The following is a 57,671-nucleotide window of genomic DNA, read 5'->3' on the forward strand; positions in this document are numbered from 1 at the left end:
GTCTCCCGCGCGGTGCGCAACGCCCGCCCCGGTTCGCGATGCATGGCCAGCGCGAGGAACCCGCCGATCGGCCGCAAGCCGTGCGCGCCCAGAGCGGCCTGTAGTTCGAGGGGATCACTGGGTAGATATCCGGGCGGCCCGAATTCGGTCGCGGCAATGCCGAGCCGCGCCATCTCGGCCAGCACGACCTCGGGTTCGAGGACGTGCCCCCAGCCGGGAACTTCGCAGACTCCCCAGGAGATCGGCGCGGCGGCAATACGCAGTGGATGCAGCGGTTCGGTCATCGGCACTTCCCAGACCTGTCATAAGCCATCGAATGATGTGCTCTCGCAATTGGAGCGCTCCAACAATGTAACCTGGATCACTGGCGTGTCAAGAGCCCGACGCACATCGAAAAATGGTGTGTCACCTCGGAAAACATCCAAACCACCGGCAAAAGCCCACGAAAATCGATGTCCAGAAAATTCCGTTAGAGCGCTCTATTGCCCACATCTCGCCGAGGCGGTACGGTCCGATCAGACCGACTCGAATCACCCGGAGGAACCATGCCCCGACCGACCATGGAGGATGTGGCGGCCCGCGCGGGCGTCTCCCGTGCTCTCGTCTCGTTGGTCATGCGCAACTCCCCCAAGGTCAGCGATCACCGCCGCCGCGCGGTGCTGCAGGCGGCCGAAGACCTCGGCTACCAACCGCATTTCATGGCCCGCTCGCTGGCCAGCCGCACCTCCAACATTGTCGGCGTCATGGTGTCCGACCTGCGCAATGCCTTCTTCGCCGATGTGGTGGAGGGCATGGACGCCGCCGCGCAGGAGGCGGGGCTGGAACTCATCCTGAATACCGGCTGCCGCAGCGCGAATCGGGAACGGACCGCGCTGGCGAGCCTGCTGGCCTTCCGTCCCGGCGGCATCATCCTGCTGTCGCCGGTGCTGCCCGCGGCCTCCATCCGGGACGCGGCCGCGCGCTGCCCGGTCGTGCTGGTCTCGCGCAGCTCGTCCATCGCACAGGTGGACACCGTCAACGACGATGGCGAGCTGGGTGCGGCGCTGGCCGTGGATCACCTTGTCGCCCTGGGCCATCGGCGCATCGTGCACCTCGACGGCGGCGCCGCCTTCGCCGCCGGGCAGCGTCGCAAGGGCTACACCGCCGCCATGGTGCGGCACGGCCTGGAACCCATGGTCATCGCCGGCGAGCACACCGACGAGGCCGGGGCGGCGGCGGTGCGCAAACTGCTGAACATCTTCACCCCCGACACCTTCCCCACCGCCTTGGTCTGCGGCAACGACTTCAGCGCCGTCGGCGCCATGTCGGCGCTGGGCGAGGCGGGATTGCGTGTCCCCGAGAATGTCTCGGTCGTCGGTTACGACAACACCTCCTTCGCCGCCCTGCGCAATGTCGCGCTGACCACCATCGACCAGCCCCGCACGCGGATCGGGCGGCTGGCGGTGGAGGCGCTCACCGAGCGCCTGCGCGAGGAGCGCACCGAACCGGTGCGCAAACGCCTGGAACCCGCGCTGATCGTCCGCGCGACGACCGCGCCACCGCGCGGGTGAACACCCGAACCTCACACCGCCACAAGCACTCTCACACCTCAGGAGCCATCATGTCCCCCGTTCGTGTTGGCCTCGCCGGAACCGGCCGCATCGGCGCCTCCCATGCCGAGACGCTCAAAGCGCTGTCCGCCGTGGACACGGTGATCGTCGCCGACGCCGACGCCCAGCGCGCCCGCGCCACCGCCGACAAACTCGACATCGAGTTCGCGCCCGATATCGACGCGCTCTTCGCCGCCGACCTCACCGGCCTGGTCATCGCCACCGCCACCGATTCGCATCCGGAGCTGATCACCGCCGCCGTCGCGCGCGGCATCCCGGTGTTCTGCGAAAAGCCCATTGCCGCAGATATTTCCGGCACCCTCGCGGTGGTCGAGCAGGTGACGGATGCCCAGGCGCCGGTGCAGATCGGCTTCCAGCGCCGCTTCGACGCCGGCTACCGCGCGGCCCGCGCGGCGGTGGCCTCCGGCGAATTGGGCTGGATCCACACCCTGCGCGCCACCACCCTCGATCCGGCGCCGCCGCCGGCCGAGTACATTCCGCGCTCCGGCGGACTGTTCCGCGATTGCGGCGTCCACGATTTCGACATTATCCGCTGGGTGACCGGCCGCGAGGTCACCGAGGTCTACGCCACCGGCGCCAATCGCGGTGAGCAATTCTTCGCCGACGCCGGGGACGTCGACACCGCCGCGGTCGTGCTGCGCCTGGACGACGGAGCGCTGGCGACGGTTTCGCTGGGCCGCTACAACGGCGCGGGCTACGACGTGCGCCTCGAGGTCCTCGGATCCAAGGGCAATGCCATTGTGGGACTGGATGATCGGGCCCCGCTGCATTCGGTCGAGGACCAGTGGACGCCCTCGTCGCTGCCCGCCTATCCGGGCTTCATGGAGCGCTTCCACGGCGCCTACGTCGAGGAACTCGCCACCTTCGTGGGCGTGGCCACCGGGCAGATGCAGAATCCGTGCCCGCCCGGAGAAGCCTTGGCGGCGTTCTACATCGCCGAGGCGTGCGAGCTGTCCCGCCGGGAGGGCAGGCCGGTGCGGCTGGCCGAGGTCCGCCGCTAGCTGACCAGCAGGCTCACCGCGAGACCGGTCATGACGAGCGCGATCACCGAATCCAGCACCCGCCAGGCGCGCGGCTTGGCGAAGACCGGAGCCAGCAGCCGCGCGCCGAAACCGAGCCCGAAGAACCAGATGATGCTGCCCGCAATGGCTCCCGCGGTCAGGAACCAGCGATCCGGCGTCGCATAGGTGCTGGCGAAGGAGCCCAGCAGCACCATGGTGTCGAGGTAGGCGTGCGGGTTGAGCCAGGTCACCGCGAGGCAGGTGGCGATGGCCGCGCTCAGGGCGATGGGCGCGCCGCCGCCCGCGGTCAGCGCCGAGGCGGAGAAGGCGCGCTTGGCGGCGAGGAAGGCGTAGCCGAGCAGGAAGGCCGCGCCCGCGTACTTGGCGACGGTGAGCAGCACCGGCGCGTTGTTGACCACGAAGCCGAAGCCCGCGACGCCGGCGGTCATGAGGATCACGTCGGAGGCGGCGCAGACCGCGACCACCGGCAGGACATGCTCGCGTCGGATCCCCTGACGCAGGACGAACGCGTTTTGCGCGCCGATCGCCACAATGAGGGAGAGTCCGAAGCCGAGTCCTGAAATGGCCGCCAGGGCCGCCGATGACGTGTTCACCCATCCGAAACTAGGGCAGTCGACCAGGACCAGGCCAGCTAATGTTTTTGATGCACCATTACGATTTCTTAATATGGACCTCCAGCTCGACCAGCTGCGCGCCCTCGACGCCGTCATCAGCGAGGGCACCTTCGACGCCGCCGCGCGCCGGCTCAGCGTCACCCCGTCGGCGATCAGCCAGCGCATCAAGGCCCTCGAGGACGCCGCCGGGCGCATCCTGGTGCAACGCACCAAACCGGTGCAGCCGACCGATTCGGGGTTGACCGTGCTGCGGCTGGCCCGGCAGATCCAGCTACTCACCGGCGATACCGCCAGGGAGCTGGGTGAAGCCAATCAACCCGCCGACCGCCCGGTCAATATCCCGATCGCGGTCAATGCGGATTCCTTACAGACCTGGGTGCTGCCCGCCCTGGCCCGCGCGGCCGCGGGGGTGAGCTTCGAGATCCATCGCGAGGACGAGGAGCACACCACCCGTTTCCTGCGCGACGGCACCGTCATGGCCGCCATCACCTCCACCGCCGCGCCCGTGCAGGGCTGCACCGTGCGCCGCCTCGGCGCCATGCGCTACCGCCCGCTGGCCCATCCCGACTTCGCCCGCACCTGGTTCCCGGACGGCGCGACCGCCAAGGCGTTCGCCACGGCCCCGGTCATCCTGTTCGACCGCAAGGACGATCTGCAGTTCCGCCTGGTGCGGCACTACACCCGCAAACCCATCGACCCGCCCCGGCACTACATTCCGTCCTCGGCCGGATTCGGCGAGGCCATCCGCCTGGGCCTGGGCTGGGGCATGATGCCGGACATGCAGGTCCGGCCCGGCGACGAGCTGGTTCCGGTCGACCCCGCCGTCTTCATCGACGTGCCGCTGTACTGGCAGCAGTGGCGACTGGACTCTCCCGCGCTCACCGCGGTCGCCGACACCATTGCCGAAGCCGCCGCCACCGCACTCCGGTGAGATCGCGGCACGGCGCTGCTGTGGGGTTGCGACTCATCGTGATTCGCTCGCGACCCGCACGACCCGATGCCATAGTCGAAGCAATCGCATTGCCCTAGGAAGGAAAATCGTTGTCCCAGATTGTGCGCGGCGTGATCGCACGCTCGAAGAATGCCCCGGTGGAAGTGACCGAGATCGTGATCCCGGATCCCGGACCGGGTGAGGCCGTGGTGGCGGTGCAGGCGTGCGGGGTGTGCCACACCGATCTGCACTACCGCGAGGGCGGTATCAATGACGAATTCCCGTTCCTGCTCGGCCACGAGGCCGCCGGCCTCGTGGAGGCCGTGGGCGAGGGCGTGACCGATGTGGCGGTCGGTGATTTCGTCATCCTGAACTGGCGCGCGGTCTGCGGCACCTGTCGCGCGTGCAAGAAGGGCAAGCCCTGGTACTGCTTCTCGACTTTCAATGCGGCACAGCCGATGACGCTCACCGACGGCACGCCGCTGACACCCGCGCTGGGCATCGGGGCCTTCGCGGAGAAGACCCTCGTGCACGCCGGGCAGTGCACCAAGGTGGACCCGAGCGCCTCGCCCGCCGCGGTGGGCCTGCTGGGCTGCGGCATCATGGCCGGGCTGGGCGCGGCCATCAATACCGGCGGGGTGAGCCGGGGTGACAGCGTGGCCGTGATCGGTTGCGGCGGTGTGGGTAACGCCGCCATCGCGGGGGCCCGGCTGGCGGGCGCCACCACCGTGATCGCGGTCGACATCGACGAGCGGAAGCTGGAGTGGGCCACCGGTTTCGGGGCGACCCACACCGTCAACGCGGCCAAAGACGATGCGGTCGAGCGGGTTCAGGAGCTCACCGGCGGCTTCGGCGCGGATGTGGTGATCGACGCGGTCGGGCGGCCGGAGACCTGGAAGCAGGCGTTCTACGCGCGCGATCTGGCCGGCACGGTGGTGCTGGTGGGCGTGCCCACGCCGGATATGACGATCGAGATGCCGCTCATCGACTTCTTCTCCCGCGGCGGGTCGCTGAAGTCCTCGTGGTACGGCGACTGCCTGCCCTCGCGCGACTTCCCCTATCTGGTGGAGCTCTACAAGCAGGGCCGCCTGGATCTGGATGCCTTTGTCACCGAGACTATTTCACTCGACGAGGTCGAGGCGTCGTTCACCAAGATGCATCACGGCGACGTGCTGCGCTCGGTGGTGGTGCTGTAGTGGCGCACATCGATCACACCACCACCTCGGGCACCTTCAGCCTGGACGGGGAGACCTTCGACGTCGACAACAATGTCTGGGTGGTCGGCGACGACCTGGAATGCGTGGTCATCGACGCACCGCACGATCTGCGGGCCATCCTGGATGTCATCGGCACCCGGAAGGTGCAGGCCATTCTGGCCACGCACGCGCACGACGACCACATTCGCATCGCGCCCGAATTGGCCCGCGCCACCGGGGCTCCGGTGCTGCTGCATCCGGACGATATGGTCCTGTGGCGACTCACGCATCCTACGGTGGACCCGGACGGTGAGCTGACCGACAAGCAGACCATCGAGGTCGGCGGGACCGTCTTGCAGGTGCTGCACACGCCGGGCCACGCACCGGGCGCGTGCTGCTTCTACTCCGCGGATCTGGGTGCGGTGTTCACCGGGGACACGCTGTTCCACGGCGGTCCCGGGGCGACCGGGCGCTCGCATTCGGACTTCGGGACCATTGTGGACTCGATCGCCGAGCGGCTGTTGTCGCTGCCGCCGGAAACCTTGGTGCACACCGGTCACGGCGATTCCACCACCATCGGCGCGGAGGCGCCGCAGCTCGACGAGTGGCGTAAACGCGGGCACTGAGCGGAAGTCCGGCGCGGCTGGTCCGGCACCACGGACCAGCCGCTATCGGCAGGTATACAGGGTGGCCTCGGCCAATTCCTCGATGACATCGCCGAGTTCGCCCCGATTGCGGAAGGCGCGCAGCTGCCGGCGCGCGCCATTGCCCCGGATCAACAGCGCGGTGACGGCCTCGGTGACGAAGTCGAGATCGCCGAGTTCCTCCAGGGCGGGCCGGATCCGGTCGATGAGCCGCGACAGCAGATCCTCGACCGGCAGCATGCGGCCGTCCAGCGGATCGATCGCAGCCCCGTCGATGCCTTCGTGCGCGGCCTTCCAATAGGCCGCGCGCAGTACGGGTTCGGAGATGGCGGCCGGTTCCGGAACCCGGCACGCGGTCATGACGGCGGCCCGCACCACGGTGGCCATGAGCGCCGATTCCTCCACCGTCGCGGGCACATCGCTGACGCGCACCTCGACGGTCGGGAAGGTGACCGAGGGCCGCACATCCCAATACACCATCTTGCGGTCGAGGATGACGCCCAGCGACAGCATGGATTCCACGGCGGCGTCGAATTCGCGCACGGAGCCGAAATGCGGCGGCGGGCCGGCGCTGGGCCAGCGGCGCCACAGAATATTGCGCCAGCTGGCATACCCGGTTTCGCCGCCGCGATAGATGGGGGAATTCGCGGTCAGCGCCAGCAGCAGCGGCAGCCACGGGCGCAGGAAGTTGCTCACCCGCAGCGCGACGTCCTTGTCCGGCACCGCCACGTGCACGTGGCAGCCGCACAGACCTTGGTCATTGGCGAGCCGGCCGAAGTTCTCGGCAATGCGGCGATAGCGCGGGGTGCCGGTAATGGTCAGCTCGTCCGGCGCGCTCAGCGGTACCGCGCTGGCGAGCAGCAGGGCGTCGTTCTTCTCCGCGCAGATCGCCGCGCCGCGCCGAAGTTCGCGCAGTTCACGCAGCAGATCCGGGGTATTGGTGTGCACGCGGGTGGTGGTCTCCACCTGGCATCGCGTGATTTCCAATTGCAGATCGAGACCGAAATCCGCCGCGGTGCGGGCAACATCGACATTCCTGCTCACCGGTGCGCCCGTCCGCGGATCCACGAGGAGAAACTCCTCTTCGACGCCTACCGTCGGCGGGGCTTCCACCTTACCTGTGTACCTCATACACGCGTCTGAAACACCTGTCGGAGCGGTCTCTCCGGGTTGTCGGTGGGCGGGGTGACAATGCCTGCATGGCATACGACGAGGAACTGGCCGAGCGGATCCGGGATTCGCTCGGGCCGGAAATGGCCGAGGCCGTCGAGAAGAAGATGTTCGGCGGTCTCGGTTTCATGATCGACGGCAATATGGCGGTGGCGGCCAGCGGCAAGGGCGGGCTGCTCGTGCGGGTGGGTCCCGAGGCGCACGATGAGCTGGTCCGGCTCGCGGGCGCGAGCGCGATGGTCATGGGCGGGCGCGAGTCGCGCGGCTGGCTGCGCATCGACGATGCGGTCCTCGCCGAGGACAAGGTGCTCGACGAATGGGTCGCACGCGGCGTGGCCGCGGCCCGCAGCGCACCCAAGAAGAGCGCACCCCGGAAGAAGGCCGCCCGCGGCTGACCGCCATCCGCACCCCCTGAGAAGACCACTCAGTTTCCAGGGCATGAGAGACTCGATACGGCGGGTTATCGGGTAGGGGTGTAGCGAATGGCGGCTCGGCGGATCGGTTCTCGGGGCAGGACCACCGATATCGGGGGGAATCCTCCCTCCGGCAAGGTGGTTCGCGCCGCCAGACTGGCCGGCCTGCCGATCGCCTATGCGGGCCGCCGGGCCGCGGGTATGGGCAAACGCGTCCTGGGCCGCCCGGCCGCGGATGTGGATCTGGAGATCCAGCTGCGCACCGCCCAGCACATCTTCGAGGTGCTCGGCGAATTGAAGGGCTGCGCCGCCAAGCTCGGGCAGATCATGGCCGTCTACGAACTCGCGCTGCCGCCGGAGCTGGCCGAACCGTATCGGGCCGCGCTGAGCCGCCTGCACGATGCCGCCCCGCCCATGCTGCCCGCCACCGTGCACACGGCCATGGCGGCATCCATGGGCGACGACTGGCGCGAGCTGTTCCGCGAATTCGACGACCGCCGCGCCGCATCGGCCACCATCGGCCAGGTGCATCGCGCGGTCTGGCACGACGGGCGCGGCGTGGCGGTGAAGGTCATGTACCCGGGTGCGCGCGCGGCGCTGCTCGCCGATCTCGATCAACTGCGCCGCATGTCCACGCTGGCCACGGTTTTCGCGCCGCACGCCGATGTGCGCGCGCTCGCCGACCAGCTCGCCGAATCCGTGCGCGCGGAACTCGATTTCGCCGCCGAGGCCGAATTCCAGCGCACCTTCGCCGCCGCCTACGCGAATGATCCGGACTTCCGCGTTCCCGAGGTGGTGGCCCAGCGCGGCGATGTCCTGATCACCGAATGGCTGGACGGAATCCCGCTGCACCGCATCATCGAGTCGGGCGCGGCCGAGGAACGCAGCCGCGCCGGCATGCTGGCCCTGCGCTTCGTGCTGTCCGCGGGTCCGCGGGCGGGTCTCATCTACTGCGACCCGCACCCCGGCAATTTCCGGATATTGCCCGACGGCCGCCTGGGCGTGGTCGACTTCGGCGCCTGCGCGCCGTGGCCGCCGCCGGATTTCGAGGCCATGGTGAGCGATCTGGGCGATGCCGTCTTCAATGGCGGTCCGGCGGAACTGGATACCGCCATCCGGCAGCACGGTTTCGCCGACGACGAGGTCAGCTTCGACGCGGCCGTGCTGTCCGATCAGCTGGCCCCGTACGTCGACCTGGTGCGCCTGGAGTCGGCCCGGGTGGATCGGGAGTGGCTGCGCCGCCGCGTCCTGCACACCATGAATCCGCGATTGTCGAATGTGTGGCGCCAGCTCACCATGCCCGCGTCCTGCACGCCCTTCGCCCGCGCCCTGGTCACCCTGCTGGGCCTGCTCTCCCAGCTCGACACCGCGGGCCCCATGCGCGAGGAAATCCTGCGCTGGTCACCGGAATTGACCGCCGCCTTCACCCGCTACCGAACCCGCGGCCCCGAACCCGCGGCCGCGGACCCGCACGCCCCGGCCGATCTCGCCGCCGCGCGCGAGCGCCGTGCGGCCCGCACGGCCGCGGCGGCACGCCCGCGGCGATTCGGCGTGTCCCGAGGGTGACACGAACGTCGGGTCGGTCACACCGTATGCGGAAAGCGCTATCGGGCCGCAAGGTTCGCGATGCACGGCTCCCCGGCGAGCTCCGCGGCGGCTCTGTGGCCGTTACCGTTTCGTGACACATTCTGGCCATCTTCGGCCAGGTGCGGTGAAATTGCTCGATTCTCGGCTAGGTTCGTTCCGGGGCACGCAGCACGGCGCGTCCACACGCGTCGCCTGTGTTTGCTCAACCGAGTTGTGCCGAACAAGGAGTGTGGCTTTGACCCCTCGAAGGATGGCGGACGCGGCGGCTACAGCCGCGACGCGGGCGGTGTCGGCCGTCATCACCCCGCGCCCCTGGACAGTTCCCGTACTGGCGACCAGTGCGGTACTCAGCACCACGGCGATTCTGGTCGCCAGTGCGCCGCATGCGGCGGCCGCACCGGCCTTGATCGGGGTCCACCTATCCTGAGCGGATCGGTCAGCAGGCGGCCTCCCGCGTATCCCCCAGTCCGGGAACCCATTTCCCGGCCAGGCTGAGGAACGGCCCCTGCGCGTCGAGTTGCGCGCAGATACCGACCACGCCGCCGAAAACGCGTGCGAGCATGGCATATTCGGGATGATCCACCGGCGCCATCAGGGCCCGCGCATTGGTGAGCGAGATGTTCTCCGGATCCAGTGAGCGCGCGACCTCCGCCTGCAGCATGGCGCGGCTGAAATGGAAGTCGCTGCCGTCGATCTGCGCCACCACGGGCGCTATGCGCCGGCGAATGGGACCCATATCGATGGGCGCGCCCGATTTGACGAAGCCCTCCTCCCGCAGCACGGCTTCCAGCGCCGGATAGTCCTCGGCGAGCGCGCAGCGCGCCAATCGCCCGACCGCGCGCGGTATTCCGCGCGGCGTCTCCGCGCAGGCCCCGAAGTCGATGACGCCCAGCCGATTGTCCGGGCGCAGCTGGAAATTCCCGGGATGCGGATCGCTGTGCAGGCAGCCGACCCGCGACGGCGAGCAGAGCGCGAACTCCGCGAGCAGCAGTCCGGCGCGATCGCGGTCGGCCCGGCTGCCGCCGGCGATGATGCGGGACAGCGGAATACCGTCCATCCATTCCGAGACCAGTACCTTGGGCGCGGCCGCCACCACCCGCGGCACGAAGAACCGCGGATCTCCCGCGAAGGCGCGGGCGAAGCGCCGCTGGAACGCCGCCTCGATGCGGTAGTCGAGCTCGTCCTCGGTGCGGGCCAGGAATTCCTCGATGAGCTGGCGCGCATTGGTTCCCGCGAGCAGCGTGTTGAAGGCGCCCGAAACCATTTGCAGCATCTTCAGATCCGCGCGCAGCGACTCCTCGGCCTCGGGATACTGCACCTTGACCGCCACCGCGCGCCCGTCGTGCCAGACCGCCTTGTGCACCTGCCCGATACTGGCGGCGGCAATGGGCTCGTCCGCGAAGTGCGCGAACCGTTTCCGCCAGCCGGTGCCGAGTTGCAGGTCCAGCATGCGATGGGTGTCGGCGACCGGCATGGGCGGCGCTTCCTGCTGCAAGCGGGTCAGCGCCTCGCGGAAGTGATCGGCGAAGCGCGGCGGCACCCCCGCCTCGGCCACGCTCAGCGCCTGCCCGAGCTTCATGGCGCCGCCCTTGAGCTCGCCCAGTACGGCGAAGATCTGGTCGGCCGCATTGTCGAGCATCTCGTCGGTGATGGCGCCGCGTTCCGCGCCGGATATCAGGCTGCGCCCGGTGGCGGCGACGCGCTGGGCCATGAGGGTGGCCGGAATGCTCGCCACTTTGGCCATCCGGGTGATGCCTTTTCTCCTGAGTCCGGCCACGTTGCCGATCCTTTCCCGCGACGCCGCAATTCCAGCCACCCCTGTCCCAGACAGTGTAGGCGAGTTTCCGGTCGGGGTCGATCACGCCCAGGTCACCGGGGTTTCGAGCCGAGGGCGAGGGTGGCCTGGACGGCGCAGTGGTCCGGGCCGGGCAGTCGCAGCACGGATGCGGTGGCGATGTCCGCGCCGCGCACCAGGATGTGATCGAGGCGCGCGACGGGAAAGACCGCGGGCCAGGTGAATCCGGGGCCGGAGCCCGCATCGGACAGAGCGTGGCGGTAGCCCGGCGCGAAGCCGTCCCAGTGCCGATCGGTGCTCGCGGTATTGAAATCCCCCGCGACCACGACGTGTTCGGCCCGCTCGGCGGTGAGCCGACCGGACAGGGTGGCGAGGCCGCGATTGCGGGCGTCGGTGTCGCCGGGGCGGACCGATGGCAGATGCACGACGTAGACCACGAGATCGCCGGCGGGCGTGGCGATATGGGTGCGCAGGCCGCGCTTCCAGCCGACGCCGACATCCGCGGCGGTGGTGTCCGAGGTCGGATAGCGGCTCCAGAGGGCGACGGTGCCGATCTCCTCGCGGTAGGGGTAGGCGGTGTCGAGGATGCGTGTGACCGCCGCGCGGTCGGCGCCGCCGAGCTCCTCGACGGCGATGATGTCCGCATCGGTGGCGACGAGAGCCCGACCGGTCGCCGCCGGGGATTCGTTGGCCGCGAAGAGGTTCTGCGAGACGATGCGCACGCCATCCGCCGCCGCGGGGCCGCTCGCGCCGTGGACGGGGGCCCACCAGGCGCCGAAGCTGTACGCCCACACCAGGAGCGGGATCAGGGTGGTGGCCGCCCCGGCCGGGCTGCGGCACAGGAAGGCGATCAGCGCGAGGAGCGGCACGAGGACGACCAGCCACGGGGCGGCGGTGTCCAGTGCGACGCCGAGGCCGCCGATATCGGGGACAGCGGTGTGCCCGAGCAGCAAGAGGGTGAGAAGCGCTGAGGCACCGGCGAATACGAGCAGTCTCCCCCGCCCGGTCCGCGTGGTCGCGCGGACCGGTACGGGCATCCGGTAGTCGTTCACTGGACCGGGCACAACCGTCGCGGTGTGGTGTCGCCCTTCAGGGTGGCGTCCACGCAGCCACCGGGCAGTCCGCTGTAGTCGCGGTCTCCGAAGTTGGCGACCACGGTCAGGTCGCCGTCGCCGAAGGTGGTGGTCTGCACCTGATGGTCGTCGGTGAGGTAGCGGAAGTCCGTCATGGGCAAGGTGCCGGCGACCTCGTGCAGCGGCGCGAAGAACTGTTGCAGGCGAGCGATTTCCGGGCCCTTCGCGTCGAGGGTGGCGCGGTCGAGGACGAAGTTCAGCGGGGTGTTGTTCAGGATCGCGGTGAGTGCGCGCATCGTCTGCTGTTGCGGCAGTTTGTAGTACGACAGTTCCCAGCGGTCTGCGTTCACGAGCGAGTCGTGCAGCACGGTTTCGTACAGCGGCACCCGGTAGACCGGGTCGAACATGGCTTTCGCCAGGTCGGCGGGCAGGTCCACGGGCTGGAAGAAGGTCTTCGGCGCGCGCTGCGGGTACCACGCGCCCCAGGTTTCCTTGTCCCGCTGGAGCTTCCAGATGCCGCCGGCGATCGGGGTCTGCGCACCGTGGTTGTAGTCGAGCACGGGAGCGGCCCACGCGCCCGCCGATTCCGAGCCGAGCACCTGTGGGCGGTCGGCGAACCACCGCATGCGGTCCAGGCGGTTGGCGCGGTCCTGCCGCTGGTTCATCGGATGGCCGGCGGAGTAGTCGTCGAAGAATTCGCCGGCGGCGTCCACATCCAGGAAGTAGGTGTTCGCGCCATTGGCGCTCATCTGCGCGTAGCGATCCCGGTACAGTTGCGGATCCTGTTTCAGCGCTTCGGAACTCAGGTAGCAGCCCCGGTCGCGGAAGCCCGCCTCCGGCGTCCCGTCGGCCCGGTGCACGCAGCCGTCCGGCCATATCCGTCCGGGCCAGCGCGAGGTCGGATTGTCGGCGGTCGCCGGATCCTGGGCGTTGTCCAGCGAATCATAGGGCCCCGCAAGGTATCCGGCGTCCTCGGCGGCGGTGACCGACTCCTTGGCCATGGGGTGGTCGTCGGCGTCGTAGCCGAGCCACATGCGGCTCAGTCCGAGATCGTGCATCTTGCGCACGGCCTCGGGCGTGCGGCCGTCGCCGAACAGGTAGGCGTGGAAGGCCCCGAGGAGCTTGCCCGCCTCCGGGTTGCGCGCGATCTTGTCCCGCAGTGGGACGAACTCCCCGTGCCGCATCAGCCAGGACCGGTAGTCGACGGCCGCCGCGACCGGTGAATCGCCGGTGAGTGCGAAAGTGACGGTGTAGTCGCGCGTGTCGGCCCGTTCGTCGAAGTCGTGGGCGGCGCGGGCCAGCAGCCTGCCGTTCTCGGAGTTCAGGGTGAGGCTGCTGCCGCTATCGGTGGGCACGATGTAGCTGACGCCGCGCCCGCCGAGCCGGTAACCCCAGAACGGCATGGTGAGGCCCGAGGTCAGGCTCATCGGTTCACCGACCACACCGGTATCGGGACCGTTCCAGAACGCGTCGCGCACCGGCAGCGACAGGCCCTCCCCGCGCGGGATCTGGACCGACGCGGCCGCGGCGTCGCCGCCGGTGACCGGCCAGACGAGCCGGCCGTCGCGATCGCTGTCGAGCGTGATCTGCACGCGTCCGTCGACGGCGGTCGCCGATGCGGCGAGGCCCCGATCGGGATAGGTCCAGGTCACGGCGTCACCCACCAGGCGCATGGGTCCGGCGGGCCCGAGCGCGCCGGCGGCGGGCGCGGACAGCTCGTAGGTGTGCCCGCCGGCCGTGGCGGTGACCGCCAGCGAGGTGGTGTCCACCCGCGCCGTCCCCTCGCTCAAGGGGATAACCACCTGATTGCCGTCGATCTGCGGTGTGGCCGGGGAAAGGTCGTGGCCGCAGGCCGCGAGCCCGGTGGCCGTCAGGCCCGCCATGGCGATCACCGCCGGGACCCGATGCCGTCTGCGAAGTCTCATGGCCACCACGCTGAACGCCCGATATGAAAGTTCGATGAGAAAGGGCAGGTGGCCGCGTCCGTATTATCCGACAGGTGCGGGTATTGGTGGTCGACGACGAAGCGGCGGTGCGCGAGGCCCTGGTGCGCGCCCTCGACAGCGAGGGTTACGAGACCCGCTGGGCCGGGGATGGCGCGACCGCGCTCACCGAGGTTGCCGGATGGCGGCCCGAGGTCGTGGTGCTGGATGTGCTCATGCCGTTCATGGACGGCCTGACCGCCTGCCGCACGCTGCGCGGACGCGGCGATCGCACGCCGATTCTCATGCTCACCGCGCGCGACGCGGTCGCCGATCGCATCGAGGGCCTCGATGCCGGGGCCGACGACTATCTGGTCAAACCGTTCGATCTGGACGAGTTGCTGGCGCGGGTGCGCGCCCTGGTGCGCCGCACCTATCCCGAGGACGGGGCGGTGCTCTCGGCCGGGGATCTGGTCATGGACACCGCCGCGCACACGGTGCGCCGCGGCAGGCGCGAGATCGAGCTCAGCCGAACCGAATTCGCGCTGCTGGAGGTCCTGCTGCGCAATGCCGGGCAGGCGCTGCCCAGGGAGACGCTCATCGACCGGGTGTGGGGTCACCAGTCGTCGAATTCGCTGGAGGTCTACATCCGCTATCTGCGCCGCAAGATCGAGGCCGACGGCGAGACGCCGCTCATTCACACCGTGCGCGGGGTGGGCTACCGGCTGGGGCCCGGGTGACCCGGCCGGGCCTGCGCGGCCGGATCATCGGATTCTTCGTGCTCGCCATGGCATTGGCGCTGGCGGGCATGGCCGCCGCCGCGTACTTCGTGGTCGGGCACGAGCTGAGAAGCGACCTCGATCTGGGGCTGCGTCGCGAGGCCACCCGCATCGCGCGGCAGTATCCGGCCGAACCGGATGTCGCCGCCATCTCCGGGCCGTGCCAGTACCTGGCCGCGCCCAACTGCGTCCAGGTGGTGGCCGCCGACGGCGAGATCCGATCGGAGAACCTGCCCGGCCAGAACCTGCCGATCGACGCCGAAACCCGCGCGGTGGCAACGGGATCCGCGGACGCCTACTTCAGCGATTTCACCCTCGCGGGCTACCCGATGCGCATGTACACCGCACAGCTGGAACCGGGCAGCGCCGTACAGGTCGCACAGCGGTCCGACACCGTCGACACCGGCCTGCGCCGCATGGGAGTGGCCCTGCTGGCCGCGGCCGCCGCCGGGACACTGCTGGCCGCCGTGGCGGGCACACTGCTGGCCCGGCGCGCACTGGCGCCGGTGACCGCGCTGACGCGGGCGGCCGAGCGGGTGGCCCGCACCCGGGATCCCAACCAGCACATCGCCGTCAGCGGTTCCGACGAGCTGGCCCGCCTGGCGGTCAGCATCAACACCATGCTCGACGAGCTCGACGCGGCGCTCACCGCCGAGCGCGATTCCCGTGCGGCGCAACAGCGCCTGATCGCCGACGCCTCGCACGAATTGCGCACCCCGCTCACGGCATTGCGCACCAATATCGACCTGCTGCGCCGCGCCGCCCGGCTGTCCCCCGCCCAGCTCGACGACACCGTCGCCGCGCTGCGTGCGCAGTCGGAGGAACTGTCCGGGCTGGTCACCGATCTCATCGATCTGGCCCGCGCCGACGATCCCGCCGCGCCCCGGGAAACTCTGGAGGACCTGCGGCTGGACACCCTGCTGGCCGACCGCGTCGAGGCGGCCCGAAGGCATTGGCCCGCAATCACCTTCGAGACACGGCTGGATCCCGTCACCATCCCGGGCGCACCCGCCCGGCTGGCTCGCGCCCTCACCAATCTGCTGGACAATGCGGCCAAGTTCAGCCCGGCCGGTGCGACGGTGCAGGTCGAACTGACCGGGCGGCGGTTGACCATCCGCGATGAAGGACCGGGCATCGCGCCCGAGGATCTGCCCCACGTCTTCGATCGCTTCTACCGCTCCCCCACCGCTCGGGCGACCGCCGGCCACGGCCTCGGGCTCGCCATCGTCGCCCAGGTGGCCGAATTGCACGGCGCGCGTATCACCGTCGAATCCGAGCCCGGCCGGGGCGCGGAGTTCACGCTGGTCTTCCCCGGGTAGCCAGCGGGCCCGGCACCCGGTCCGGGCCGCACGAGGCGCGGCGCGGCTTGGCGTCGATCGTCAATCAGCTGGCGAATCGCGCCATGTCGGGCCGCGGCGGCAGGTTCCTACGCTCGCCATGTCCGGGCACAACGCTCGGCGTCACCCCGTGGAGGTGCCAGTGCCCCAGCGGCGCATGCGAACCCGGGTTGCGCGCGGCGCAGCCGTCACCGCCGTCGCGGCCACCGCCATCACCGCTCGCCGAATTCGCCGGAAGGATTCCGCCGTGCCATCCCTCAAAACCGATGTCGCGCAACGGACCGACGACTCGCCGCACTGGCGGGCCGCCGATGTCGAACGACTGCCCGAGCTCGGGAAGCTGGGCAGGACCCACACCGCCACCTGGCTGGTGGCCCGCGCCGGCGGGCTGCTCGGCGGTGGCCGGCGGATCAAGGTTCTCGAGGTCATGGGCCGCAGCGGCAATCTGTTCTTCGGCTACGCGCCGCTCGGGCTGCGCGTCGTGCCGGGCAGCAAGCTCACTCGCGTGGACTGCGAACTGGCGACGCTGCGCACCGCCTGGGATGTCGGCGCGCGCTACGAATGGCATCACCACGTCTTCGCGGCCCGCTTCAGCGGCATCTCGGTGGCGACCGTGGAGCGGGTCGCCGCGGGGCCCGACGCGCCCGGCTGGACCGAACAGCAGCGCCTGTTGTTGCGCGCGGTGGACGAGTTGCACGCCGATCGGATGATCGGCGACGAGACCTGGAACGGCTTGTCGCGGTACCTGTCCGAGGCGCAGCTGGCCGATCTGTGCATGCTGGTCGGCCATTACGAGATGCTGGCCATGCTGCTCAAGAGCCACGGCATCGAGCACGAACCCGAGCAGTGGCGGCGCGGGCCGCTGCGCTGGGTCCGCGATGCCGGCAGCGGCGACGGTATCGCGCCGAACTGGCTGCCCGCGTTCAATCGCGTTGTCACCAACCGGTTCGCGCGCCTCTACGCCGGAAAGATCCCGCCCTACACCGTGATCGGTCATCAGGGCCGTAAGTCCGGCAGGGCCTTCACGACCCCCGTGCTCGGCAGCGTCCGCGATGATCTGCTGATCGTGCCGCTGGCCTACGGCAGCAAGACCGACTGGGTGCGCAATGTGCTGGCGGCGGGCGGCGGCACGGCCACCTATCGCCGGCGGACCAGAAAGTTCATCAACCCGCGGGTGGTGGATGCGGCGGACGCCACCGAGCTGCCGCCGCTGGCGCGGCGCTACACCCGCCTCGTCCCGGTTCTCATCGCCGACCTCGCCGACTGACCCGCTGCCGCCCGGCCCTCGGCGCGGCAGTGCCCGGACGCGGTGCCGCGCCGATACCGTGACCGGGTGATTCTGCTCGCGATCGGATTGGTGCTGCTGGCCGTCTTCGTGCTGCGTTTCCGCAAGGACAGGCGGCGTTTGAGCAATGGGGTGTACCTGCTGTCCGGGGGCCATGTTCGCCGGCATGGGCATTATCGGGACCGACGAGGACAGCTTCCTGGCGACCCTGGCCGCGATCGTGGTGCTGTTGTCACCGCTGCTGGTGCTCGCCCTGGCCGGGTTGCTGATGATCAATGGCGTGCAAGTGGTGCGGCGCGAAGGGCTCAGCCTCGCGCACCTGCTGCCGCTCGGGCTGGGCATGACGCTGCTGGTGCCGTACGTGCTGTTCGTCGTGGCATTGTGGACCGAGAACTTCTGGTTCGCGGTGATCCTGGCGTCGGTGATGCTGGTCCTGAGCTATCTGGGGTTCCTGTGCGTGGCATTCCTGATGTACGCCTGGGTGTACACCCGCCTGTCGTATCAGTCCGGCATGGCCGCCATCGTGGTGCACGGTTCCGGGCTGATCGGCGCCCGCGTGCCGCCACTGCTGGCCAACCGGCTCGACCGTGCGCTCGAGGTGTACCGGGCCGAGGTGGGCCGGGGCCGCCATCCGGTGGTGGTCACCAGCGGCGGCAGAGGATCCGACGAGAAGGTCTCCGAGGCCGAGGCGATGGCCGGGTATCTGCTCGACAAAGGGCTGCCCGCCGAGGCGGTCCTGCGCGAGGACCGCTCCACCACCACCCGCGAGAACCTGCTCTGCACCAGGGATCTGCTCGCCGAACGCGGCATAGGCTCCCGAATGGTGCTGGTGACCAGCAACTTCCACGCCATGCGCACCGCATTCCTCGCCCGTGACCTCGGTCTGGACGCCGAAGTCGTCGGCGCGCCGACCGCCTTCTACTACCTGCCCGGTGCACTGCTGCGCGAGTTCATCGCGGTGCTGTACGAGAACCGCCGGGTCAATACCGCGGTGTGCGTGGCGCTCGCGGCACTGCCGCCACTGCTCGTGGCCTTGGCACAGCTGCTCCCGGCCGAAGCGTGACTTCTCCCCCACCGGCGGCGAAAGCCGAAGCCACCGCACTTCCCCAGCCCCTCCCCACTTCGTGTGAAACGCGAGTGTGCGGTTTGGGCGGTTATCGTTGATTCGTCACCCGGGGGTCGGCGCGCGGGGCAGGGACCCGTGCACAGTGAGGGAGAATATGGTCGTGAATTGCGTAATCAGGGAGAAGTTCAGAGGTTGGGGCGGGGTAGTGGTCGTGGCGCCGGCGGGTGTCGCGGCATCCGTCGGCGGCTAGAACGATGTCGGACCAGGAAGAGCCGGGGCGGGGGTCCGTGCCGGGGGACGGCGGGTACCGGGTCGATGCGGTGGAGCGGTTGCGGCGGAAGCTGGAAGGGCTGAGGGCCGCCGAGGCCGGGGGCCCCGCGGCGGGCGAGGGATCGTCGAAGGTCACGCGGTTGCCGCGGCGGCCGCGGCGGATGACCGAAGAAGCGAGCGAGCGGCCGCAGCAGCCTTGGCGGTCGGAGGGTGGGTCCGTTTACGATCCCGCGCCGACCAGGCCCGTGCAGCGGTCGGAATTGCAGCGCGAGACCGGGTGGTGGCCGGCCGACCCGGGCCGGGCGCAGCATCCGGCTCCGGAGACCGAGCCGGGCGGAGGCGAGCAGGACGGGGGCGTCGTCGATCTCGGCGCGGCTCGGCGCAAACGGACCGCGGACGGCGGCCCGGTCGGTGGCATTCGGCGGGTCGCCCGGCCGCGCCGGATCGGATCCTCCGCGAGCGAGGGAACCGGCGGCGAGCAGGGCGGTGGGCGCGGCGGTGACGCCGAATCGCCGCGACCGGACGGACCGAACTGAAGGTCCCGCGATCCGGTGGCGTCGCTCCGGCTCGGCGCGGGCTCAGGGTTGTGACGCCGGGGGTACGTGGCTCATGGCGGCTTCGGCCATGGCGCAGATGGTGAGGCTGGGGTTGACGCCGACATTGGCGGGGACGGCGGAGCCGTCGCAGACGAGCAGGTTGGTGTAGCCGAAGACGCGGTGGCGGCGGTCGATGACGCCGTGGTCGCGGTCGCGGCCGATGACGGCGCCGCCGAGGAAGTGCGCGGTCATCGGCGCGGAGCCGAGGGTCTCGCCGAGCGAGGCCAGGGGGCGGCCGCGCATGCGGGCCGCGGCGAGCGAGGTCACGCGGCGGGCGATGTCGATGGCGGTTTCGCCGGCGGGCGGCTCGCCCACGGCGACGGTTTGCAGGCGGCCGGGGCCGAAGCCGCGGCGCAGGCGCAGCGAGACGTCGGTGCCGCGCATGACCGTGAAGATGATGGTGCGGCGCGACCAGCGGCGGGTGCGGATCAGGCCGAACAGGTAGCCGGGGTAGGCGCGCAGGAATTGGGCCCAGCGGCCGAGGGATGAATTCGCGGTGGTGGCGGGACCGTAGAAGAGGGCCAGTGCGCTGCCGCCGTCACCGTAGGTGTTGTTGGTGACGTGGGTGTGGTCGTCGGGGAAGATGCTCGAGGTGATGGCGACGTCGCTGCGGTAGTCGGCGGCGCGATCCATGGTGGAGGCCGCGGGGATGGATTCGTCATTGGTGCGCACGACTTCTCCGAGCCGATCGGACAGCGCAGGCAGCGAACCACCGCGTTTGCACGCGCTGAGCAGTTCATTGGTGCCGAGCGCTCCGGCCGCGATCACCACGCCCTGCGCGGTGAATTCTCTTGCACCGCTCCGCAACAGCCCGGGTTTGCGGGCGCGCAGGCGGTATCCGTGCTCGCCCGCGGCGTCGCCGAGCGGGGCGACATCGATGACTTTGAGGTCGGAAAGGATTGTCGCTCCGGCTCTTTCCGCCATCCAGAGATAGTTCTTCGGCAGGCTGTTCTTGGCGCCGTACCGGCAGCCCAGCATGCACTGGCCACACCGCACGCAGCCGGTGCGTTCCGGGCCCGCGCCGCCGAAATACGGGTCGAGCACGGTCTTTCCGGGCTCGCCGAAATACACCGCCACCGGTGTGCGCCGGTATCCGTCGGGCACACCGAGATCGGCGGCCAGCCCGCGCATGAGGCTGTCCACCGGCCGGGCGCCCCGGTACGGCTCGACGCCGAACATCCGTTTGGCCGTGTCGAAGTGCGGCGCCAATTCCGTTCGCCAGTCGGCCAATTCACCCCACTGCGGGTGCCGGTAGAAGTCGTCGCCGTGCGGCTGGTACATGGTGTTGGCGTAGACGAGGCTGCCGCCGCCCACGCCCACTCCGGCCAGCACGGTGGCGTGCTTGTACGGGGCGAGGCGGATGATGCCGCGCAGCCCGAGCGCGGGCAGCCACAGGAATCGGCGCAGCTGTGAGGCCTTCTCCGCGAAATCGGTGTCGGCGAAGCGGCGGCCCTGTTCGAGTACGCCGACTCGATATCCCTTCTCCGACAGGCGCAGCGCGCACACGCTGGCGCCGAACCCGCTGCCGACCACGATCCAATCGAAGTCGAACCCCGCGTTCCCGGGTTGCGAATCGTCCACGCCGCGTCCTCCATACCGCCGATTTTCACGGGGACGCTATCCGGCATCTCGGACGCACGACCAGAGCAGCTCAGGACGCCCGGTTGACACTTTCCGCCAGCCGGACGGGAGCCGGGACCGCTACACCAGTTCCGGGATCAGCGCGCCGCCCCGGCCCGCGCGGCCTCGGTATTCCTGTGGCGGGCAACCCTTCCAGCGCCGGAAGGCCCGGATGAACGAGGCCGCCTCGGCATAGCCCAGCCGGGCCGCCACCTGCTCGGTGGTCATATCGGTGTGGTCGAGCAGTTCCTCCGACAGCATCTGCCGCACCTCGTCGAGCAGTGCCCGGAAGGAGGTGCCCTCCTCATTGAGCCGCCGCGACAGCGTGCGGGGGCTCATGAACAGTTCGCCGGCCACCGCGGTCTGATCGGGCACCTCACCGGGTTTGCGCACCAGCAGATCCCGCACCGCCCCGGCGACGCCCGTGCGGGCCTGGCGGCGGGCCAGCAGGTCCCGGCACAGCTGTTCATGGGTGCTGCGCGCCCACTCATTGGCTTGCGGCAGCGGCAGTTCCAGGTACACGCTGTCGAAGGCGGCGACATTGGCGGGCGCGCCGAAGGTGGGCTCGATGCCGAAGACGGCGCGATAGCGGCTGGTGTCCGCCGGCGCGGCATGGCGGAACGACACCCGGTGCACGGGCACTCCGGTGGCGAACAGCTCCCGGCCCAGCGTCTGGATGCCCGTCATGACCCGCTCGGTCAGGAACGGCCGCACGTCCCCGGGTATCTCGTGATCGTCGAGCACCAGTCGCGCCTCACCATCGGATTCCTCGAACGAGAGCTGCCCGAAGGCGAAGGCGAGTCCCACGTACCGCAAGGCCACGTCGACCGAATCGCGCAGGGTGCGACTGCTGAGCAGCGCCAGTCCCCACGGCCCATACAGGGAGACGTGATAGCGGCTGCCCGCCTCCACGCCCAGACCGGGTTCATTGCCGAAGCGGGCGAGCACATTGCGCACCACGGCGACTTCCTGGCGCGCGGTGACTTCGGCATTGGGATCGATCACCGCCTCCGGCGTGAGCCCGGTGCCCTCCAGGCAGGCGGCCGCGGACATCCCCCGTTCCGCGGCGAGCTGCGTCATGACATGAACGCTCGAGGTGTTCCTCAGTAGATCCCAATCGAACATGTACCCGTGTCCTCATCGACCAACCAACGCTGACCTCGTGGTTTTGGCGAAATATATCAACGCCGGACCACTCGGTGTGGCCTAACTTACACAATTGCCGTGCCGAACTGTCACGGACACCTCTTCCGGAAGTCCCATCCTCCGGGGCGGACGTTTGACTCCAGCCGCCAGAACATGCTCTGAACTCGCCACTGTCTGAGCCAGACCTTCTCGAATCACCGCTGGACTTCTACGCTGATCGAACTGCGTCGGAGCAGTGGAGGACCGGGGAGGTCGCGGTGCGCGCGGAACAGGCGCTGGGAGCCGCCGATGGCGTACGGCTCAGCATGGTCACCCATCGAGTGCCGCTGCCGGACGGCTGCGGCGCTCATCCCGAGGCGTGCGACGAACTCCGGCATCTGCGCATCACCCTCGAGTCCGGGCCCGACGATCCGGCCGCCGCGGATACCGTGCTCGTCCTGCTGCCCGGCGCCACCGCCGGTGCGCGCTCATTGCAACCGCTGGGCCGCAATACGATTCGCAATCTGCGCGCCGCCGGGCTGACCGCCGAGGTCTGGGTGCTCGACCGCCGCGCCAATGGGGTGGAGGACCATTCGGCCATCGAGGTGGCCCTGGCCGAGGGCGACTACCACCTGGCCTTCGACTACTTCTACGGCGGCCGCGAGGTCGGCGGGCGCGTCTTCGGCGGGTTCGTGCCGGACCGGAGACTGGGCTTCCTCGGCGAATTCGGCATGGCGCGCACCCTCGCGGACGTGCACGAGGTGTTGTGCCGGGAGATCCCGGACCCGGACGCGCGGGCCGAACGGGTGGTGCTCGGCGGGCATTCGCTGGGCGGCATTCAGGCCGGCAGCTATGCCGCCTGGGATTTCGCGGGCCGGCCCGGGCACGAGCAGATCGCCGGGCTCGTCGCGCTCGACACCGTCTGCCATCTGGATCCGCTGCGGCTGGCCGATCGCCGCCTGCTCGGCGGACCGCTGCGGGCGACGGCTCGCGGACTCGAACGCATTCCGGCGGCCATGCGGCGCGGGCTCTTTCCGCGCACCACCGTGGCCATGGGCGGGCCCTGGGGCAATCCCGAGGCGTTCGCGCTCATCGCCGCCGTCGCCGCGGCCGCCGTCCTGGCGCCCGACGAGGAGTCCGATATCCTGCGGCTGGTCCCGGACACCGGCACCCCCCGGCTGTGCGTGCGCGGCTCGACCGCCCGCACGTGGCGCGAATTCCTCACCGGTACACCGGATTACCGCAAGCTGCGGCTCACCAATCTGGCGCTGCTGGGCCTGTTCGGCGGCGCGCACACCTCCATCAATCTGGCGATCCTGTCCATGAGCTGCGGCACCCTGGACAGTGCCGCGGTGGCCCCGCGCACCTTCCCCCTGCCCTTCGAGGCCGGGCGGCTACCGGTGCTGAAACCGTTGTACCAGGCGGGTTTCGGCACCCAGCCGCGCTACAGCCCCACCTCCTTCGAGGAGCTGTACCACTGGCGCGACTACGACCGCTGCGGCGCCGCGGACGCCCCCGGCCAGCTCTCGCGCAGCGGCATCCCGGCCTCCACCGCGGCCGGTGAGGTGGTGAGCATCGTGGAACTGGCCGACATACTGGCGGGCGGGCGGCTCAATGTGTTCGAGGACTACTTCCCCCTGCGCCAATCCCTCGACGCCGCAGCGGTATTGGCGGGTTGCCGCACCGGATCCCTGGCTCCGCTCCGGCACGAGGCGGGCGCGGCCCGGCTGCCCTCGATCAACTTGATGGGCGCATCCAGCTTCACCCGGCCGCTCACCAGATTCGGCGTGTACCCGGAGAACACGCACTGGTTCCCCGGCTATCTGCACTGCGATGTGGCCGCGGGCGCGGACCCGCGCGCGGACGGTTCACCGGAGCCGATCGCCGCCGCCCTGGCCGATTTCGTCCGGGCCACGCTGTCCCCGGTCACGCTCGCCTCGTGAGAGCCGCACGATACGAGGCGGCGAATCGGCCCGGGGCAGTCAGGATTCCGCGAAGAACAGCATGGCGAACATGGCGAGAATGCGGTCCGGGTCGTAGTGCTCCGGGTCGTCGAGCACCAGGCGCGAGGCCGTCTGGATCAGTCCCTGCACCACGCGCACCAGCACGTCGAGATCGACCTGGCCGTCGTCGTCCGGACGGTCGGCCAGCCAGTCGCCGAGCAGGCTCCGATACGGGTCGCGTAGCTCGTCGCGGGTCTTCTCGACGCGTTCGCGCAGCACCGGCGGCACGCCGTCGATCGGGAAATACACCAGCCGCCAGGTGGCGGGCATGGCGCGCACCTCTTCGAGGAACTGCCGCAGGGAGGCCGAAACCGCCTCCGGCACGGTCGCTTCGGCCTGCGCCGCGGCCATCGACCGTGCGACGGCGGCCTGCATGCGCGCGGATTCCCGCTCGATGAGCTCGGTGAGCACCTCGTCGCGGCTGCCGAACAGGTCGTACACGACCGGCCGGGTGACGCCGCTGCGCTCGGCGACCGCGGCAATGGACACGGCGGCGAAACCGTTCTCCACCACCAGGTTCAGGGCCGCGTCCAGCAATTGCTCCCGGCGGTCGGCGGGAGTGAGCCGTTTGGCGTAGCGCCGCCGTGGTTTGGCGGCGCGGCTCGAGGCATTGGGCACCGCTCAGTCCTTTCCGGCCGGTCGCACGGGTATGGCGGCGGCCGCCAGGGCGCGGCGGGTCAGCCAGCGCAGGGTTTTCGCCACGGCCTCGCGGTCCGCGCCGTCCTGCACCAGCAGCCGCGCCGCGGTCTCGCTGACGCTGATCGCGCCGTGGCTGACCAGTTCGGTGTCGATCTCGCGTTCGCCGAGCGCGGCGGCCACGGTCAGCAGCACCCGGGTGCGTTCGCGAATCGCGCCGCGCGCCTTCTCGATCCGCTCATGGGCCTCCGGCGGCATGCCGTCGCCGGGCATGAGCACCAGCCGCCACGTCTCCGGCGCCGACAGGACCAGGTCCAGGAAGATGCCGACGGCCTGATCGGCCACCGCCACCGGATCCGCGCCGGGCGGCAGTTCCGGCGTCGAGTCGGCCGCCATCTCCAGCACCGCCCGCTCCTCGCGGTCGAGCAGGTCCGCGAACAGTTCGTCACGATCGGAGAATTCGGCATACAGGGCCGGGCGGGTCACGCCGGCGGCCCGCGCGATGGCGTGCATGCTGACCGAGGTGTACCCGTCGCGCACGATGAGGCCCCGCGCGGCGTCGAGAATGCGCTCGCGGCGCTCGGACACTCACTCCTCCTGCATTCATCGGACGATTACCGATCCCGGACCGGTGCGGCCAGTCTAATCAGCGTCGATGACGCGCGGCCGACCACAGTCGGAAACTGTCAACGCCGTGGCGGGCACTGCCATGGGCACCGGCGCCCGGCCTGCATAGCGTGCAGAAAAGCCCTCGGCCGGCGCGCTTCTCGCGGGCCGGCGCCGGGGGCCGAGGGAGGAGAGCACTAGATGGAGCCCGAGTCGTCGACCCGATGGCGGGGCGATACGACCACGGCCCTGGGGATCGTCCGCCGGAACTTCTCCGAGATCGCGCTATCGAGCCTGACCACCTTCGGGCGGACGGTCGACCTCGGCGTCGAGTCCGTGCGCGGAACGGTCGCCGATCTGCTGGCACGGAGGTTCCAATGGCGCGAAATGCTGTATCAGGCCTGGTATCTCATTACCGTCACCGCCCTGCCCGCGATTCTGATGGCCGTTCCGTTCGGGGTGGTGGTGTCGGTGCAGGTGGGCAATCTGATCCATCAACTCGGCGCGGATTCGCTCATCGGCGCGGCCGGCGGGCTCGGCGTCATCCAGCAGGGCGCGCCCATTGCGACCGGCCTGCTGCTCGGCGGGGCGGGGGCCTCGGCCATTGCCTCGGATCTGGGGGCGCGCACGGTGCGCGAGGAGATCGACGCCTTGCGGGTGATGGGCATCGATCCGGTGCACCGGCTGGTCATTCCGCGGGTGGCGGCCATGATCGTGGTGGCGCCGCTGCTGAACATCCTCATTGTCTTCGTCGGCATCGTGGCCGGGTACTTCGTGGCCATCGGGGCGCAGAACGTCACGCCGGGCAGTTACTGGGCGACGTTCGGCGCCTTCACGGTGCTGACGGATGTGTGGATCTCCCTGGCCAAGGCCGTGCTGTTCGGCTTCATCGTGGTGATCGTGGCCTGCCAGCGCGGGCTGGAGGCGCGCGGCGGGCCGCGCGGGGTGGCCGACGGCGTGAACGCCGCCGTGGTGCTCTCGGTCGCCGCCATTATCGTCGTCAATCTCGTGATCACCCAGGTGGTCACCATGTTCATGCCGATGCGGGTGGCGTGATGACCGCTACTCCCTACGCCCCCAAGGGTTTCCGCCGGGCCGCCCGGCTCTACGCCAAGCGCGGCCGGGCCTTCGCACCGCTGGAGAACGCCGGGTTCATGCTCGGCTTCGCCTGGCAGGCGCTGGCCGGAATTCCCTTGACGCTGCGCCGCTATCGCGGGCAGACCATGCGCACCGTCACCGATATGACTTGGGGCCGTGGCTCTTTCATTGTCGGTGGTGGCACCGTGCCGATGCTGGTGGTACTCGGCGTGTCCATCGGCGCGGGCGTCGGCATTCAGGCGTTCGCCGCGCTCGACCTGATCGGGCTGGGCTCGGTCACCGGCGTGGTCTCGGCCTTCGCCAATACCCGCGAACTCGCGCCCATCGCGGCGGCGGTCGGTTTCGCCGCGCAGGCGGGCTGCCGGATGACCGCCGAGATCGGCTCCATGCGCATCTCCGAGGAGATCGACGCCCTCGAATCGCTGGGTCTGCGGTCGGTGCCGTTCGTGGTGACCACCCGCGTCATCGCGGGCGCGATCGCCATTGTGCCGACCTTCATCATCGCGCTGATCCTGTCGTATCTGGCGTGCTCGACGGTGGTCGTGCTGCTGCACGGCCAGGCCGGCGGCGTCTACGACCACTACTTCTTCCAGTTCTCCAGCGGCTACGACATTCTCGCGGCCGTCATCAAGATCCTGGTGTTCGGTGTCGCGGTGATTCTCATCCACTGCTATTACGGTTTCTTCGCCACCGGCGGCCCCGAGGGCGTCGGCATTGCGTCGGGGCGGGCGGTGCGCGCCAGCTTCGTCGCCATCATCGGCTTGGACATGGTGCTGACGCTGCTGCTGTGGGGCGTCAACTCCTCGATCGAATTCCCGGGGTGAGGCATGCCGGATTATTCGATTCCCGGAATCACCATGGGGCGGCGCGATTCCCGGCTGCTCGGCGTCGTCGCCCTGCTGCTGGTCATCGCCCTGGGGGTGGCCTGGTACGTCATCCTGCATCTGCCCGCCGCGGACCGGTTGCGAATCCAGTTGCGCACCGAGCAGATCGGCGAGGGCATTGTCGCGGGCACCACGGTGCGCCTGGACGGCGTGGCGGTCGGTGAGATCACCGAGGTCGAGCCCATCGACGGCGGACGGCAATTGCTGAGCCTGGATCTGGACCGGGAGCAGACCGCCGCGCTCACCGATGCGCTCACCGTCGACTACGCGCCGGAGAATCTCTTCGGCATCAGCTCGGTGGTGCTGCATCCGGCCGCGGGCGGCACGGCGCTGACCGAGGGCGCGGTGGTGGACCTGGCCGGGCGGGTCAGCGATGTGACCATGGGCGCGCTGCTGCGCAGCCTGACCGAGACCTCCACCGAGGTGCTGACTCCCCGGCTGACCGAGCTGATCACGACCTTCAGCACGGACCTGCGGGCGTTCACGCCCATGATCGAGGCCGTGATCGCCATGAGCCGGGCGGTCGCCGACACCCAGCACTATCCGTCGTCGTTCCTGATCGACCAGTACGCCGCATTCCTCGCCGGGCTGGGCGATTTCAGCAATTCGACGTTCAAGCTGTTCCACGCGATCATGAACGTCGAGGTCTTCGTCAATGCCCGGCCGCAGTACGACGGCACCATCGATATGGTCGCCAACAAGGCGTTCCCGGCCATCGGCACCATCGGTGACGTATCCCGCACGCATTTCAACGAGATGACCGACACGCTCGCCCCGCTGGTGGGCGCGCTGGCGGCGACGATCCCGAATCCCGCTCTGTCCCAGGCGGAATTGACGCAATTGGTCGACCGGCTGCACCGGATGTTCGTCGATACCCCCGCGGGCCCCGCGGTCAATGTGGCCGTGACCCTGCGCGGCGTGCCCGGGATCGCCGTGCCGCTGCTGGGCGGGCAAGCCTTCGCCGCCCTCACCACGCCGGTGACCGGCGGGAACGGAGGAACCCCGTGAGGCAGAACTCCATTCGCGCCGTCATCGTGCGGCTGGCGATCTTCGCCACCGCCATGGGCCTGCTGCTGGCGGTGGTGGTCGCGGCCATCACCCGGCCGGTCGGCGGTGGAACCGAGGGCTATCGCGCCGAATTCACCGATGCCAGCGGCCTGAAGACCGGCGACGACGTCCGCATGTACGGCGTCCAGGTCGGCAAGGTGACCGCCATCGACCTGGTCGGCACCCAGGCCGTGGTGCGGTTCACCGTGCAGCAGGACCGGCCGGTCTATACCGCCAGCACGCTCGCCATCCGCTATCAGTCGCTGACCGGTCAGCGGTATGTGGATGTGCGCCAGCCGGATTCGCCCGGCGAACAACAACGGACCGGCGACACGATCGGCGCCGACCGGACCATCCCGTCCTTCGACATCACCCAGTTGTTCAACGGTTTGCAACCGGTGCTGCGGGAGTTCTCCCCCGGCGCGCTCAACCAATTCGCCGAGGGCGTACTGGCCGTCATCGAGGGCAATGGGACCGGCATCGGGCCCGCGCTCGACGCCTTCGAGCGGATGAGCCGCTATGTCTCCGACCGGCAGGCGGTGCTGACCACCGTCGTGGCCAATATGCGCAGCATCTCCGATCAGATCGGCGGCAAGTCCCCGTATCTGCTCACCCTGTTGCAGGGGCTGGCCGATGTCTTCAGCGTCTTCCAGGAGAAGGTCGACGGCCTGCTGCTGTTCGCCGATGCCGCGCCGTCCACGCTGGGGCCGCTCAACAGCATCATGGCCACGCTGGGCTTCACCGAGAACGAGAACGTGGAGCTGGAGAAGGATCTGCGCCTGCTGTTCCCGGATCCCGATCAGGCTCTCGACCTGCTGGGGCGGCTGCCCGGTCTGGTGCAGTCGCTGGCGAATCTGCTGCCGCCGGCCTCCGTCCCGGCCGGGCAGATCGATATGACCTGCTCCAAGGGCAATGCGGCGGTCCCCGGGCCGCTCGCGGTTCTCATTGCCGGCCAGAGGATTTCGATATGCAACAGCTGAACACCCACAAACCCGGGCGGCTGCGCCGGCTGTTGCCCGCGCTGGGCGACGTGCTCGACCATCCCGACCAGCAGACGGCCGGCAGTATCCGGCGCGAACTGCGCTTCGGCGTGTTCGGCGCGGTGGTGCTGGCGGCAATGCTGGTGATCGCCGGGGCCGTCTACGTGCTGCCGATCGGCAAGAGCACCTATACCGCGGAGCTGTCCGAGGCGCGGTCGGTCCGCGCCGGCGATGAGATCCGCATTGCCGGTATCCGGGTCGGCACCGTGAAATCGCTGGAGCTGCTGGCGGATCGGGTGCGCATGACCTTCGCCATCAAGACCACCGTCTTCCTCGGCGATCGGACCACCCTCGAGGTCCGCATGCTCACCGCGGTCGGCGGCCACTACATCGCCGCCTTCCCCGCCGGGGACAAACCGCTGGGCTCGGGCGTCATCCCCGCCGACCGGGTCCGGCTGCCCTACAGCCTGGTGCGCACGCTCCAGGACGCCGCCACCCCGATCACCGAGGTGGACGGCGAGACGCTGCGCGGCAACCTGGCCGCGCTCCAGGATTCGCTCGGCGACAGCCCGGATGGATTGCGCCGCATCGGCAATGCCATGGAGACCTTCGTCGGCATCCTCAATCGCCAGAATGCCGAGGTGTCGCGTGCCCTGACCGTGATGGACGAGTACTTGACGACCGTCGACCAGAACAAGGCACTGCTGGGCACTTTCGTCCGGCAGGTCGATGTCCTCGCGAAGAAGGGCCTGGCCAAGCGCGCGGAGATCAAGGAGGCGCTGGCCGTCACGAGCTCGCTGCTGGCCCGCATCGCGGGTATCGAGCCGAGCTGGCGCACCCAGCTGGAGCCGCTGGTGGACAAGCTGCTCGAAGCGCTGCCCGCCCTGAAGGATCTCGGGGCGCGGCTCGACCAGGCGGTCGGGGGTTTGACCGACCTCGAGGCCCGCTTGCAGGCGGCCGTCTCACCGGCCGAGGGGGTCACGGTGGATCAGTCCGCGGTCACGGTGCCCGCACCGCAGTTCTGCGTGCCGGTGCCGGGATCGGGGTGCTGAGATGAAACGCGTACTCGGCTCACAGGGTTTCGTCACCTCGATCGGGGTGACGCTGGTCGCGCTGGTGGCGGTCGTGGGATATCTGCTCGCCTTCGATCCGCTGAAGAAGACCAGCGCCTACTGCGCGATCATGCCCGACGCCATCGGCCTGTATCCGGGCAACCAGGTCACCATGCTGGGCATCCCGGTCGGAACGGTGCGCTCGATCACGCCCGAGAACGGCAGTGTGCGTGTCGATTTCGATATCGAGGCCGGGCGGCCGCTGCGCGGCGAGGTCGTCGCCACCACCGTCAACGACACCCTCGTCGCCGATCGCGAACTCGAGGTGCTCGGTGAGGTCGAGGCGCCGACCGACTGGGATCGCGACCGGTGCATCACCAAAACCTTTACGCCCAAGAGCATTTCGCAGACCTTGCAGGCGTTCACCGGGCTCGCGAACGAGCTCACCGCCGATGGGACCGAACAGACCGGAATCCGCGACAGCGTGACCGCCTTCGAGGCCGCCACCAGCGGCACCGGCCCCAAGCTCAATCAGCTCATCAAGGATCTGGGCGACGCGTTGCGACAGCCGGATGCCGCGATCGGGCATATCGGCGCGCTGCTCGACTCGTTCGCGGCCTTGAGTTCCAGCGTGGCGCTCAACTGGGGCGACATCAAATCCATGCTGCTCCAGGTGGGTCCGGGCATCGCCTTCATCAACGAGGTCTGGGTCGACACCGTCAAGCTCATCGACTCGCTACTGGTGGTTCTGCCGTGGTTGAACACCATTGCCCACAAGTACGGCCACGACATCCTCAATGGGATCGACGAGACGCTGCCCTACCTGAAACTGCTGTCGGCCAGCATCGGCTCGTTGCAGAAGATCATCGACATGATTCCGCCCCTGGCGGAGCTGTTCCGCCAATCGGCCGATCCGGAGACCGGCCAGGTGCGAGTGACCTATGCGTCACCGAAAGTAGCTCTGCCGCAGGCGAATGCCGAGCAGTTGTGCGCCGCGGTGAATGCCGTCGCGCCGGGCCGGTGCAGGACGGCGGAGAACGGCTTGGCCACCGCTGATCTCGTTCCGCTGGTTCTCGGATTGGCGGGGGCGCAATGAGAAAACCGACCTCTCAGGGGCGGCGCGCCGCCGCCGGGCTGGCCATGATCATGGCCGCCGCCCTGCCGGTGAGCGCCTGCACCCTCGACCCGTCGAAGGTGCCCGTCCCGGGAGCCTCCGTCGCCGGTCCCACCTATCGGATCCACATCGAATTCGCCAATGCCCTCAATCTGCCCGCGCAGGCCAAGGTCGTCGCCAATGGCGCGAAGATAGGCAGCCTGCGCTCGGTCACCGTGGTCGACCCGTCGGCGGCGGGCCCGGGACGCATCGATGCCGTGGTGGAGATCTCCTCGGCGGTGAAACTGCCCGCCGCCACCACCGCGCAACTGCGCCAGGACACCATCCTGGGCGACATCTTCATCGGATTGACCACGCCGCCAAACGGATTCGACACCCTGATCGAACCGGGCGGATCCATTCCACTGGCTCAGACCAAACCGCCGCTCCAGGTGGAGGATCTGCTGGTGGGCCTGTCGACCTTCGTGGGCGGCGGGGCGATCCAGCAATTGCAGCAGATCATCGACCAGACCAATGCGGTGCTGCCCGCCGAACCGGCCGATACCGCCCGCATAGCCGAGACCCTCGGCCGTGATGTCGAGGATGTGAGCAGCAATCTCGATGTGGTGGACCGCTTCCTCGACGCCATCGAGAAGGACCTGAATTCGGTGCTGGACAATCCGGTCGAGCTCGCCGAACTGCTCAGCCCGCGGGGTTCGGTGGAGATTCCGGCCGACGCCAACTCCCTCATCCAGACCCTCGGCATCGTCGGCGGTCTCGGCATCATCGGCCAGGCCCTGCGCTGGCTGTCACCGTTGCTGTACGCCGGCGACGCGGCGGCGAAAGCGTTCGTGCCCTTGCTGTTCGGCGCCAATCCCCTGGATCTGAGCGCGCCGTCGAATGTGAACCGCCTGGTCGCCCTGGTGCGCGACAAGGTGGTGCCGTTCGTGCAGCAGGGGCCGAAGGTGAACATCACCGGCATTACCGTGACCGACGGCGCCGCACCCCTCGCGGGTGACGAGCAGGTCGACAGCGTCGCGCGGGCGCTGCGCATGATCGGAGTGGTGCGATGAAATCGAGTGCGATCGCCTCCCTGGCGAGCATCGCGGTGATCCTCGTGGTGGGTGTCGCCTACCTGACCTTCGGCGTGGCCCGGGTGAACCCGTTCCGCGAAACCCTCACCGTCACCATGGCGATCACCGAATCCGGGGGCCTGCTGCCGCGTTCGAAGGTGCTGCTGTCCGGCGTCGAGGTGGGCAGGGTGACCGAGGTCGAGCACGCCGGCCGCGGGGTGCGGGTGGTGTTCGAGGTGGATGCGAGCTATCCGATTCCGGTGGACAGCCCCGCGCGCATCGAGAGCCTGTCCGCGCTCGGCGAACCCTATCTGGAATTCCGGCCCACCGGCGGCTCCGGCCCGTATCTGCGGAACGGCCAGACCGTGCGGGCCGACAATGTCGCCCGGCCCATGTCCATTCCGGAGGTCGCCAAGATCGGCACCCAGTTGCTGCGGCAGCTCGATCCGGCCAAGCTCGCCGCCATCGTGGACACCTTCAGCGTGGCGATGGACGGCACCGAGACGGTGGTTCCACAGCTCTCGCGCGCCACCGATCTGCTGGCGGCCACCCTGCTCAGCCGCACCGATCTGATTCGCGGAATGCTGGTGTCGCTGCAGGCCAATGCCGGTGATATGGCGTGGTCGGGACCGGCGCTGCAAGCCGCCGCCGGACCGTGGGCCGACTTCGGACCGCGCGTGGCCGATGTGGCGGGGGCGCTCGGGCGGGTGATGCGGGCCAGCGATGCCCCCGATTCCTTCCTGGTCGACAACGAGAAAGCCATCGGCCTGGTGCCGTGGCTGCTGGAGCTGGCCGACCGGGTGGATCGGCTCGGGCCGGAACTCCAGCCGCTGGTGCCGCTGCTGAAACCCCTGACGCGCAGCGGTGTTTCCAGCCTCGCCCACCTCGATCTGGGCAGCCTCATTTCGCAGGCGCTGCACATGACCAGCGAGGACGGGACCTTGCAACTGCGGATCTCCGTCAAGTAGCTCGTATCCGAAACAGTGGGAGTAGCAATGACAGTCGAACTCGAGAAGTCTCCCGACACCGCCGCCCAGGAATCGAAACCGGCTACGGTGCAGCGCAACTCGCGCACCATCACGATTCCGGTGGTGTCGGTCGGCTGGTCGGCGGTGGTCGCGGCCTTGACCGTCGCCGCCCTCGTGCTGGGCGGATTCCTGATCGCCGCGCGAATGGACATCTCCGACCGCGCGACCGCGGCGAGCGAGGCCGCGCAGGCGGAGCAGGTAGCCACCACCTATGCGGTCGGGGCATCCACGGTGAACTACAACGACTTCAACTCCTGGGTGGCGCGGCTCAAGGAGAACACGGCTCCCGCCCTGGCAAGCAAGTTCGATACCAGCGCACCGAAGCTGCAGGAGATCCTCACACCGCTGCAGTGGACCTCCACCGCCAATCCCATTACCGCCAAGGTGATGTCGGAGGCGGGCGGGATCTACAAGGTGAACGTCTTCATCAATGTCAGCTCCGCCAATGCCCAGAATCCCGACGGAGCGCAGACCACCGTCACCTACAGCGTGACCGTGGACCGCAACTCCGACTGGACGATCACCGATGTGGGCGGCATGGACGGCGCCCTGCCCCTGAAGTGATCCTGCCCCTGAAGTGATCCGGCCCCTGCAGTGATCCGGCCCGTCACGTGAGTTTCAGGTGTCAAGCCTCCCGAGCGGCTGCACTACCTCTGAAACCGCTCGGGCCGGCCACCGTTCGCTAATTCGAGGGCGGGTTCTTCAGCAGATCGTCGGCCACGGCCTTGCCCACGCTGTAGGCATTGTCCAGGGCCAGTTTGAAACCGGCGGTCGAGGTGTCGAGATGCTGGACCACGGTCTGGCCCGGATGCGGCTGGTCGAAATTGCTGACCGTGCGCAGGCTCAGGTAGCGGTTGAGGTAGCCGTGGGCGTTGAGGGCGGTGGCGACGGCATTGTCCTCCATCTGGGTGGTGCAGTACACGCCCTTGCCCGCGGTGCGCACCTCCATGATGTAGCGGGCCTGATCGGAGGGCACCTTGCCGGAGTAGTAGTCGTCGCCGGTCATGGTGTCGCACTTCATGACCGACGGGACGCGGCCGGCCTGGCCGGGGAACAGCGCGCGTTCGGCGGCGGCCTCGGGGCTGTCGGCCAGCTTGGCCTCGCGGGTCAGCTGGAATGCCCTGTCCACCAAGGATTCATCGAGGTGGTAGGCGTCGGTGTTGTAGTCCTCGACGGGACGGTAGGCGAAGGGCACCTCCGGCGCCTCGGCGGGATCGAGGTGGTTGCCGAGGTCGAAGTCGACGACCCAATTGGCCCACACCGCCGAGCCGAGGGTGCCCTGATCCGGCGGCGAGCCGGCAATGCCCGCAGTGAGGAAGTAGGCCTTGGAGAAGTCGAACTTGTCGCTGTTGAGGATCGCCATCATGGTGGTGGCGGCATTGGACTTGCCCTGACCGGTTTCGGCCACGCACAGCCGGTCGGCATTGCAGCGCACCGGTTTGAAAGCGCCGGGGACCTCGACGGTGGTGGGCAGGTCCTCGCGCTGCAGCCACACCTCGTTCTCCGGGTCGAACATGGTGATGACCAGTACCCCGACATCGATCTTGTCGGAGTCGTTCTTCGATCCGCTCGAACATCCGGTGACCGCCAGAGCGGTCACCCCCAGTGCGGCAGCAAACTTCCAGAGACGGTTGGTCATTGCGACAGAATAGGGGACATATCACCTAATCACGGCACTGGCAGGCCGGTGTGCGGGCGGAGTCTCGGCCCCCAGCCCAAAAAGGACGGGGCCGAGCACCCCTCTCCGCTATTCGTTCACGGCGAGGACCGTACCGGCGGCAACCGTCCGGCCACCCTCACGCACGGCGAAGCCGAGACCGGCCTCCAGCGGGACGGGCCGCCCCAGGGTCACCGCCATCTCGACGGTGTCCCCAGGCTGCGCGCGCCCGTCCGGCAGCACCACATCGCCGACCACGTCGCCGGTGCGCACGTAGAACTGCGGCCGGTAGCCGGTGGCGATACCGGTGCGTCGCCCGCCCTGGGCCGGGGTGAGCAGATGCACCCGCGCGGTGAACCGGGTGTGCACCGCAATGCTGCCCACCGCCGCGACGACCTGCCCGCGGGTCACCTGCCCGCGCTGCACACCGCGCAGCAGCAACGCCACATTGTCCCCGGCCTCCGCCGATTCCATTGTTCGCCCGAAGGTTTCGACACTGGTCACGACGGACTCGAGGCTGTCGCCGTACCCGAGCACGGCGATCCGGTCGCCCACCCGGACCCGGCCGCGCTCCACCGCCCCGGTGACGACGGTCCCGCGCCCGGTAATGGTGAGCACGTTCTCCACCGGCATGAGGAACGGCGCGTCCGTGTAGCGCACCGGCATCGGGATGTACTCGTCGATGGCCTCGAGCAGCCGCAGCACGGCCTGCGACCACTGCTCGTCGCCGTCGAGCGCCCGCAGCCCCGACACCGGCACGACGGGCAGGTTCTCCCCGTCGTAACCCTGCGCGGACAACAGCTCCCGCACTTCCAGCTCGACCAGCTCCAGCAGCTCGCTGTCGGCGGCGTCGGCCTTGTTGAGCGCGACCACAATGTGCTCGACCCCGACCTGCCGGGCCAGCAGCACGTGCTCGGAGGTCTGCGGCATCACGCCATCCAACGCCGACACCACCAGGATCGCCCCGTCCAGCTGGGCGGCCCCCGTGATCATGTTCTTCACGAAGTCCGCATGCCCCGGCATGTCCACATGCGCGTAATGCCGTGTGGCGGTTTCGTATTCGACGTGCGAGATATTGATGGTGATCCCGCGCGCGATCTCCTCCGGCGCCCGGTCGATCCGATCGAAGGGCACATACGTCCCGCCGCCCTGCTCCGCGAGCACCTTGGTGATGGCGGCGGTCAGCGTCGTCTTCCCGTGATCGACATGCCCCATGGTCCCGACGTTCAGATGCGGCTTGGTACGGACGAAGGCCTGCTTGGCCATGACGAATTCTCCATCTGGGAGTCGTGATTCGAGGGAACCTCAGCAACGAGCGACCTTCCCCGTCTGAGGTCCCGGGACGTCCCGGAGAAGGTCAGCGTCGTGCGCCGTCGAATGCGAGAACCAGGGCAGCGGCCATCGCACCCGCGACTGCGGGCGTTGCGGCGATGGCGTGCGAGAACATGCCGACCAGGTTCCCGCAGAAACCTGGTCGGCGCCACCGAATTTCCGTGGGTGGCGATCGTCAGGCGACCTTCGGAGCCGCGCGGACGCCGATGTAGCAGTAGACGCTGCCGTCCGGGAGCGTGGAGAAGACCACGGGCAGCCACGATTCGGCGGCATTGGCGCGACCGGCGAACACGGTGTCGGTGACCGGCACCAGTTCCATGTGCAGCGGCGGCGCCAATCCATCCATGCCGTCGACGAATTCGTAGGTCGCGGTGTGGCCCGCGGGGCCGTCCCCGATGGTGATCTTGATACCCGCGCGGCGGTAGATGCCCAGGTACGGCGCGATGTCGACCCGCGGCGGCTGGGCGGGCGGGGCGAAATCCTCCGGCATGTCGATGCCCGCGAGATCGCGCAGCAGTTCGCTGAACAGGCGATGATAGATGGGGTGGCCGTGCGTGAAGGGGGTGTCGCCGCCATTGTCGTGGAGCACGATGATCACCCCTGCTTCCGGAGCCACCCGCAGGTAGCTGTGCTGTCCGATGGCCGAGCCGTCGTGCCCGTAGCCGAAGGCGCCGTTCCAGTCGTAGAGCGTCCAGCCCAGACCCCAGGCATCGGAGCTGACCGTCCACTTGTCCGGCACCTCGATCTCGCGCTGCTGCATGGCTGCCACGATCGGCTCGCCGAGCAGCCGGGTGCCGTCGGGCGCGACGCCGCCGTCGAGATGCAGTTTCGCCAGCCGCACAATGTCGGCGGCCGTCGCGCACAATCCCCCGCCGCCGGGAACCTGGGCGCGGGTCAACGGATTCCACGCCGGTGCGACCTCCGGCAGCGCCCCGGCCTGACCCAGATGGCTCATGGCATTCGGGAAGCGCAGCACCTCCTCGGGCAGGGTCACGGTGTGGGTCAGGCCCAGCGGCTCGATCAGCATCTCCCGCAGCGCGGCATCGTAGGTCTGCCCCGTGACCACCTCGATGATGCGGCCCAGAATGATGTAGCCGGACTGGCAGTAGGACACCACGATTCCCGGCGGGCAGTCCTGCCGCAGGTCGGCGCAGGACCGCACGTACTCGGCCACGGCGTCGTCCCCGCGGCCGGTGTCGATGTGATGGTCGCCGGACAGGCCGCTGGTGTGGTTGAGCAGCATGCGGACGGTGATGGTCTTGGTGGCCTCCGGATCGGCCACCCGGAAGTCCGGCAGCACCTCGGCGACCGGCGCGTCCAGGTCGAGCCTGCCCTGATCGACCAGCATCATGATGAGCGTCGCGGTATGGATCTTGGTCACCGAGCCGACCTGGAACACCGCATCGGTGGTGACGGGATTCCCGATGCCGCGGTGCAGCACGCCGCTGGCCAACTCGTGAATCTCACCGTCGGCGAGCACGGCCAGCGACAGCCCCGGCATGTGGTTCTCCTCGCGCAGCGCGTCCAGCCGCGCCTGCCAGTGAGCGGTATCGAATGTCATTGCGTCATCTCCTTTTTCGATCGGGCTGCGTACAGCTTGCTGGGCCCTACCAGCGGGAACAACGGCGAAATCCGATACGGTTCGTCAAGCCACAGGTTCACGATTCGAACGCGAGTTCGGTAGCATGCCCCGGCGAGAACAAGGCGGGAGGGCCGGGGTGGAACTGCGTGATATCGAAATCTTCCTGACGCTGGCCGAGGAACTGCACTTCGGCAGAACCGCGGCGCGGCTGTATGTTTCGGTCACGCGGGTGAGCCAGGCGATCAAGAAGCAGGAACGCGAAGTCGGCGCGAGGCTGTTCGACCGCGACAGCCGCAATGTCACCCTCACCCCGATCGGGGAGCAGTTGCGCGACGACCTGCAACCGGTCTATCTCGGCTTGCGCAATGGCATGGAGCGGGCGCGACAGGCGGCGCGCGGCGTCACGGGCCGGTTGCGCGTCGGAATGATCCCGCACAATGCCCACGATCTGAAACCGATCTGGGATGCCTTCCGCACCGCACACCCGCAGTGGGAGTTACGGATTCAGCACAATCCCTATATCGACGCCTTCGAACCGCTGCGCAATGGCGAGATCGACGCGCTCATCTCCTGGCTTCCGATCGAGGAACCCGACCTCACCGTCGGGCCCGTGGTCTTCACCGAACCCAAGATGCTGATCGTGCCCGTCGATCATCCCCTGGCCGGCCAGGGCCCGGTGTCCATCGAGGTCATCGGCGAGCGGGGTGTTGTCGCGGGCGGCCTGCCGGTCCCCCTGCTCGACTACTGGGTGGATGCCTACACCCCCTTCTACACTCCCAAAGGCCGTGCGGTCGAACGTCATCCGACGCCCAACCGGTCGGTCGACGATATCTTCACCGCCGTCGGCACGGGCGAGGGAATCCACCTCATGAACGCGCACATGCATCGCTATCACCCGCGCCCGGATGTCGTGTTCACACCGCTGAAGGAACGATCGCAGCTGCGCTTCGGCCTGGTCTGGCGTACGAACGCGGAGACCGAACCGGTGCGGGCACTGGCTCGTATCGTCCGCGAGCTCGGCCCGGCCGCACTCTACGAGCCCTGAGCCGGGCCCCTGATCCAGGCCACGGCAACGGGTTTGGTGAGCCGCGCCGGCTTCAAGGTCAGGCATAGCGGTGCGGCGAGGAGCAGGACCACCGCTTCGAATCGGTACAGCTCGTGTACTGCTTCCAGCAGATTGGCGCCATTGGCCGAGATGATGGCGGCCAGCACCGCGATGCCCAGCGCGCCGCCGACCTGGCGCACGGTGAAGGTCATGCCGAGCCCGGCGGCGAACTTCTCCTCGGGAATGGCTGCGGCGGAGGCGATTCCGAGAGCGGCGAAGGCCAGGCCGATGCCGAGGCCGGAAATCGCGGCGGCGGGGGCCCAGACCGACCAGAGGCGATCGGTGGCATCGAGCAGGTGGGTGCCCAGGAGTGCGGCGCCGGCGGAGAAGATCAGAGCGCCGAGGGCGGAGAGCCGACCGGCATTGTGCGGCGTGCCGATTCGGCCCACCAGGATCGAGGAGATCATGGCGGTGACGGCGGCGATGGTGAGGACGAACGAGGCCTTCAAGACCGAGTAGTGCCAGATGGCGGCCAGGAAGATCGGGCCCATGAGCATGTGGGCGAACAGGGCCAGGCCGATCAGGGCCGAGGCGATGCTGGTGCGGGCGAACAGGCCGATGCGCCAGAGGTCCAGATTGACGGCGGGGCTGGGGTGGTACGCGGCGCGCAGCAGGGACACGGCGGCCAGGGCGAGACCGCCGAGGAGCAGCGAGATCGTGAGCGGTGAGGTCCAGGACCAGTCCTGGCCGCGGGTGATGGCGGCCACAAGCGCGCCGATACCGGTGGCGAAGAGGATGGCGCCCAACGCATCCGGCAGCGGGCCGCGCAAGGCCGGGCGGTCCAGGGGCACCAGGCCCAGGCCGATGGCCACCAGCAGCAGGCCGATGGGGATATTGATGATGAAGATGCTGGGCCAGCCGAGCTGATCCACCAGCAGGCCGCCGAAGACCGGGCCGAGAACCGCGCCGAGTCCGTTGGTGGCGGTCCAGGCGCCGATGGCCCCGGCGCGCTTGGCCGGTTCCACCACGCCGAGCAGCAATCCCACCGAGGCGGGCACGACCACGGCCGCCGCCGCGCCCTGCAGCAGTCGCGCGCCGATGAGCAGTTCCGCGGTGGGCGCGAAGGCGCACGCCGCCGAGGTCAGCACGAAGGCGCCCAGGCCGATGAGGAACAGCCGGCCGCGGCCGATCACGTCGGCCAGCCGGCCGGCGGGCGCGAGTCCGGCCGCGAAGGTGACGCTGTAGCCGCTGACGACCCAGGTCAGGGTGGATTCCGGGGTGCCGGCGAACGAGCTCGAGATGCTCGGGAAGGCGATGTTCACCACCGACACGTCGAGGAAGGTGAGGAACGAGGCGGCGCAGACGATCAGCAATACCGGCACTGCTCCTATACCAGTGGACGAGTTCGTGGCGCGATGTGTCATGGTCCCTCCCCGAAAATGCTTGACAGGGCCTGCGGCCGAGCCGATATTCCACCTTGGGGGACGCGGATCGGTGTGGAATAGTCGGCGAATCAAAACACCGCCTGCTACGCAAAAGCGCTGGTCCGCCCGCTACACTGCCGAACGGGGAGGTCGGTTTGTTTAAGTTCTCGATATTGGGCGAGGTGCGTGCCTGGCGTGCGGGCGCACCGCTCGACCTGGGCCCGCCACAGCGGCGCGCCGTACTGGCGGCGCTACTGCTGCGTGAGGGCAAGGCGGTCACGGCCGCCGAACTCGTCGAGGGCATCTGGGGTGAGGATCCGGTGCTGCGGGCGGTGCCCGCCCTGCGCACCCATGTGGCCAAGCTGCGCCGCGAACTGGAACCGGAGCGGGTCATGCGGGGGCCGTCCACGCTGCTGGTGTCCATCGGCGACGGGTACGCGCTGCGCATGCCGCCGGGCAGCACCGATATCGACGAGGTCGAGAGCCGGGTGGCGGCGGCCGCGCTGCTGCGCGACGACGATCCGGCCGCCGCCCGCGAGAACCTCATCGCGGCCCTGGCGTACTGGCAGGGCGCGGCGCTGGGCGGACTGCCGGGCCCCTTCGCCGAACGCCAGCGCGCCCGCCTGGAACAGTGGCGGCTGGCGATTCTCGAGGATCGGCTCGCGCTCGATATCGAGACCGGGCGCAGCGCCGAGGCCGTCACCGAGCTGGGCCCGCTGATCGTGGAGCATCCGCTGCGGGAACGCTTCCGCGCGCTGCTCATGACGGCGCTGTATCACTGCGGGCGGCAGGCCGAGGCGCTGGAGGAATACGCCCGCGCCCGGCGCGCCCTGGTGGACGGGATCGGCGTGGAGCCCGGCCCCGAACTCGCCGCCGTGCACACCCGCATCCTGCGCGCCGATCTGCCGCCGGTGCAGCGCCCGGCCCGCGCGACGCCCACCCCGGCCCAATTGCCGCCCGACATCGCCGATTTCACCGGCCGCTCGCGACTGGCCGAGGAGCTCGCCGCCCAGGTCAGCGGTGACGGCAGCGCGGTGGCCATCTCCGCGGTCGGCGGCATGGGCGGGGTCGGCAAGACCACCCTCGCGCTGCACGTGGCGCATCGGGTGCGCGATCGATTCCCGGACGGGCAGCTGTATGTGAACCTGCGCGGCGTGGACGCCGAACCGGTCGCGCCCGGCGACGCGCTCAGCGGTTTCCTGCGCTCGCTGGGCGTCGCGGAGGGCGATATTCCCACCACCGTCGACGATCGGGCCGCGCAGGTGCGAACCCTGGTGAGCGACAAGCGGATTCTCATGGTCCTCGACAATGCCCGCGACAGCGCCCAAGTGCGGGAGCTGCTGCCGGGCACCCCCGGAACCGCCGTCCTGATCACCAGCCGCTCGGCCCTGACCGAACTGCCCGCCGTCCGCCGCACCCGCCTCGACGTTCTGGAGACCGAGGAGGCGATGACGCTGCTCACCCACATCCTCGGCCCGGAACGCGTTGCCGCCGAACGGGATGCGGCCTATGCGGTGATCGCGCAGTGCGCGTGCCTGCCGCTCGCGGTGCGCATTGTCGGTGCGCGACTGGCGGTCCGCCCGCAATGGACCATTGCCGCCCTGGCCGACCGGCTCGCCGACGAGAGCCAGCGCCTGGATGTGCTGCAGACCGGCGAGCTCACCGTCGAGGCGGCCTTCCACCTCGGCTACGGACAGCTGAATGCCGAGCAGGCCAGGGCTTTTCGCGCACTGGCGCGCGCGGAGGCGCCGGATCTGCCGGTCGATGCCGTGGCCGCGGTGCTCGGCGTTTCGGTGGGCCGCGCCGAGTACCTGTGCGAATCCCTGGTGGATCTGAGCCTGCTGGAGACCACCGCGCCGGGCCGGTATCGCTTCCACGATCTGCTGCGCCTGTTCGCCCGCCGGCTGCCCGGCGAGGACGAGACCTTCGTGCTGTCCCGGCTGCTCGACTATTACCTGGCCAGCACCAAGAACCTGCTCTGCGCAATCGATTACAGCAATACCACCAGCCTGCTGGTCCCGACCACCGTGCCCGGCCACCTGTTCACCGGCGGACCGGATGGCCAGCGCTGGAACGATATCGAGCGCCCGGTGGTCATCGCCCTGCACCGGCAGGCCGCGCGCTTGGGCGGGCAGGTGGTCGCCATGGCCGCCGATCTCGCCTGGGTGATGGCCGAGTTCATCGATGCCGGCATCAATGCCCGCGAGCTCGCCGATGCCCTGAAGGCCCTGCTGCACACCGCGATCCGCGAGGACGACTGCGGCAGCATCCGGCGGCTGCGGGTCGCGGTGGGCGCGCTGCTGCAGGTCGGGCTCGGTGAGGTGGAGGCGAGCATGGAGTATCTGCAAGCCGTCCCGCCGCCCACCGACGACGCCGGCCGCCGCCTGCAGGTGCTCTCGGAGATCCTGCTCGGCATCGCCGATCGCCGGCTGGGCAGCACCAAGGATTCGCACCGCCACTACGTCAATGCCATGACGCTCACCCGCGCCCTCGGCGATCTGTCCATGGAGGCCTGGATTCTCGCGCTCGCCACCCGCACCCTGTGCGAATCCGGGCAGTACGACGAAGCCGTCGCGGTGGCCGATCGCGCCATCGGCCTGGCCCGCGAATCCTCCAACCCGGTCGCCCTCGGCTGGGCCACCCACGAATTGGCCGCCACCCGGTCCCTGCTCGGCGAGCACGGCCGCGCCCTGGAGCTCGGCGTGCAGGCCGTGCGCATGGCGCAGCGCAATGGCGTCCGGCTGTGGGAGGGCTGGGCCCGCACCCGCCTGGCGCAGATCCATCTGCGCGCCGGGCACGCCGAGGCCGCCGAAGCCGAGGCCACCCACGCGCTGGACCTGTTCACCAAGGCCGCCGATCCCATCGACCGCGCCCGCGCCATGGCCCTGCGCGCCTCCGCCATGACCCTGCGTGCGCAGGCGCTGGCCACCTCCAGCGCGCCCGACGCCGTCGCGACCGCCGCTGCCGCCGATCGCGAATTCGCCGACGCCGCCGAGATCTTCCGGCGCGCCGGCCTGCCCGCGCCCACCCTGGACAGCCTGTTCGGGCCCGCGCCCACCCGTCAATAGAGAACGTTTATTCGCTTTTTATTCGCGCCTGGCAAGGTGCTTGCCGTCATCGCCGATGCAGGGAGGTCAGCGGTGCCGACACACAACAGGGGCGGGTCCGCATGTGTGCGCGGGGTCCACATGCGTATCCAGCACGCCCGCACAACCGCCGCCCGCTTCGCGGCCACCACCGCCGAAGCCTGGACCGACGTCACCGACCGCCTCACCCTGGCGCGCGCCCGGACCGTCTGGTGGGCCGGCCGATTCGCCGAGCGCCATCGCGCGGGCGATCGAGCCGCCCCGGGAGTCCCGCTCGCCGCGCCGCCTTTTCGGGCCGGCGGACTCCGGGAGCCGGTCGGCGCCGGGCACTTCCATTAGCGATTCGTTGGCGTCTACCAAGCGGCCGCCCCGACCCTGGGGACCATGCGGATCACATCGGCCACGGTGGTGGCCATCGCGGCGCTGGCCGTGACCCTGACGGCCTGCGGCGACGCGACGACGCCCGGCGCGCCGGGCGGGCCGAGCGCCACGACCTCGGTCGCGGGCATACCGCCGCGCAATACGCCCCTCTCCGCCTCCGGGCTGCGGATCGACGGCGCCCAGGGCACGCTCGCCTACGACGTGCTGGTGCCCCAGGTGCAGGGCGGAACCGGCACCGGGCCAAAGGCATTCAACCAGGGCATGCGCGCGCTGCTGCAGTCGCTGATCGACGAGTACGACGACGGGGGCGTCTCGCTCACCGATCCGACCGAGCTCAGCGCCGTCGAGCACATCGGCGGCAAGGTGATCAGCGGTGTGCTGTGGACGAGCCTCGACGGCGGCGGCGTGCGGCCCATCACGATCATGGGCACCCATGTCACCAATCTGGAGACCGGCCTGGAAATCGAACTGCCCGAACTGTTCACCGACCAGCAGGCCGGACTGGACGCCCTGTCCGCTCAGGCCGCGCTGCTGCTTCCGCAGTCCCGCACCGGGGCGGACTTCGACGCCGACGGCATCACGCCAACGCTGGAGAACTTCCGGTGCTGGACCGCCACGCCCGAGGGCATGCACGTCCATTTCGTCCCCGGCCAGGTGGGACCGAATGCCATGGGCGTCGTCGACCTCACCATCCCGTGGACGGCGCTGAGCACCGTCCTGGATCCCGCCTGGTCCGGCGTTATCGACAGCTGACGCCGCACCCGCCGGGGCGCATGGTTAGATAGCCCGCAGTTTCGCCAAGTGTTTGCTGTGCTCCGAACCTGTTGTCCGTGATCGGCAGTGGTGAAGGCGGGCCTGTTGAACGTTCTGCGAGAACACAAGACATTGGTGTCGAATCTCGCTCTGGTGGGTGTGATGCTGGTGGGGGTGACCTACCTGCTGGTGAGCGTGGCGCGGGTGAAGCCGCCCGAGTCGACCTATGCGGTGACCGTGCACCTGGCGCAGTCCGGCGGATTGCAGCCGGGCGGCGATGTCACCTGGCGGGGGTATCGCGTGGGGAAGGTGAAGTCGGTCGACCTCATCGACGGTGGAGCCGCCATCGCCGCGGTGGCCGAGATCGACGACAAATACCGGATTCCGGCCGATGCCACCATCGCCGTGGGGGCCTTGTCGGGCGCCGGGGAGCAGTACCTGGACTTCCGGCCCAATACCGATAGCGCGCCGTATCTCGCGGACGGGCAGGTCATCCGGTTCGATCCGGAGCGGATCAGCACGCCCACGCCGATCTGGAATGCCCTAGAGAATTCCGATGCGCTGTTCGCGCAGATAGATCCGGACAAGCTGGGGGTGATCCTGAATCAGCTCGATATCGCCTTCAGCGGCGGGCCGGACCAGATGCGGGCCCTGGTCGACGGGGTGAGCCTGGCGACGGCCGGGCTGGACAATCTGCTGCCGCAGACCACCAATCTCATCGAGAACCTGCGGCTCATCGCGGATACCACCTCGCATGCGCAACCGGATCTGGGGACGCTGACCGCGAATTCGAGCCTGCTGGCCGGGCAGCTCGACGACGCCAATGCCGAGCTGCGGGAACTGCTCGACTCCGCGCCCGCTCATCTGCGGGTGGCCGACGAGGTCCTGGACCGCAACCAGGACCCCATTCAGTCGCTGGTGACCAATATGGCCGCGATCGTGAAAGCCGCGCTGCTGCGGACCCCGGCCCTGCGCGCGCTGTTCCCGTCGCTGCTGGTCGGCACCGCGGCCATGGGGGCTCCGGCCCACCACAACGAGTTCCACACCGTGGTGGACGCGTGGCTGCGGCCGTGGTGCGAGTATCCGGTCAAGCCGTCGGCGCACTATGTCGTGCAGGACGGCACTTTGGCGCGCTGGAGTTACTGCGATGATCCGCCGCCGGGCCAGCAGATTCGCGGATCCTCGAACGCACCGCGACCGGATGTTCCCGACAATGGCGCGAACGCACCCAGCTGGGCCGATCCCCGGGACCGCACCCTGCCGCCCATCCGCTGACCGCGCACCGGCCCGCGGCGCGCCGGTGTACCGCGTTCGCGTGTCGTCGTCGAATGGCGCGAATCTTCGGACGCACAGGCCAGAATGATGCCCGGTACCTCCCAACGGTCCAAAGCTCTCCCAACGTGATGTCCCTTCGCCCTGGCGGGTTGACAGGGTGGCGGGCAAGGCTAGAGAGGTCAGAACCGCGATGAGAACACAGCGTTACCTCGGCTCGGCGGCGCGATCGGTGATCTTTATCGGTATCGCAACCGCCGGATTCGCGGCCGTGCCCGCGCAAGCCGAGCCGTTATGGCCGGGCGGTCCCGATATTCCGGGTCTTCCCGCCATCATTCCGAGCGAGCCGGCTCCGATCACCGCGCCCTGCGGTGAGAAGACCGCCCGGGCCTGCCTGAACCTGGAGACCAATGAGGCGTGGCTGCTGGACAACGGCAAGGTCGTCTACGGCCCCACCCCCATCTCGCACGGCATGCCCGGCTTCGAAACCCGCCGCGGCCTGTTCGACGTGGACTCCAAGAAGCCGTTCCACTGGAGCACCATGCACCACGCTCCCATGGAGTACGCGATCTTCTTCGACGGGGACATCGCCTTCCACATCGGGCCGATCGACCGCCAGTCGCACGGCTGTATCCGCATGGTGCCCGACGGCGCCCGCGAGTTCTTCAACTACCTGAACCCCGGCGACATGGTCCAGGTGGTCTAGTAGCCCGGCTCGACCCGAACCCCCTCCCGGCCCCGGCCCGGAGGGGGTTCTCCCTGTCAATGCAGGTGCGACTTCAATGCAGGTACGACGCGCCGTTCACATCCAGCACCGCCCCCGAACTCCACTGCGCCTCCGCCGACGCAAGATACCGCACCGCCGCCGCGATCTCGGCCGGTTCGGCCACCCGCCCGAACGGACTCTGCGCCCGCACCGCATCGTCGACCCGCTCCGCCACCCGCTCGGTGGCCACGAATCCCGGTGCGACAGAGGCCACCCCGATCCCGTGCGGCGCCAGCCCCGCCGCCAGCGACTGCCCCAGCGCGTGCACCGCCGCCTTGGTGGCCCCGTAGGCCGGATGATCCGGCTCCCCCCGAAACGCCCCCCGCGACCCCACATTCACAATCCGCCCCGCAACCCCCCGCTCGATCATGTGCCGCGCCACCAGATACGACACATTGGCCGTCCCCACCAGATTCACATCCACCGTCTCCCGCCAAACCCGCTGCCACTCTTCATAATCCGTGGATGCCACCGGGCTCGGCAGATTCACCGCCGCATTGTTCACGAGCACATGCACCGTCCCCAACCCCTCGACAGCCGCCCCCACAATGGCTTCCGCCTCCCGCGCCACATCCCCGCCAACCAGCACATGCCCCTCCCCCGGCAGCCCGGCCAGCGTCTTCTCCGCCTCCTCCCGCCGCGACGAATAATGCACCGCGACCCGATCCCCCATCTCCGCGAACATCAGCGCGATCGCCCGCCCGATCCCCCGCGAAGCCCCCGTAACCAACACGCCCCGACCATCTTCCCGTTCACCCATACCCCCACCCTGCCATGCCCCCTCGCGAACCAGCACCTGCCTTGGCGTCGAAGATCCTGATCGACTCCGGCCGCCCCGGCTTCACCGCCACCGACCTCAACGGTTTCCGCGGCGTCCGCACACCACAACAGGGCGCGGCCATCGCGGTTCACCTCGCGACCCTGCCCGACGACGGACCGACCGGCGGATTCTTCGACGACGCCGGACCAGTGCCCTGGTGATGACAAAGGCAGACCCTGGACATGTGATCACCGGGAAACTGTGGCGGCGTTCGCCGAGTGGCTCCCGCCACCAGTTCCCGGTCGGCGCATTTTCAGATCCTGATCGGAGGGGAGGTCGTGGGTCGCTATCCGAGTAGGTTGTGCGCGTGGGCGAATGCCGCGGCTTCGGTGCGGCTGGCGACGCCCAGTTTCGTGAGAATCCGCGAGACATGCACCCCGGCGGTATTCGCGCTGATGAACAACTCGGCCGCCAGTGCGCGATTGCTCATGCCCTTGGCGACCAAGCGGAGCACATCGAGCTCACGCGGAGTGAGACCGTAGTGCCCTGCACCCGAGGGCCGTGCGTTCGAGGACGCATCGCCTGCCGGCGTCCCGGCCGCCGCGCCGATCGGAAGGCGCGCCCGCTTCGCCACCTGTTCGGCCGCCGCCGTGAGCGGTTCCGCGCCCAATTCGGCGGCGGACTCGACGACCGTTCTCAGCGCGGCCACCGCCGCGTCCCGAGTCCCCTCGGACACATGGGCTTCGGCAGCCGCGAACAGGCTCTCGGCCTCCTCGTAGGGCTGTTCCAGTGCCCGCCACGCCAGCGCGGCGCGTTCCCACAGCGCCGCCGTTCCAGCGGCGCGGGCGGCGCACACCGCATGATGCGCGGCGTCCACCGCGGTTGTCGCGGGCAGTGAGTCGGCCAATCCGCGCAGCTCGGCGGGCGCCCCGGGCACGCGCAGCGCCAGGTCCACCACCGGCCACGTCTCGCTGGGGTACGCGGAAAACAGTGCGGTAGTGGAATTCTCGGCACAGAGGTCGGCCAGCAGTGCCGCGGCCTCGTCCGCATTCCCGTGTTCGAGCGCCAACAGTCCGCGCAAGCTGTGCAGTTGCAGCCGATACGCACCGGCCCAGCTCGACGGTCCCAGCAGTTGTTCCGCCGTGCCCAGATCGGCCCGCGCGGCGCTCGCGTCGCCTTGGGCAAGTGCGATTCTCGCGTAGCTCAACAGCAAGGCCGCCCGGCTCAAGGACGGCATCTGCTCGAACTCGGCCTCGTCCACCAACGCCCGCACCTCACCCCAGCGCCCCAGCGCCGTCAGTGCCTGCGCCCATTTCACCAGCAGAATCGGAGCGGATTCGGCGAACCGGAAACCCGTGTGCGCCGCCCGCAATCCGCTCTGGATCACGGCAATGGCCTCCCGGTACCGCCCCGCCGCCACCAGCACCGCCGACTCCCACGTCGCCACCTCGACCAGCACCTGCGGATCGCCGAGCGACTCGGCGACCTCCCGCGCCGCCGCGAAATGCCCTGCCGCGACCTCGTTCTGCGCGGCGGATGCCAACCCCAGGAAGGCATGACACCGCGCCACCAGCCGCGCCGCGCCGAACTCCCGTGCGATCTCCAGCGCACCCCCGGCAGCCGCGCCACCGCCCGCGTCATCCCCGCTGAAGATCCGGCTGATCGCCACCTGGGTCAGCACTTCGGCCCGTTCGATGCTCGCCGGCTCCCCCGCCAACAGCTCCAGCGCCCGATCCAGATCATCGCCGGGCCCAGCACCGGCCAAACCGCGCAATCCAGCCCGCCACCGATACAGCCGTGCCACCCGCGCAGGATCAATGCCACTGGCGTCCGCACTCGAAACTTCCTCGGCAGCAGTACTTCCCGCCCGAGCCGAAACACCGAGCGAGAAATCCTTCGCGCCGTCGCTCGCCGGGTTCTGCACGCCCTGCGCCGCAACGCTGTCCGCCCCAGCGGGCGACTCGCCACCGCCAACACCGGCAACCGCGCCGGGCAGCTCGCCACCGCCAACGCCAGCGGAAGTTACAAGTGCCCGTGTGGAATTCCCGATTCGGGCGGGCGCGCTGAAGCCAGCGTCGTTCATGCGGGCGAGGGCGGCATCGGCCGCGGAGGTCCCGCGCTCGGTCGCGCCGCTGTTCAGGGCTGCCTCGACAATCCCTTCCAGGACATCCAATTTCGTGGCGCTCAGCAGTTCGGATGCATGCGGGACCCGGTCCCAGTAGTCGTGAACTCGTTCGAGCTGGCGCAGCCGTTCCGCGTCTGTCGCGGTTGCCGCTGCGGCTTGCCAGGAGGAGGTGAGAGCCTGCTCGAAATCGCCTGCTGCGGCGGCATGATGAGCCAGCTCCGAAGCGTGGTGTTCCGCGGTGTCTCGCGGCAGGGTCTGGTCGCTCGCGCGCAGCGCGCGCACCACCCGGGCGTGCAAGCCTGTTCGCTCTGCGGGGAGCAGGTCGTCATAGCCTGCTTGGCGGATCAGTGCGTGGCGGAACTCGTATCCGGTGTCGGCGGGCAGGATCAGGTGGCGCTCGACCAGTTCGCGCAGGGCCGCGTGCAGCTGATCGGCGGACAGTTCGACTGTCGCGGCCAGCAGTTCGTGCCGCACGGTCGAGCCGATAACCGTCGCCGCGCGCAGGACCGTCCGGGCATCGACCGACAGACCGGAGTGGAAACTCAGCAGCAGGTCGGTCAGCCCGGCCGGGATCTCCTCCGGGGACAGGCCGAGCGCCTCGACGAACAGCGGGTTGCCGCCGCTGCGTTCGAAAATCCTTGTGATCAGCGTTGATTCGGGTTCGCGGCCGAGCAGTGCCGCGAGTTGGCGGCCGACCTCGTGGCGGGTCAGGGGCCGCAGGTCCAGGGTGCGCACGCCCGGGTTGCGGCGGAGTTCGGCGAGCAGGCCGCGCAGCGGGCCCGCGTCGCCGGGACGGTAGGTGCCGACCAGCAGGGCGTCGCCGTCGACGAGGTTGGTGACGAGGAAGGCGAGCAGGTCGCGGCTGGCGCCGTCGGCCCAGTGCAGGTCTTCGAGGACCAGCACGAGCGGGCGGGTCATGGCCAATTGCTCCAGTACGGTGAGGAATTCGCCGAACAGCCGGATCCGATCCGCGCCGGGGGCGGCCGCGCCGGTGTGGACCGCCAGCGCGGGCAGCCAATTCGCGAGTGCGGGGCGGGGTGGCAGCAGCTCGGCCAGCGCCTCGACTCCGAGCTGCCGCGCAATGCCGCGCAGGACCGTGGTGAACGGCGCGAATGCCATACCGTCCGTTCCCAATTCCGGGCACCGGCCGACCAGGACCAGGGTGTTCCGGTCGAGCCGCCGGGTGAACTCGTCGACCAGGCGTGATTTGCCGAGACCGGCTTCCCCGGAGATCAGCACGGTGTGTGTGCCGGCGTCACCGAGGGCGTCCAGGAGCGCGGACACGTCACCGGCCCGGCCGACCAGGGTGCTGCTGACAGGAGAACTCGTCACTCGGCGATCATGCCGCGCGCCGGATAAAGACGATAGTCGCGGCGGGAAATAACGAATTCTCGTGATGTGGTGACCCCCTCTTTATCGGAACCATAAATGTCATGAGCAACAAGGAAATCCGCCCCTTCCGCATCGACATCCCGCAGGCCGACCTGGACGATCTCCGGCAGCGCCTGACCCGCACCCGTTGGATCGACGAGATCCCGGGCACCGGCTGGGAGCGCGGCGTTCCCACCTCCTACCTGCGCGATCTGACCGCCTACTGGGCCGAGAAGTTCGATTGGCGCGCCATCGAGGCCCGCCTCAACGCGCACCCGCAGTTCACCACCGCCATCGACGGGCAGAACCTGCACTTCCTGCACATCCGCTCCGAGCGCACCGACGCCACCCCGCTGCTGCTCCTGCACGGCTGGCCCGGCACCCCGGCCGATTTCCTGGACATGATCGGCCCGCTGACCGATCCGGCCGCCCACGGCGCGCCCGAGGCCCCGGCCTTCCACCTGGTCATCCCGACCCTGCCCGGCCACGGCTTCTCCGGCCCGCTCACCGAAACCGGCTGGAACGACGGCAGGATCGCCGCCGCGCTGGCCGAGCTCATGGCTCGCCTCGGCTACGACCGCTACGGCGTGCAGGGCGGCGACCACGGCGCGTTCATCGCCCCGAAACTGGGCCGGGTGGATACCGAGCACGTGCTCGGGGTGCACGCCAATGCGCTGGTCACCTTCCCGACCGGTGATCCGGCCGATATGGCCGCGCTCACCGACGCCGACAAGCAGCGCCTCGGGGCCATGAAGCAGTTCCAGGACGACGGTGCGGCCTATATGAACCTCGCGGGGTCCCGGCCGAACACCCTGGCGCAGTTGCTCGCCGATTCCCCGGTGGGACAGCTGGGCTGGATCATCGAGAAGTACAAGGAGTGGACCGACGCCGCCCACGAGCTGCCCGAGCAGGCCATCGATCGGGACAAGATGCTGACCACGGTCACGATCTACTGGCTCACCGATACCGCGCGCAGCGTGGCCAACTACTACTACGAGCGATTCCACGACGGGGCCATGTTCGTCCCGGCGCAGCGGGGCACGGTGCCCACCGGTGTCGCGGTGTTCACCACCGGCGACTACGCCGTCCGGGTGTTCGCGGAGAAGGCGCACAATATCGTGCACTGGTCGGAGTTCTACTCCGGCGGCCACTTTCCGGCGCTGGAGGTCCCCGACCTGCTGGTCGGCGATATCCGCGAGTTCTTCGCCACGCTGCGCTGAATCCGGCGCGAATCGAGAGCCCGGTGCCCGTGAGGGGCGCCGGGCTCTCGGCATGATTGCCGCCCGGAGCGCCGCCGATTACAGTTACGCTCCAGTAGGAACTTCAGCGTTCCCTGAAACTCGTAGGGGTCGACATGATGAGAAGTACCGAGGCCGCACTGGCCACCGCGCATCCGGTGGCGCCGATTTCGACTCCACTGCACGATGTTCGGGCGCTGTCCGGCCGTCTGGTCACCCACTTCGCCGAACACGTCGCCACCTGCGGCACGCTGCCCGGTGATGCGCTGCGCGGTGATGTCACGGCGGTCACCAGGACCTGTCTGGAACTCGCGGCCGGGGTGCTGGAGGGCCGGGATGTGACGGCGAAGATCGAACGGCTGCAACGCGCTGGCGCGGACTGGGCGCGCGAGGGCATCCCGATCGGGACGATTCACCGCGCCATTCACGACGGCTTCACCATGGGCTTCGATCTGATCGTGGAGGAGTCCACCCCGGCGGACTATCACCGCCTCGCCGTCACCGCGCGGCGCTTGCTGGAGGTCCTGGCCGTGGTCGATTCGGCCTTCGCGGTCGCCTATGTCCGCGAACACCGCGCGGTGGTGGCCGAGCATCACACGGCGGTGCACACCGTCACCTCGGCACTGCTGGCCGGACATCCGACCTCGACCATGGCGCGGGCCGGCGGCGTCACCATCGACGAGTCGTATTATGTGCTGGCGGTGAGCATTCCGCCGCATCCCGGGGAATCCGATACCGCCATCGACGGCGAGGTGGTGGCGCGGCGCAAACTGCGGCGCATTCAGTCCGAGCTCGCGACGCGCTGTGCGGGGCAGGCGCTGTCGCTGCTCGGCACCGATGGCGGCACCATTCTGCTGCCCGCCACCTGGGCCACGGCCACGCTGCCGGAACCACGCACCCGGGCCGAGGCCGCCGATCGGCTGGTCGACCGATTGTCCACGGCCGCACAGGTTTCCATTACCGCGACGGTCATGCAGGCCGAGACCGACCGCATCCCCGAGGCGGCCGACCGGGCGCACGAACTGCTGGATATGGTGCAGCGCCTGCAGTGCGGCCCGGGGCTGTACCGGTTCGACGATCTGGCCATGGAGTATCAGCTCACCCGGCCCGGGCCGGGGCGGGAATACCTGCGCGCCCTGCTGGATCCGCTCGACGAGTACCCGGAGCTGCTGGAAACGCTGCGCCGCCATATCGGCAACGACCTGAACCGGCGGCGGACGGCGCGGCTGCTGGGCGTGCACACCAATACCGTCGACTACCGGCTCAAGCGCATCGGTCAGCTCACGGGTTTCGATCCGGCACAACCGTCAGGCCTGTGGTACCTGCGCTCGGCCCTGGTTGCCCGGAGCTACGATCGCGCCGTTCCCGAATGGGACGTCCGGACAGCATCGACGCCAGCAGTGCGGTGAACCGCAGTAGTTCCAGCAGCATCCGGCCGGGCAGGGCGACCGACCACACGGTGTGCGTGCCGGCCGGTTCCAGCGGGCGGTCCTCGAACCGGCCCGCGAGCCAGTCGACCATGGCCGGGGTGCCGATGAACTGCAAGGGAAGATGCAGGCTGAGGCGATCGCGCAGGTAGCGGACGTGTGCGCCCCGGTCGAGGTAGCGGGTGACGTGCGCGTCGATATCGCCGACCGCGATCACCTCGTCGTGCACGCCCTGGATCACCAGCATGGGCATGGCGGGAGCGGCGGCGCCGGGGCGGATCTCGTCGAGAATGACGCGCATCTCCGGATGCCCGAGGAAAGCGTCGAGGCCCGCGGGCAGATGCCGGTCGGCATTGCGGCCCATGAACCGGGCCAGCAGCGGGAAGGTCGCCAGCGATTCGGCGCGCTCCAGCAAGGCCAGATAGTCGGCCGAGAGTTGCCCGCGCAGAATGTGATCCAGTCGCGGGTAGGCCCGGCGTAGGCCGGCGGTGAAGACCATGGCGAAACCGGCGAAGGGCGAGCCGTTCAAGCGCGCGAAGGCGGCGGCCGGATCACCGACGGGCGAGCCCGCCACTGCTCCGGCGATATCGAGTTCGGGGGCGTAGGCGCCCGCCAGCTCCGCCGCCCACGCCGTGGCCAGACCGCCGCCGGAGTACCCCCACAAACCGATTCGGGTGCGCGCGTGCAGGCCGAGCGGGCGGAACCGCAGGGCGGCCCGCACCGCGTCCAGGGCGCGGTAGCCGGGTTCGCGGGCCGCACCGAAATGCCCGCGCAGCCCGCCGTGATCGGGGACCGAGACCGCCCAGCCGCGTTCCAGCGCGCTGGCGATGAGCGGCAGTTCGATCTGCGGAATCGCGCCGATAGCGCGGGCACGGTGACGTAAAGCGTAGGAGGGCAGGCATTTCGGGGCGACGGCGTCGATGGCGCACTGGAACGACACCAGCGGCCGCGACACGGCCGGATCGGCATTCCAGGGCAGCAGCACGGTGGTCACCGCGGCTTCCGGATTCCCGTCCAGATCAATGGTGCGATACAGCAACTGCCACGCCGACACCCGTTGCGGCACCAGACCGAACAACCCCAGGCGGACTTGCCGGGAGCGCAGGATGGTCCCGGGCCGCACGCCGTCGAGAGCGATCGGGGAATGGTAGAACGGATCCTCGCTGGGCAGCAGGGGCCGAGCTCTGGTTGGCTCGTGACCACCGGCAGGCCCGAGGCTTTCGACCGATTCACCGATCGTCATGTGTGTTCCTTTCCTGTCCGGCCCGGTCAGATCTGACCGCCGCCGCCGATCATCCAGGGGTTGAAAGCGCATTCGAGCTCCGGATTCTGCTGGGAATCCAAGGCGCGCAAGGCAATCGAGGCCGCGCGCGGCGAGTACATGATCGTCAGGTGATCGGACATGTCCTGGTCGCAGCCCTGCTGCAGCGTGATGTTCTCCACGGTGGCGTCGGGCCCGGCCTGGAGGAAGGTCCACTCGTAGGGGTTGGAGATCTCGTCGTGCCGCGTGCCGACGACGGTGTATTCGACTCCGGGAACGGTGTCCCCGTCGGCGTTGAGCCGGGCGTAGAACGGCGATCCGACGACCTGCTGGATATTCGACTGCCCCAGAATGGGTTCGTAGAAGCCGAGGATATTCACGCCGAGGTTGGTGATCGCCCGCCCCAGCAAGGCCATGCCCATCAGCGTGGTGCCGTGATTGGTGGCCCCGAAGGAGATGACCTTCTGGATCTTTCCCTGGCCGCCCTCGAATTTCAGGTAGTGGCTCGTCACCGGCCCGCCCTGCGAATGAGCGATCACATCGACCGCTCCCGCACCCGTCGCCGCCAGCACCCGATCCACGAATTGCCCCAGCTGCTGCGCGGAATCCTCCATCCGGCCGACGCCGTAGCGGCCCGGCAGCACCGGCCCGATGCCGCCGCCGTCCAGAATTCCGCCGCGGCCGAAATTGAAGGCGAATACGCAGAATCCGGCCCGCGCGACCCGCGGCGACAAATAGGAGAAGCTGTCATAGGTGTTCAACCAGGTGCCGTGCACCAGCACCACCGGCCGCGGATGTTCGGCACTCGGCTTGCAATTCCAGTTATTGGCTCCGGGGGGCGCGACATCGGGATGTGCGAGGCCGTAACCGAAGGCGGCCAGATAGGACGTCATCTCCGGCCCCTCGCCCACGGTGTCGGATGCCGTGCTCCGCAGTGCCGATCCGGAGCTGCTGCCGGTATCGGCATTCGCCGCGCCGCCGGAGACGGTAATGGCCAATGCGGTCGCGAACACGGCGCTGCCGAGCGCTCGGATCTTCGGCCTCATGAAAAACTCTCCCTAATGCCTCACTCGAAACGACTGCGGTGTCGAATTCGAATGCGACGCTAGGGTCGGACTGTGGCCCGTGTCACCATCCCTGTGTCAGATGACAATCCGCCCCGTCATAGCCCGCGCACCGATTGTGGTGATCGACAGCACAGTCATTGCGCGGGCGTGCGGGCGATCGTAATGGCGGTCCGGGTGAACAGCGGCGCCAGCTCGAGCAGCTGCTCCGCGCCGCGCTCGTGCAGGCAGGCCCGCACCCGGTCGTCGATGCCGCCGAGCAGCATGTCGATCAGCTGCGGATCCGGTTCGGCCGCGAGATCTCCGTCCCGCACCCCGACCCGCGCCACCGCCATGATGTACTCCGCGAACCGATCGTGCACCCGCGCTCGGTGCGCGACCAATCCCGGTCCCGCCGCGAGGGTTTCGACATACAGCGCCCGCGCCGCCCGCGGTTGCGCGGCCAGTACGGCGAGATAGATCTCGAACGAAATGCGCACCCGCTCATCGAAATTCACACCGACCATCCCCGTGACGGTTTCCTGCAACTGGTCGAGCGCCGTCCCCACCGCGAGATCATAAGCGGCAGCGAAACATTCGTCCTTACTGCCGAAAACCGAATAGAACGTGCGGCGCGCCACCTGCGCGCGGGTCACGATATCCGCCACCGTGGTGGCCGCGTACCCCAATTCACCCACCGCCTCCAGCACCGCGGTGCACAACCGCCGATACTGGGACGTCACCACCTGTTCCCTGGTCAGCCCGTGCCGCCCCCGTGGCAGCGGGCCCGGCTCGCCGACAGCATCCACACTCACGCCCACAGAATATGGCTCCCCGCCGCGCGGCGACGCCTAACGTTCCGGCCAGTACCAGGGCGGCTCCTCCAAGAACCCCAGACCGGACACGGTCGTCGCGCCGTCCTCTTTCACCAATTCGATCAAACGCAGGTCACGCGCCTGCTCGGTCATCACGTCGAGCAATTCCCGCGCATGAGTCACCACCACGACCTGGGTCTCCTCCGCCATGGTGGCGATGAGCTCACCCAATGGCACGAGCAATTCCGGATGCAGACTGGTCTCGGGCTCGTTCAAAACCAGCAGTTCCGGCGGCCTGGGCGACAGCAGCGCCGCGACGAGCAGCAAATACCGCAGTGTGCCGTCCGACAACTCCGCCGTGCCGAGCGGCCGCACCAGTCCGGGCTGATGCAGTAATAATTCGAACCGCCCGTCGCGGTTCACGATTTCGACGCTGCTGCCGGGAAAGGCATTGTTCACCGCCTTGTCGAGATCGTCGGCGAAACCGATCTCCCGAATTGTTTGCAGCGCCGCCGCCACATCCGCGCCGTCCGGCCCCAGAATCATTGTCCGAGTGCCGATCTGCGGCGTCCGCGCCGGCGCGTCCGCATCGGTCCGCAGATGATCGTAGAACCGCCAGGATCGAATGCGTTCCCGCAGCAGCAGCAAATCCGGCGCCCGTTGCGGATCGGCCAGCTCGGCCAGCATGCTGTCGAACGGTTTCAGCGCGTGCGGCACCATGCCCCAGCCGTCCGCCTCGTCCCGCAGCCGCACCACCGGCCCGCCGCGGTCGGCGAGC

At 69.1% G+C, this 57,671-nt stretch carries 51 protein-coding genes and 1 pseudogene (2 of these 52 running past the window's edge); 32 read left to right on the plus strand and 20 right to left on the minus strand.

The features are described from left to right. Positions 1-284: the start of a TIM barrel protein gene (locus tag ACFVIV_RS10440; RefSeq protein WP_379194676.1), read on the minus strand. 619 nt of this gene lie to the left of the window's left edge; the window shows 284 of its 903 coding nt (coding positions 1-284); it begins with the start codon at positions 282-284; its stop codon lies beyond the left edge, outside the window. Between the two features lie 261 nt (positions 285-545). On the opposite strand from ACFVIV_RS10440, the gene ACFVIV_RS10445 reads away from it, so the two are divergent. Next, positions 546-1,550 (plus strand): LacI family DNA-binding transcriptional regulator, encoded by a 1,005-nt coding sequence (locus ACFVIV_RS10445; RefSeq protein WP_379194678.1) that lies wholly within the window; start codon positions 546-548, stop codon positions 1,548-1,550. Positions 1,551-1,600: 50 nt separating this feature from the next. Beyond that, on the plus strand, positions 1,601-2,611 hold the full coding sequence (locus tag ACFVIV_RS10450; RefSeq protein ID WP_379194680.1) for a Gfo/Idh/MocA family oxidoreductase: 1,011 nt from the start codon (positions 1,601-1,603) through the stop codon (positions 2,609-2,611). On the opposite strand, the gene ACFVIV_RS10455 is transcribed toward ACFVIV_RS10450, so the two are convergent. Next, entirely contained in the window at positions 2,608-3,225 is a 618-nt protein-coding gene (locus ACFVIV_RS10455) for a LysE/ArgO family amino acid transporter (protein ID WP_379194682.1), read from the minus strand. The genes ACFVIV_RS10450 and ACFVIV_RS10455 overlap by 4 nt on opposite strands. Positions 3,226-3,298: 73 nt before the next feature. Between ACFVIV_RS10455 and ACFVIV_RS10460 the strand changes: the two genes are divergently transcribed. From ACFVIV_RS10460 to ACFVIV_RS10470, 3 genes are all read left to right on the plus strand, one after another. Continuing rightward, positions 3,299-4,177 (plus strand): LysR family transcriptional regulator ArgP, encoded by an 879-nt coding sequence (locus ACFVIV_RS10460; protein ID WP_379194683.1) that lies wholly within the window; start codon positions 3,299-3,301, stop codon positions 4,175-4,177. Positions 4,178-4,287: 110 nt separating this feature from the next. Next, positions 4,288-5,373, plus strand: coding sequence for an S-(hydroxymethyl)mycothiol dehydrogenase (locus ACFVIV_RS10465; protein WP_379194685.1), 1,086 nt, complete (start codon positions 4,288-4,290; stop codon positions 5,371-5,373). Then, the gene (locus ACFVIV_RS10470; protein ID WP_379194687.1) at positions 5,373-5,999 is read left to right on the plus strand and encodes an MBL fold metallo-hydrolase; all 627 of its coding nucleotides are present in this window, start codon (positions 5,373-5,375) and stop codon (positions 5,997-5,999) included. The genes ACFVIV_RS10465 and ACFVIV_RS10470 overlap by 1 nt, the downstream gene beginning before the upstream one ends. 42 nt (positions 6,000-6,041) lie before the next feature. Here ACFVIV_RS10470 and ACFVIV_RS10475 read toward each other — a convergent pair whose 3' ends face one another. Next, a complete protein-coding gene (locus ACFVIV_RS10475; RefSeq protein WP_379194969.1) occupies positions 6,042-7,130 on the minus strand; it encodes a glutamate--cysteine ligase in 1,089 nt (362 codons plus the stop codon). Positions 7,131-7,216: 86 nt separating this feature from the next. Between ACFVIV_RS10475 and ACFVIV_RS10480 the strand changes: the two genes are divergently transcribed. The 3 genes from ACFVIV_RS10480 to ACFVIV_RS10490 all read left to right on the plus strand — a co-directional run bounded on the left by ACFVIV_RS10480 (position 7,217) and on the right by ACFVIV_RS10490 (position 9,614). Next, positions 7,217-7,582 carry a TfoX/Sxy family protein gene (locus ACFVIV_RS10480; RefSeq protein ID WP_379194689.1) on the plus strand — a complete coding sequence of 122 codons (366 nt, stop codon included), beginning with the start codon at positions 7,217-7,219 and terminating at the stop codon, positions 7,580-7,582. Between the two features lie 156 nt (positions 7,583-7,738). Further along, entirely contained in the window at positions 7,739-9,166 is a 1,428-nt protein-coding gene (locus ACFVIV_RS10485) for an ABC1 kinase family protein (RefSeq protein WP_379194691.1), read from the plus strand. A 256-nt stretch (positions 9,167-9,422) separates the two neighbouring features. Continuing rightward, positions 9,423-9,614 (plus strand): hypothetical protein, encoded by a 192-nt coding sequence (locus ACFVIV_RS10490; RefSeq protein WP_379194693.1) that lies wholly within the window; start codon positions 9,423-9,425, stop codon positions 9,612-9,614. Between the two features lie 9 nt (positions 9,615-9,623). On the opposite strand, the gene ACFVIV_RS10495 is transcribed toward ACFVIV_RS10490, so the two are convergent. The 3 genes from ACFVIV_RS10495 to ACFVIV_RS10505 all read right to left on the minus strand — a co-directional run bounded on the left by ACFVIV_RS10495 (position 9,624) and on the right by ACFVIV_RS10505 (position 13,980). Then, on the minus strand, positions 9,624-10,964 hold the full coding sequence (locus ACFVIV_RS10495) for an ABC1 kinase family protein (protein ID WP_379194695.1): 1,341 nt from the start codon (positions 10,962-10,964) through the stop codon (positions 9,624-9,626). A gap of 92 nt (positions 10,965-11,056) precedes the next feature. Continuing rightward, positions 11,057-12,019 (minus strand): endonuclease/exonuclease/phosphatase family protein, encoded by a 963-nt coding sequence (locus ACFVIV_RS10500; RefSeq protein ID WP_379194697.1) that lies wholly within the window; start codon positions 12,017-12,019, stop codon positions 11,057-11,059. An 11-nt stretch (positions 12,020-12,030) separates the two neighbouring features. After that, positions 12,031-13,980, minus strand: coding sequence for a glycoside hydrolase (locus ACFVIV_RS10505; protein WP_379194699.1), 1,950 nt, complete (start codon positions 13,978-13,980; stop codon positions 12,031-12,033). A 74-nt stretch (positions 13,981-14,054) separates the two neighbouring features. Between ACFVIV_RS10505 and ACFVIV_RS10510 the strand changes: the two genes are divergently transcribed. From ACFVIV_RS10510 to ACFVIV_RS10530, 5 genes are all read left to right on the plus strand, one after another. Further along, on the plus strand, positions 14,055-14,717 hold the full coding sequence (locus ACFVIV_RS10510) for a response regulator transcription factor (protein ID WP_379194701.1): 663 nt from the start codon (positions 14,055-14,057) through the stop codon (positions 14,715-14,717). Beyond that, positions 14,714-16,075, plus strand: coding sequence for an ATP-binding protein (locus ACFVIV_RS10515; protein ID WP_379194703.1), 1,362 nt, complete (start codon positions 14,714-14,716; stop codon positions 16,073-16,075). Before ACFVIV_RS10510 ends, ACFVIV_RS10515 begins: the two co-directional genes overlap by 4 nt. Positions 16,076-16,340: 265 nt before the next feature. Further along, positions 16,341-17,360 carry a nitroreductase family deazaflavin-dependent oxidoreductase gene (locus ACFVIV_RS10520; protein WP_379194705.1) on the plus strand — a complete coding sequence of 340 codons (1,020 nt, stop codon included), beginning with the start codon at positions 16,341-16,343 and terminating at the stop codon, positions 17,358-17,360. Between the two features lie 184 nt (positions 17,361-17,544). Continuing rightward, complete coding sequence (locus tag ACFVIV_RS10525; RefSeq protein WP_379194706.1) at positions 17,545-18,441, plus strand: YdcF family protein; 897 nt, start codon at positions 17,545-17,547, stop codon at positions 18,439-18,441. 257 nt (positions 18,442-18,698) lie between these two features. Then, positions 18,699-19,250 (plus strand): hypothetical protein, encoded by a 552-nt coding sequence (locus ACFVIV_RS10530; protein WP_379194708.1) that lies wholly within the window; start codon positions 18,699-18,701, stop codon positions 19,248-19,250. A gap of 42 nt (positions 19,251-19,292) precedes the next feature. On the opposite strand, the gene ACFVIV_RS10535 is transcribed toward ACFVIV_RS10530, so the two are convergent. Both ACFVIV_RS10535 and ACFVIV_RS10540 read right to left on the minus strand, forming a co-directional pair. Further along, a complete protein-coding gene (locus ACFVIV_RS10535; RefSeq protein WP_379194710.1) occupies positions 19,293-20,891 on the minus strand; it encodes a GMC oxidoreductase in 1,599 nt (532 codons plus the stop codon). Between the two features lie 120 nt (positions 20,892-21,011). Beyond that, a complete protein-coding gene (locus ACFVIV_RS10540) occupies positions 21,012-22,010 on the minus strand; it encodes an AraC family transcriptional regulator (RefSeq protein WP_379194712.1) in 999 nt (332 codons plus the stop codon). Between the two features lie 323 nt (positions 22,011-22,333). Between ACFVIV_RS10540 and ACFVIV_RS10545 the strand changes: the two genes are divergently transcribed. Then, positions 22,334-23,998: a hypothetical protein gene (locus ACFVIV_RS10545; RefSeq protein ID WP_379194714.1), complete on the plus strand. Its 1,665-nt coding sequence runs from the start codon at positions 22,334-22,336 to the stop codon at positions 23,996-23,998. Positions 23,999-24,037: 39 nt separating this feature from the next. On the opposite strand, the gene ACFVIV_RS10550 is transcribed toward ACFVIV_RS10545, so the two are convergent. Then, a complete protein-coding gene (locus ACFVIV_RS10550; RefSeq protein ID WP_379194716.1) occupies positions 24,038-24,676 on the minus strand; it encodes a TetR/AcrR family transcriptional regulator in 639 nt (212 codons plus the stop codon). Positions 24,677-24,679: 3 nt separating this feature from the next. After that, positions 24,680-25,282 (minus strand): TetR/AcrR family transcriptional regulator, encoded by a 603-nt coding sequence (locus ACFVIV_RS10555; RefSeq protein ID WP_379194718.1) that lies wholly within the window; start codon positions 25,280-25,282, stop codon positions 24,680-24,682. A 219-nt stretch (positions 25,283-25,501) separates the two neighbouring features. On the opposite strand from ACFVIV_RS10555, the gene ACFVIV_RS10560 reads away from it, so the two are divergent. The 9 genes from ACFVIV_RS10560 to ACFVIV_RS10600 are packed head-to-tail and all read left to right on the plus strand — an operon-like array spanning position 25,502 to position 34,119. Next, entirely contained in the window at positions 25,502-26,356 is an 855-nt protein-coding gene (locus ACFVIV_RS10560; protein WP_379194719.1) for an MlaE family ABC transporter permease, read from the plus strand. Continuing rightward, on the plus strand, positions 26,356-27,222 hold the full coding sequence (locus tag ACFVIV_RS10565) for an ABC transporter permease (RefSeq protein ID WP_379194721.1): 867 nt from the start codon (positions 26,356-26,358) through the stop codon (positions 27,220-27,222). The genes ACFVIV_RS10560 and ACFVIV_RS10565 overlap by 1 nt, the downstream gene beginning before the upstream one ends. Positions 27,223-27,225: 3 nt before the next feature. After that, positions 27,226-28,290: an MlaD family protein gene (locus ACFVIV_RS10570; RefSeq protein WP_379194723.1), complete on the plus strand. Its 1,065-nt coding sequence runs from the start codon at positions 27,226-27,228 to the stop codon at positions 28,288-28,290. Then, positions 28,287-29,309, plus strand: a complete 1,023-nt coding sequence (locus tag ACFVIV_RS10575) for an MlaD family protein (RefSeq protein ID WP_379194725.1) — start codon at positions 28,287-28,289, stop codon at positions 29,307-29,309. The genes ACFVIV_RS10570 and ACFVIV_RS10575 overlap by 4 nt, the downstream gene beginning before the upstream one ends. Next, on the plus strand, positions 29,297-30,361 hold the full coding sequence (locus ACFVIV_RS10580) for an MlaD family protein (protein ID WP_379194727.1): 1,065 nt from the start codon (positions 29,297-29,299) through the stop codon (positions 30,359-30,361). Before ACFVIV_RS10575 ends, ACFVIV_RS10580 begins: the two co-directional genes overlap by 13 nt. Position 30,362: 1 nt before the next feature. Beyond that, entirely contained in the window at positions 30,363-31,457 is a 1,095-nt protein-coding gene (locus ACFVIV_RS10585) for an MlaD family protein (protein WP_379194729.1), read from the plus strand. Further along, positions 31,454-32,527, plus strand: coding sequence for an MlaD family protein (locus tag ACFVIV_RS10590; protein WP_379194731.1), 1,074 nt, complete (start codon positions 31,454-31,456; stop codon positions 32,525-32,527). The genes ACFVIV_RS10585 and ACFVIV_RS10590 overlap by 4 nt, the downstream gene beginning before the upstream one ends. Then, on the plus strand, positions 32,524-33,495 hold the full coding sequence (locus ACFVIV_RS10595) for an MlaD family protein (protein ID WP_379194733.1): 972 nt from the start codon (positions 32,524-32,526) through the stop codon (positions 33,493-33,495). Before ACFVIV_RS10590 ends, ACFVIV_RS10595 begins: the two co-directional genes overlap by 4 nt. Before the next feature lie 27 nt (positions 33,496-33,522). Continuing rightward, positions 33,523-34,119, plus strand: coding sequence for a hypothetical protein (locus tag ACFVIV_RS10600; RefSeq protein WP_379194735.1), 597 nt, complete (start codon positions 33,523-33,525; stop codon positions 34,117-34,119). A gap of 118 nt (positions 34,120-34,237) precedes the next feature. Here ACFVIV_RS10600 and ACFVIV_RS10605 read toward each other — a convergent pair whose 3' ends face one another. From ACFVIV_RS10605 to ACFVIV_RS10615, 3 genes are all read right to left on the minus strand, one after another. Then, positions 34,238-35,194, minus strand: coding sequence for a purine-nucleoside phosphorylase (locus tag ACFVIV_RS10605; RefSeq protein ID WP_379194737.1), 957 nt, complete (start codon positions 35,192-35,194; stop codon positions 34,238-34,240). A gap of 108 nt (positions 35,195-35,302) precedes the next feature. Next, the gene (gene tuf / locus ACFVIV_RS10610) at positions 35,303-36,478 is read right to left on the minus strand and encodes an elongation factor Tu (protein WP_379194739.1); all 1,176 of its coding nucleotides are present in this window, start codon (positions 36,476-36,478) and stop codon (positions 35,303-35,305) included. 241 nt (positions 36,479-36,719) lie between these two features. After that, on the minus strand, positions 36,720-38,105 hold the full coding sequence (locus tag ACFVIV_RS10615; RefSeq protein WP_379194741.1) for a serine hydrolase domain-containing protein: 1,386 nt from the start codon (positions 38,103-38,105) through the stop codon (positions 36,720-36,722). A 157-nt stretch (positions 38,106-38,262) separates the two neighbouring features. On the opposite strand from ACFVIV_RS10615, the gene ACFVIV_RS10620 reads away from it, so the two are divergent. Further along, positions 38,263-39,171, plus strand: coding sequence for a LysR family transcriptional regulator (locus ACFVIV_RS10620; RefSeq protein WP_379194743.1), 909 nt, complete (start codon positions 38,263-38,265; stop codon positions 39,169-39,171). Here the strand turns inward: ACFVIV_RS10620 and ACFVIV_RS10625 are convergent. After that, complete coding sequence (locus ACFVIV_RS10625) at positions 39,159-40,553, minus strand: MFS transporter (protein ID WP_379194745.1); 1,395 nt, start codon at positions 40,551-40,553, stop codon at positions 39,159-39,161. The genes ACFVIV_RS10620 and ACFVIV_RS10625 overlap by 13 nt on opposite strands. A 224-nt stretch (positions 40,554-40,777) precedes the next feature. Between ACFVIV_RS10625 and ACFVIV_RS10630 the strand changes: the two genes are divergently transcribed. From ACFVIV_RS10630 to ACFVIV_RS10650, 5 genes are all read left to right on the plus strand, one after another. Further along, positions 40,778-43,663: a BTAD domain-containing putative transcriptional regulator gene (locus ACFVIV_RS10630; protein WP_379194747.1), complete on the plus strand. Its 2,886-nt coding sequence runs from the start codon at positions 40,778-40,780 to the stop codon at positions 43,661-43,663. Positions 43,664-43,783: 120 nt separating this feature from the next. Beyond that, complete coding sequence (locus tag ACFVIV_RS10635) at positions 43,784-44,020, plus strand: hypothetical protein (RefSeq protein ID WP_379194749.1); 237 nt, start codon at positions 43,784-43,786, stop codon at positions 44,018-44,020. 45 nt (positions 44,021-44,065) lie between these two features. Next, positions 44,066-44,815 carry an RsiV family protein gene (locus tag ACFVIV_RS10640; protein WP_379194751.1) on the plus strand — a complete coding sequence of 250 codons (750 nt, stop codon included), beginning with the start codon at positions 44,066-44,068 and terminating at the stop codon, positions 44,813-44,815. Positions 44,816-44,920: 105 nt separating this feature from the next. Beyond that, positions 44,921-46,090, plus strand: coding sequence for an MlaD family protein (locus tag ACFVIV_RS10645; protein ID WP_379194753.1), 1,170 nt, complete (start codon positions 44,921-44,923; stop codon positions 46,088-46,090). Positions 46,091-46,280: 190 nt separating this feature from the next. Then, on the plus strand, positions 46,281-46,793 hold the full coding sequence (locus tag ACFVIV_RS10650) for a L,D-transpeptidase (protein WP_379194754.1): 513 nt from the start codon (positions 46,281-46,283) through the stop codon (positions 46,791-46,793). Between the two features lie 73 nt (positions 46,794-46,866). Here the strand turns inward: ACFVIV_RS10650 and ACFVIV_RS10655 are convergent, their stop codons facing one another. Next, the gene (locus tag ACFVIV_RS10655) at positions 46,867-47,586 is read right to left on the minus strand and encodes an SDR family NAD(P)-dependent oxidoreductase (RefSeq protein WP_379194756.1); all 720 of its coding nucleotides are present in this window, start codon (positions 47,584-47,586) and stop codon (positions 46,867-46,869) included. Positions 47,587-47,654: 68 nt separating this feature from the next. Between ACFVIV_RS10655 and ACFVIV_RS10660 the strand changes: the two genes are divergently transcribed. Then, positions 47,655-47,834, plus strand: a complete 180-nt coding sequence (locus ACFVIV_RS10660) for a hypothetical protein (RefSeq protein WP_379194758.1) — start codon at positions 47,655-47,657, stop codon at positions 47,832-47,834. A 125-nt stretch (positions 47,835-47,959) separates the two neighbouring features. Here ACFVIV_RS10660 and ACFVIV_RS10665 read toward each other — a convergent pair whose 3' ends face one another. After that, positions 47,960-51,070 (minus strand): helix-turn-helix transcriptional regulator, encoded by a 3,111-nt coding sequence (locus ACFVIV_RS10665; protein WP_379194760.1) that lies wholly within the window; start codon positions 51,068-51,070, stop codon positions 47,960-47,962. 101 nt (positions 51,071-51,171) lie between these two features. Between ACFVIV_RS10665 and ACFVIV_RS10670 the strand changes: the two genes are divergently transcribed. Together ACFVIV_RS10670 and ACFVIV_RS10675 are read left to right on the plus strand one after the other, a co-directional pair. Next, the gene (locus ACFVIV_RS10670) at positions 51,172-52,329 is read left to right on the plus strand and encodes an epoxide hydrolase family protein (protein ID WP_379194762.1); all 1,158 of its coding nucleotides are present in this window, start codon (positions 51,172-51,174) and stop codon (positions 52,327-52,329) included. 134 nt (positions 52,330-52,463) lie between these two features. Next, positions 52,464-53,756 carry a PucR family transcriptional regulator gene (locus ACFVIV_RS10675; protein WP_379194764.1) on the plus strand — a complete coding sequence of 431 codons (1,293 nt, stop codon included), beginning with the start codon at positions 52,464-52,466 and terminating at the stop codon, positions 53,754-53,756. An 85-nt stretch (positions 53,757-53,841) separates the two neighbouring features. Here the strand turns inward: ACFVIV_RS10675 and ACFVIV_RS10680 are convergent. The 4 genes and pseudogenes from ACFVIV_RS10680 to ACFVIV_RS10695 all read right to left on the minus strand — a co-directional run. Next, positions 53,842-55,089 (minus strand): annotated as a pseudogene (locus ACFVIV_RS10680) (lipase family protein); the annotation flags it as partial. After that, a complete protein-coding gene (locus ACFVIV_RS10685) occupies positions 55,044-56,081 on the minus strand; it encodes an alpha/beta fold hydrolase (RefSeq protein ID WP_379194766.1) in 1,038 nt (345 codons plus the stop codon). The pseudogene ACFVIV_RS10680 and the gene ACFVIV_RS10685, both read right to left, overlap by 46 nt. A gap of 155 nt (positions 56,082-56,236) precedes the next feature. Beyond that, positions 56,237-56,893 (minus strand): TetR/AcrR family transcriptional regulator, encoded by a 657-nt coding sequence (locus tag ACFVIV_RS10690; protein ID WP_379194768.1) that lies wholly within the window; start codon positions 56,891-56,893, stop codon positions 56,237-56,239. Between the two features lie 36 nt (positions 56,894-56,929). Beyond that, positions 56,930-57,671, minus strand: the 3' portion of a protein-coding gene (locus ACFVIV_RS10695; RefSeq protein WP_379194770.1) for an AAA family ATPase. The gene runs 383 nt beyond the window's last position; 742 of the gene's 1,125 nt are visible here — the last part of the coding sequence; the start codon falls outside the window, past its right edge; it ends in the stop codon at positions 56,930-56,932.

Source organism: Nocardia sp. NPDC127526, assembly GCF_042672265.1.
Taxonomy (GTDB): domain Bacteria; phylum Actinomycetota; class Actinomycetes; order Mycobacteriales; family Mycobacteriaceae; genus Nocardia.

Excerpts from the sequence above, each read along its gene's own strand:
- ACFVIV_RS10445 (WP_379194678.1), top strand. The coding sequence starts at position 546 with ATGCCCCGACCGACCATGGAGGATGTGGCGGCCCGCGCGGGCGTCTCC.
- ACFVIV_RS10450 (WP_379194680.1), top strand. The coding sequence starts at position 1,601 with ATGTCCCCCGTTCGTGTTGGCCTCGCCGGAACCGGCCGCATCGGCGCC.
- ACFVIV_RS10460 (WP_379194683.1), top strand. The coding sequence starts at position 3,299 with ATGGACCTCCAGCTCGACCAGCTGCGCGCCCTCGACGCCGTCATCAGC.
- ACFVIV_RS10480 (WP_379194689.1), top strand. The coding sequence starts at position 7,217 with ATGGCATACGACGAGGAACTGGCCGAGCGGATCCGGGATTCGCTCGGG.
- ACFVIV_RS10500 (WP_379194697.1), bottom strand. The coding sequence starts at position 12,019 with ATGCCCGTACCGGTCCGCGCGACCACGCGGACCGGGCGGGGGAGACTG.
- ACFVIV_RS10505 (WP_379194699.1), bottom strand. The coding sequence starts at position 13,980 with ATGAGACTTCGCAGACGGCATCGGGTCCCGGCGGTGATCGCCATGGCG.
- ACFVIV_RS10525 (WP_379194706.1), top strand. The coding sequence starts at position 17,545 with ATGGGCATTATCGGGACCGACGAGGACAGCTTCCTGGCGACCCTGGCC.
- ACFVIV_RS10530 (WP_379194708.1), top strand. The coding sequence starts at position 18,699 with ATGTCGGACCAGGAAGAGCCGGGGCGGGGGTCCGTGCCGGGGGACGGC.
- ACFVIV_RS10540 (WP_379194712.1), bottom strand. The coding sequence starts at position 22,010 with ATGACGCAGCTCGCCGCGGAACGGGGGATGTCCGCGGCCGCCTGCCTG.
- ACFVIV_RS10560 (WP_379194719.1), top strand. The coding sequence starts at position 25,502 with ATGGAGCCCGAGTCGTCGACCCGATGGCGGGGCGATACGACCACGGCC.
- ACFVIV_RS10565 (WP_379194721.1), top strand. The coding sequence starts at position 26,356 with ATGACCGCTACTCCCTACGCCCCCAAGGGTTTCCGCCGGGCCGCCCGG.
- ACFVIV_RS10570 (WP_379194723.1), top strand. The coding sequence starts at position 27,226 with ATGCCGGATTATTCGATTCCCGGAATCACCATGGGGCGGCGCGATTCC.
- ACFVIV_RS10580 (WP_379194727.1), top strand. The coding sequence starts at position 29,297 with ATGCAACAGCTGAACACCCACAAACCCGGGCGGCTGCGCCGGCTGTTG.
- ACFVIV_RS10585 (WP_379194729.1), top strand. The coding sequence starts at position 30,363 with ATGAAACGCGTACTCGGCTCACAGGGTTTCGTCACCTCGATCGGGGTG.
- ACFVIV_RS10590 (WP_379194731.1), top strand. The coding sequence starts at position 31,454 with ATGAGAAAACCGACCTCTCAGGGGCGGCGCGCCGCCGCCGGGCTGGCC.
- ACFVIV_RS10595 (WP_379194733.1), top strand. The coding sequence starts at position 32,524 with ATGAAATCGAGTGCGATCGCCTCCCTGGCGAGCATCGCGGTGATCCTC.
- ACFVIV_RS10600 (WP_379194735.1), top strand. The coding sequence starts at position 33,523 with ATGACAGTCGAACTCGAGAAGTCTCCCGACACCGCCGCCCAGGAATCG.
- ACFVIV_RS10605 (WP_379194737.1), bottom strand. The coding sequence starts at position 35,194 with ATGACCAACCGTCTCTGGAAGTTTGCTGCCGCACTGGGGGTGACCGCT.
- tuf (WP_379194739.1), bottom strand. The coding sequence starts at position 36,478 with ATGGCCAAGCAGGCCTTCGTCCGTACCAAGCCGCATCTGAACGTCGGG.
- ACFVIV_RS10615 (WP_379194741.1), bottom strand. The coding sequence starts at position 38,105 with ATGACATTCGATACCGCTCACTGGCAGGCGCGGCTGGACGCGCTGCGC.
- ACFVIV_RS10635 (WP_379194749.1), top strand. The coding sequence starts at position 43,784 with ATGCGTATCCAGCACGCCCGCACAACCGCCGCCCGCTTCGCGGCCACC.
- ACFVIV_RS10640 (WP_379194751.1), top strand. The coding sequence starts at position 44,066 with ATGCGGATCACATCGGCCACGGTGGTGGCCATCGCGGCGCTGGCCGTG.
- ACFVIV_RS10650 (WP_379194754.1), top strand. The coding sequence starts at position 46,281 with ATGAGAACACAGCGTTACCTCGGCTCGGCGGCGCGATCGGTGATCTTT.
- ACFVIV_RS10670 (WP_379194762.1), top strand. The coding sequence starts at position 51,172 with ATGAGCAACAAGGAAATCCGCCCCTTCCGCATCGACATCCCGCAGGCC.
- ACFVIV_RS10675 (WP_379194764.1), top strand. The coding sequence starts at position 52,464 with ATGATGAGAAGTACCGAGGCCGCACTGGCCACCGCGCATCCGGTGGCG.
- ACFVIV_RS10685 (WP_379194766.1), bottom strand. The coding sequence starts at position 56,081 with ATGAGGCCGAAGATCCGAGCGCTCGGCAGCGCCGTGTTCGCGACCGCA.